51 protein-coding genes and 2 pseudogenes (2 of these 53 only partly in view) are annotated in these 56,703 nt (G+C 71.9%); 38 read left to right on the forward strand and 15 right to left on the reverse strand.

Translation table 11 applies throughout. From position 1 onward, the window contains the following. From pdhA (JT723_RS16190) to JT723_RS16285, 20 genes and pseudogenes are all read left to right on the forward strand, one after another. Positions 1-291, forward strand: the end of a protein-coding gene (gene pdhA / locus JT723_RS16190; RefSeq protein ID WP_205045319.1) for a pyruvate dehydrogenase (acetyl-transferring) E1 component subunit alpha. The gene continues 810 nt to the left of window position 1, outside the view; only the last 291 of its 1,101 coding nucleotides appear in the window; its start codon lies beyond the left edge, outside the window; the stop codon is at positions 289-291. After that, positions 288-1,319 carry an alpha-ketoacid dehydrogenase subunit beta gene (locus tag JT723_RS16195; protein ID WP_205045320.1) on the forward strand — a complete coding sequence of 344 codons (1,032 nt, stop codon included), beginning with the start codon at positions 288-290 and terminating at the stop codon, positions 1,317-1,319. Before pdhA (JT723_RS16190) ends, JT723_RS16195 begins: the two co-directional genes overlap by 4 nt. Then, on the forward strand, positions 1,319-2,662 hold the full coding sequence (locus tag JT723_RS16200) for a dihydrolipoamide acetyltransferase family protein (RefSeq protein WP_205045321.1): 1,344 nt from the start codon (positions 1,319-1,321) through the stop codon (positions 2,660-2,662). The genes JT723_RS16195 and JT723_RS16200 overlap by 1 nt, the downstream gene beginning before the upstream one ends. A gap of 48 nt (positions 2,663-2,710) precedes the next feature. Next, positions 2,711-3,301 (forward strand): annotated as a pseudogene (gene mobA / locus JT723_RS16205) (molybdenum cofactor guanylyltransferase); the annotation flags it as partial. 332 nt (positions 3,302-3,633) lie between these two features. Further along, positions 3,634-3,876: pseudogene (locus JT723_RS16210) on the forward strand (DUF6457 domain-containing protein); the annotation flags it as partial. Between the two features lie 5 nt (positions 3,877-3,881). Continuing rightward, positions 3,882-5,288 (forward strand): molybdopterin molybdotransferase MoeA, encoded by a 1,407-nt coding sequence (locus JT723_RS16215; protein ID WP_205045323.1) that lies wholly within the window; start codon positions 3,882-3,884, stop codon positions 5,286-5,288. Further along, the gene (locus JT723_RS16220) at positions 5,285-6,403 is read left to right on the forward strand and encodes a potassium channel family protein (protein ID WP_205045324.1); all 1,119 of its coding nucleotides are present in this window, start codon (positions 5,285-5,287) and stop codon (positions 6,401-6,403) included. Before JT723_RS16215 ends, JT723_RS16220 begins: the two co-directional genes overlap by 4 nt. Positions 6,404-6,824: 421 nt before the next feature. Continuing rightward, entirely contained in the window at positions 6,825-7,931 is a 1,107-nt protein-coding gene (locus JT723_RS16225) for an ATP-binding protein (protein ID WP_205045325.1), read from the forward strand. Next, a complete protein-coding gene (locus JT723_RS16230) occupies positions 7,928-8,329 on the forward strand; it encodes a roadblock/LC7 domain-containing protein (protein WP_033175494.1) in 402 nt (133 codons plus the stop codon). Before JT723_RS16225 ends, JT723_RS16230 begins: the two co-directional genes overlap by 4 nt. Further along, entirely contained in the window at positions 8,326-8,697 is a 372-nt protein-coding gene (locus JT723_RS16235) for a DUF742 domain-containing protein (protein WP_205045326.1), read from the forward strand. Before JT723_RS16230 ends, JT723_RS16235 begins: the two co-directional genes overlap by 4 nt. Next, entirely contained in the window at positions 8,672-9,274 is a 603-nt protein-coding gene (locus JT723_RS16240) for a GTP-binding protein (RefSeq protein ID WP_205045327.1), read from the forward strand. The genes JT723_RS16235 and JT723_RS16240 overlap by 26 nt, the downstream gene beginning before the upstream one ends. After that, positions 9,271-10,611, forward strand: a complete 1,341-nt coding sequence (locus tag JT723_RS16245; RefSeq protein ID WP_205045328.1) for a cytochrome P450 — start codon at positions 9,271-9,273, stop codon at positions 10,609-10,611. The genes JT723_RS16240 and JT723_RS16245 overlap by 4 nt, the downstream gene beginning before the upstream one ends. Positions 10,612-10,931: 320 nt before the next feature. After that, positions 10,932-12,095, forward strand: a complete 1,164-nt coding sequence (locus tag JT723_RS16250; RefSeq protein ID WP_251513312.1) for a tryptophan dimethylallyltransferase family protein — start codon at positions 10,932-10,934, stop codon at positions 12,093-12,095. Positions 12,096-12,146: 51 nt separating this feature from the next. After that, positions 12,147-13,520, forward strand: coding sequence for a tryptophanase (locus tag JT723_RS16255; RefSeq protein WP_205045329.1), 1,374 nt, complete (start codon positions 12,147-12,149; stop codon positions 13,518-13,520). Positions 13,521-13,601: 81 nt separating this feature from the next. Then, entirely contained in the window at positions 13,602-14,567 is a 966-nt protein-coding gene (locus JT723_RS16260) for an NAD(P)H-quinone oxidoreductase (protein WP_205045330.1), read from the forward strand. A gap of 271 nt (positions 14,568-14,838) precedes the next feature. After that, positions 14,839-15,108 (forward strand): hypothetical protein, encoded by a 270-nt coding sequence (locus JT723_RS16265; RefSeq protein WP_205045412.1) that lies wholly within the window; start codon positions 14,839-14,841, stop codon positions 15,106-15,108. 147 nt (positions 15,109-15,255) lie between these two features. Then, positions 15,256-15,945 carry a PadR family transcriptional regulator gene (locus tag JT723_RS16270; protein ID WP_205045331.1) on the forward strand — a complete coding sequence of 230 codons (690 nt, stop codon included), beginning with the start codon at positions 15,256-15,258 and terminating at the stop codon, positions 15,943-15,945. Positions 15,946-16,143: 198 nt separating this feature from the next. After that, the gene (locus JT723_RS16275; protein ID WP_205045332.1) at positions 16,144-16,971 is read left to right on the forward strand and encodes an ABC transporter ATP-binding protein; all 828 of its coding nucleotides are present in this window, start codon (positions 16,144-16,146) and stop codon (positions 16,969-16,971) included. Continuing rightward, the gene (locus tag JT723_RS16280; protein WP_307794005.1) at positions 16,968-19,883 is read left to right on the forward strand and encodes an FtsX-like permease family protein; all 2,916 of its coding nucleotides are present in this window, start codon (positions 16,968-16,970) and stop codon (positions 19,881-19,883) included. The genes JT723_RS16275 and JT723_RS16280 overlap by 4 nt, the downstream gene beginning before the upstream one ends. Positions 19,884-19,928: 45 nt before the next feature. After that, on the forward strand, positions 19,929-20,492 hold the full coding sequence (locus JT723_RS16285; RefSeq protein ID WP_205045333.1) for a bacterial proteasome activator family protein: 564 nt from the start codon (positions 19,929-19,931) through the stop codon (positions 20,490-20,492). Positions 20,493-20,536: 44 nt separating this feature from the next. On the opposite strand, the gene JT723_RS16290 is transcribed toward JT723_RS16285, so the two are convergent. After that, the gene (locus tag JT723_RS16290; protein ID WP_205045334.1) at positions 20,537-22,246 is read right to left on the reverse strand and encodes a protein kinase domain-containing protein; all 1,710 of its coding nucleotides are present in this window, start codon (positions 22,244-22,246) and stop codon (positions 20,537-20,539) included. 296 nt (positions 22,247-22,542) lie between these two features. Here JT723_RS16290 and JT723_RS16295 point away from each other — a divergent pair, with 296 nt between their 5' ends. Then, the gene (locus tag JT723_RS16295; protein ID WP_205045335.1) at positions 22,543-24,147 is read left to right on the forward strand and encodes a protein kinase domain-containing protein; all 1,605 of its coding nucleotides are present in this window, start codon (positions 22,543-22,545) and stop codon (positions 24,145-24,147) included. A gap of 11 nt (positions 24,148-24,158) precedes the next feature. Here the strand turns inward: JT723_RS16295 and JT723_RS16300 are convergent, their stop codons facing one another. Continuing rightward, positions 24,159-25,193, reverse strand: coding sequence for a phosphotransferase (locus JT723_RS16300; RefSeq protein WP_205045336.1), 1,035 nt, complete (start codon positions 25,191-25,193; stop codon positions 24,159-24,161). A 119-nt stretch (positions 25,194-25,312) separates the two neighbouring features. Continuing rightward, positions 25,313-25,975, reverse strand: a complete 663-nt coding sequence (locus tag JT723_RS16305; protein WP_251513314.1) for a response regulator — start codon at positions 25,973-25,975, stop codon at positions 25,313-25,315. A 406-nt stretch (positions 25,976-26,381) separates the two neighbouring features. Here JT723_RS16305 and pdhA (JT723_RS16310) point away from each other — a divergent pair, with 406 nt between their 5' ends. The 7 genes from pdhA (JT723_RS16310) (at position 26,382) to JT723_RS16340 (ending at position 32,853) form a co-directional block, all read left to right on the forward strand. Further along, positions 26,382-27,563, forward strand: a complete 1,182-nt coding sequence (pdhA, locus tag JT723_RS16310) for a pyruvate dehydrogenase (acetyl-transferring) E1 component subunit alpha (protein ID WP_205045338.1) — start codon at positions 26,382-26,384, stop codon at positions 27,561-27,563. 2 nt (positions 27,564-27,565) lie between these two features. Further along, a complete protein-coding gene (locus JT723_RS16315) occupies positions 27,566-28,543 on the forward strand; it encodes an alpha-ketoacid dehydrogenase subunit beta (RefSeq protein WP_205045339.1) in 978 nt (325 codons plus the stop codon). 18 nt (positions 28,544-28,561) lie between these two features. Continuing rightward, positions 28,562-29,938, forward strand: coding sequence for a dihydrolipoamide acetyltransferase family protein (locus JT723_RS16320; protein WP_205045340.1), 1,377 nt, complete (start codon positions 28,562-28,564; stop codon positions 29,936-29,938). Between the two features lie 109 nt (positions 29,939-30,047). Then, on the forward strand, positions 30,048-30,242 hold the full coding sequence (locus JT723_RS16325) for a hypothetical protein (protein ID WP_033175480.1): 195 nt from the start codon (positions 30,048-30,050) through the stop codon (positions 30,240-30,242). A gap of 9 nt (positions 30,243-30,251) precedes the next feature. After that, the gene (locus tag JT723_RS16330) at positions 30,252-30,785 is read left to right on the forward strand and encodes a GNAT family N-acetyltransferase (protein ID WP_205045341.1); all 534 of its coding nucleotides are present in this window, start codon (positions 30,252-30,254) and stop codon (positions 30,783-30,785) included. Between the two features lie 83 nt (positions 30,786-30,868). Then, positions 30,869-31,540, forward strand: coding sequence for a GntR family transcriptional regulator (locus tag JT723_RS16335; protein ID WP_205045342.1), 672 nt, complete (start codon positions 30,869-30,871; stop codon positions 31,538-31,540). Next, on the forward strand, positions 31,537-32,853 hold the full coding sequence (locus JT723_RS16340; RefSeq protein ID WP_205045343.1) for an MFS transporter: 1,317 nt from the start codon (positions 31,537-31,539) through the stop codon (positions 32,851-32,853). The genes JT723_RS16335 and JT723_RS16340 overlap by 4 nt, the downstream gene beginning before the upstream one ends. Positions 32,854-32,913: 60 nt before the next feature. Here JT723_RS16340 and JT723_RS16345 read toward each other — a convergent pair whose 3' ends face one another. Next, a complete protein-coding gene (locus tag JT723_RS16345) occupies positions 32,914-33,738 on the reverse strand; it encodes a maleylpyruvate isomerase family mycothiol-dependent enzyme (protein ID WP_205045344.1) in 825 nt (274 codons plus the stop codon). 134 nt (positions 33,739-33,872) lie between these two features. On the opposite strand from JT723_RS16345, the gene JT723_RS16350 reads away from it, so the two are divergent. Continuing rightward, the gene (locus JT723_RS16350) at positions 33,873-34,673 is read left to right on the forward strand and encodes a carbon-nitrogen family hydrolase (RefSeq protein WP_205045407.1); all 801 of its coding nucleotides are present in this window, start codon (positions 33,873-33,875) and stop codon (positions 34,671-34,673) included. 254 nt (positions 34,674-34,927) lie between these two features. Here the strand turns inward: JT723_RS16350 and JT723_RS16355 are convergent, their stop codons facing one another. Then, positions 34,928-35,413, reverse strand: a complete 486-nt coding sequence (locus tag JT723_RS16355; RefSeq protein WP_205045345.1) for an LURP-one-related/scramblase family protein — start codon at positions 35,411-35,413, stop codon at positions 34,928-34,930. Between the two features lie 40 nt (positions 35,414-35,453). On the opposite strand from JT723_RS16355, the gene JT723_RS16360 reads away from it, so the two are divergent. Further along, positions 35,454-37,289, forward strand: a complete 1,836-nt coding sequence (locus JT723_RS16360; protein WP_205045346.1) for an NHL domain-containing thioredoxin family protein — start codon at positions 35,454-35,456, stop codon at positions 37,287-37,289. 19 nt (positions 37,290-37,308) lie between these two features. On the opposite strand, the gene JT723_RS16365 is transcribed toward JT723_RS16360, so the two are convergent. From JT723_RS16365 to JT723_RS16380, 4 genes are all read right to left on the reverse strand, one after another. Further along, positions 37,309-37,545 (reverse strand): hypothetical protein, encoded by a 237-nt coding sequence (locus JT723_RS16365; protein ID WP_205045347.1) that lies wholly within the window; start codon positions 37,543-37,545, stop codon positions 37,309-37,311. Positions 37,546-37,590: 45 nt separating this feature from the next. Next, positions 37,591-38,574: a helix-turn-helix domain-containing protein gene (locus JT723_RS16370; RefSeq protein WP_205045348.1), complete on the reverse strand. Its 984-nt coding sequence runs from the start codon at positions 38,572-38,574 to the stop codon at positions 37,591-37,593. Positions 38,575-38,634: 60 nt separating this feature from the next. Continuing rightward, positions 38,635-39,930 carry a M18 family aminopeptidase gene (locus JT723_RS16375; protein ID WP_205045349.1) on the reverse strand — a complete coding sequence of 432 codons (1,296 nt, stop codon included), beginning with the start codon at positions 39,928-39,930 and terminating at the stop codon, positions 38,635-38,637. 142 nt (positions 39,931-40,072) lie between these two features. Further along, positions 40,073-41,899, reverse strand: a complete 1,827-nt coding sequence (locus tag JT723_RS16380; RefSeq protein ID WP_205045350.1) for an acyl-CoA dehydrogenase — start codon at positions 41,897-41,899, stop codon at positions 40,073-40,075. Between the two features lie 175 nt (positions 41,900-42,074). On the opposite strand from JT723_RS16380, the gene JT723_RS16385 reads away from it, so the two are divergent. Both JT723_RS16385 and JT723_RS16390 read left to right on the forward strand, forming a co-directional pair. After that, complete coding sequence (locus tag JT723_RS16385; RefSeq protein WP_205045351.1) at positions 42,075-42,518, forward strand: SseB family protein; 444 nt, start codon at positions 42,075-42,077, stop codon at positions 42,516-42,518. A 120-nt stretch (positions 42,519-42,638) separates the two neighbouring features. Beyond that, positions 42,639-43,601 carry a pirin family protein gene (locus JT723_RS16390; RefSeq protein ID WP_205045352.1) on the forward strand — a complete coding sequence of 321 codons (963 nt, stop codon included), beginning with the start codon at positions 42,639-42,641 and terminating at the stop codon, positions 43,599-43,601. A gap of 15 nt (positions 43,602-43,616) precedes the next feature. On the opposite strand, the gene JT723_RS16395 is transcribed toward JT723_RS16390, so the two are convergent. Further along, entirely contained in the window at positions 43,617-44,555 is a 939-nt protein-coding gene (locus JT723_RS16395) for an NADP-dependent oxidoreductase (protein WP_240165733.1), read from the reverse strand. Between the two features lie 149 nt (positions 44,556-44,704). Between JT723_RS16395 and JT723_RS16400 the strand changes: the two genes are divergently transcribed. Continuing rightward, positions 44,705-45,220, forward strand: a complete 516-nt coding sequence (locus tag JT723_RS16400) for a MarR family winged helix-turn-helix transcriptional regulator (RefSeq protein ID WP_205045354.1) — start codon at positions 44,705-44,707, stop codon at positions 45,218-45,220. A gap of 457 nt (positions 45,221-45,677) precedes the next feature. On the opposite strand, the gene JT723_RS16405 is transcribed toward JT723_RS16400, so the two are convergent. The 3 genes from JT723_RS16405 to JT723_RS16415 all read right to left on the reverse strand — a co-directional run bounded on the left by JT723_RS16405 (position 45,678) and on the right by JT723_RS16415 (position 47,877). Further along, positions 45,678-46,760, reverse strand: a complete 1,083-nt coding sequence (locus JT723_RS16405) for a methyltransferase domain-containing protein (RefSeq protein ID WP_205045355.1) — start codon at positions 46,758-46,760, stop codon at positions 45,678-45,680. Positions 46,761-46,822: 62 nt separating this feature from the next. Beyond that, the gene (locus JT723_RS16410) at positions 46,823-47,014 is read right to left on the reverse strand and encodes a hypothetical protein (RefSeq protein ID WP_205045356.1); all 192 of its coding nucleotides are present in this window, start codon (positions 47,012-47,014) and stop codon (positions 46,823-46,825) included. Positions 47,015-47,025: 11 nt separating this feature from the next. Continuing rightward, positions 47,026-47,877, reverse strand: coding sequence for a helix-turn-helix domain-containing protein (locus JT723_RS16415; RefSeq protein ID WP_205045357.1), 852 nt, complete (start codon positions 47,875-47,877; stop codon positions 47,026-47,028). A 245-nt stretch (positions 47,878-48,122) separates the two neighbouring features. On the opposite strand from JT723_RS16415, the gene JT723_RS16420 reads away from it, so the two are divergent. Next, positions 48,123-48,524 carry an ATP-binding protein gene (locus JT723_RS16420; protein ID WP_205045358.1) on the forward strand — a complete coding sequence of 134 codons (402 nt, stop codon included), beginning with the start codon at positions 48,123-48,125 and terminating at the stop codon, positions 48,522-48,524. Between the two features lie 55 nt (positions 48,525-48,579). Continuing rightward, positions 48,580-49,797, forward strand: a complete 1,218-nt coding sequence (locus tag JT723_RS16425; RefSeq protein WP_205045359.1) for an FG-GAP-like repeat-containing protein — start codon at positions 48,580-48,582, stop codon at positions 49,795-49,797. Between the two features lie 17 nt (positions 49,798-49,814). Here the strand turns inward: JT723_RS16425 and JT723_RS16430 are convergent, their stop codons facing one another. After that, on the reverse strand, positions 49,815-51,875 hold the full coding sequence (locus tag JT723_RS16430) for an ATP-binding SpoIIE family protein phosphatase (protein WP_205045360.1): 2,061 nt from the start codon (positions 51,873-51,875) through the stop codon (positions 49,815-49,817). 172 nt (positions 51,876-52,047) lie between these two features. On the opposite strand from JT723_RS16430, the gene aspS reads away from it, so the two are divergent. The 3 genes from aspS (at position 52,048) to JT723_RS16445 (ending at position 55,463) form a co-directional block, all read left to right on the forward strand. Further along, the gene (gene aspS, locus JT723_RS16435) at positions 52,048-53,802 is read left to right on the forward strand and encodes an aspartate--tRNA ligase (RefSeq protein WP_205045361.1); all 1,755 of its coding nucleotides are present in this window, start codon (positions 52,048-52,050) and stop codon (positions 53,800-53,802) included. Between the two features lie 427 nt (positions 53,803-54,229). Beyond that, on the forward strand, positions 54,230-54,739 hold the full coding sequence (locus tag JT723_RS16440; RefSeq protein WP_251513315.1) for a SigE family RNA polymerase sigma factor: 510 nt from the start codon (positions 54,230-54,232) through the stop codon (positions 54,737-54,739). Next, the gene (locus JT723_RS16445; protein ID WP_205045363.1) at positions 54,723-55,463 is read left to right on the forward strand and encodes a hypothetical protein; all 741 of its coding nucleotides are present in this window, start codon (positions 54,723-54,725) and stop codon (positions 55,461-55,463) included. Before JT723_RS16440 ends, JT723_RS16445 begins: the two co-directional genes overlap by 17 nt. A gap of 180 nt (positions 55,464-55,643) precedes the next feature. Here the strand turns inward: JT723_RS16445 and metG are convergent, their stop codons facing one another. Further along, positions 55,644-56,703 carry the 3' portion of a methionine--tRNA ligase gene (gene metG / locus JT723_RS16450; RefSeq protein WP_205045364.1) on the reverse strand. The gene runs 668 nt beyond the window's last position, so the window shows 1,060 of its 1,728 coding nt (coding positions 669-1,728); its start codon lies off the right edge, out of view — the gene reads right to left on this strand; it ends in the stop codon at positions 55,644-55,646.

Below are 56,703 nucleotides of genomic sequence, written 5' to 3' on the forward strand. Positions count from 1 at the left end.
GACGCCACCCGCTACCGCGAGGAGTCCGAGGTCGCCGCCTGGCGCGCGCACGACCCCGTCGAGCTGCTGGAGCGCGAGCTGACCGCCCGCGGGCTGCTGGACGACGCGGCAAGGCAGCGCGCCCTGGACGAGGCCGAGGCGATGGCCGCCGACCTGCGCGAGCGGATGCACGAGGACCCCGAGCTCGACCCGACGGAGCTTTTCGAGCACGTATATGCCGAGCCGACACAGCAGCTGCGCGAGCAGGCGGCGCAGCTGCGCGCGGAACTGGAAGCGGAGCGGCAGTCATGACCACGGCCACCACCGCCGCCGACCGGGCCGAAGCCCCCTCCCGCAAACCGGCGACCATGGCGCAGGCGCTCAACCAGGCGCTGCGCGACAGCCTCGCCGCCGACCCCGCCGTGCACGTCATGGGCGAGGACGTCGGCACCCTCGGCGGCGTCTTCCGCATCACCGACGGGCTGACCAGGGACTTCGGCGAGGACCGCTGCACCGACACCCCGCTGGCCGAGGCGGGCATCCTCGGCGCCGCGGTCGGCATGGCCATGTACGGGCTGCGGCCCGTGGTGGAGATGCAGTTCGACGCCTTCGCCTACCCGGCCTTCGAGCAGCTGGTCAGCCATGTCGCCCGGATGCGGAACCGCACCAGGGGCGCACTGCCGCTGCCGATCACCGTGCGCATCCCCTACGGCGGCGGCATCGGCGGCGTCGAGCACCACAGCGACTCCTCGGAGGCGTACTACCTGCACACCCCGGGCCTGCACGTGGTCACCCCGGCCACCGTCGAGGACGCCTACGGGCTGCTGCGGGCGTCCATCGCCTCGGACGACCCGGTGATCTTCCTCGAACCCAAGCGGCTGTACTGGTCGAAGGCCGACTGGTCGCCCCAGGAGCCCTCCGCGGTGCCGCCGATCGGGCGGGCCGCGGTGCGCAGGACCGGGCGCACGGCGACGCTGGTCACCTACGGCCCCTCGCTGCCGGTGTGCCTGGAGGCGGCGGAGGCGGCCGAGGAGGAGGGCTGGGACCTGGGCGTTGTCGACCTGCGCAGCCTGGTGCCCTTCGACGAGGAGACCGTCGCCGCGGCCGTACGCGCCACCGGGCGGGCGGTCGTCGTCCACGAGTCGTCGGGCTTCGGCGGCGCAGGCGCGGAGATCGCGGCGCGCATCACCGAGCGCTGCTTCCACCACCTGGAGGCGCCCGTCCTGCGGGTCGCCGGATTCGACATCCCCTACCCGCCGCCGATGCTGGAGCGGCACCACCTGCCCGGCGTCGACCGCATCCTCGACGCCGTCGGCCGGCTGCAGTGGGAGGAGCGCTGATGGCCGTCGTGCGCGAATTCACCCTCCCCGACCTCGGGGAGGGCCTCACCGAGGCGGAGATCGTCCGCTGGCTGGTGGAGGTCGGCGAGGTCGTCGCCGTCGACCAGCCGGTGGTCGAGATGGAGACGGCCAAGGCCGTCGTCGAGGTGCCGTGCCCCTACGGCGGCGTGGTGACCGCGCGCTTCGGCGAGGCGGGCGACTCCCTCGCGGTGGGCCGCCCGCTGGTCACGGTGGCCGTGGGCTCGGGCGCCGACAGCACGCACCCCGCGCGGGGCGGCGACGGCGGAGGTGACGGGCAGGGCTCGGGCAATGTGCTGGTCGGCTACGGCACCGGCGCGGCCTCCGGGCGGCGCCGGCGGCGTGTGGCGGCGACAAGCCCCGGCAGCGGCGGCCCCGCGGTGGCGGACGCGGTTCCCGCCGGGGCGGTCGCGCCGACGGACCTGCGTACGGTCGACGGCCGCGACAACGGCGACGCAGGTCCTGTGGCGGTCATCTCACCCCTGGTCAGGCGGCTGGCCAGGGAAAACGGCCTGGACCTGCGGCGGCTGGCGGGCAGCGGCCCTGAAGGCCTGATCATGCGCTCCGACGTGGAGCGCGCGATCGCCGCCCCCGCGCAGGTCGCGGAGCCGGCCGGGCCGGCGGACACCCTCGACGGCGCCGAGCGGGTGCCGCTGCGCGGGATCCGCCGGGCCGTCGCGGACAAGCTGACCCGCAGCCGCCGGGAGATCCCGGACGCCACCTGCTGGGTGGACGCCGACGCCACGGAACTGCTAGCCGCCCGGGCCGCGATGAACGCCTCGGGCGAGCGCCGCATCTCCGTGCTCGCACTGCTCGCCCGGGTGGTGACGGCGGCGCTGGCGCGCTACCCCGACCTCAACTCCCGGGTGGACACCGAGCGTTCCGAGATCGTCCGGCTGCCGGCCGTGCACCTCGGCTTCGCCGCCCAGACCGAAAGGGGCCTGGTCGTGCCGGTGCTGCGTGACGCGCACACCATGACCACGACCGCGCTCGCCGCGGAGATGGCCAGGCTCACCGAGGCCGCGAGGACCGGGTCGCTGACCCCGGCCGAGCTGACCGGCGGCACCTTCACGCTGAACAACTACGGGGTCTTCGGCGTGGACGGCTCCACGCCGATCATCAACCACCCCGAAGCGGCCATGCTCGGCGTCGGCCGGATCACGGCCAAGCCGTGGGTGCACGACGGCGAACTGGCCGTACGGCAGGTGGTGCAGCTGTCCTTCACCTTCGACCACCGGGTCTGCGACGGCGGCACCGCCGGCGGATTCCTGCGGCTGGTGGCGGACTGCGTCGAACAGCCCGCGGTGCTGCTCGCCGCGGTGTGACCGCGGGCACCCGTCCCGCGGCCCGCCAGGCCGCGGGATACTCCGGGTATGACGACGAGGTACGACGCGGTGGTGCTCGCGGGCGGCGCGGCCAGGAGGCTGGGCGGCACCGACAAGCCCGCGCTCCCGGTCGGCGGCCGGACGCTGCTCGACCGGGTGCTCGCCGCCTGCGCGGGGGCCGAGCGCACCGTCGTCGTCGGGCCGCGCCGCCCCACCGCCCTGCCGGTGCGGTGGACCAGGGAGCAGCCGGCCGGCGGCGGCCCGCTGCCCGCGCTCGCCGCGGGCCTCGGCGCGCTGGCCGGTCCCGGCGGCGCCGAGCAGGTCGTCGTCCTCGCCGCCGACCTGCCCTTCCTGACGGCGCCCACCGTGACGGCGCTGACCTCGGCGCTGTCCGGCGACGTCGAAGGCGTGCTGCTCACCGACGCCGGCGGGCGCGACCAGCCCCTGGCGGCGGCGTACCTGACGGAGCCGCTGCGCCGCGAGATCGCCCTGCTCGGCGCCGAACACGGCGGCCTGACCGGCCTCCCCCTCCGCCTGCTGACCGCCGAACTGGCCCTGACCCACATCGCCGACCCGACGGGCGACGCGTCCTTCGACTGCGACACATGGGACGACGTCTCCGCCGCCCGAGCCCGCCTGGCCGGGACCCAGGAGCCCTGACGGGCGGTCGCGTACGCGGCCGGGTGCGCGGAAGTCGGCCGCGTACGTCCAGCTCGTGGGGGCAGGCGGGGCGGTAGCCCGGGAGCTCTGACGGGCAGCCGGTGGGCGGAAGTCGGCCGCGTACGTTCAGCTCGTGGGGGCAGGCCGGATGGCGGCCCGGGAGCCCTGACGGTCGCCGCGTCGTCCGGAGTCGGGCCGGGTGGACGAAGCCGGCCGCGTACGTCGACGGCCGCCGCGTGCGTCCGCTTGTGCGGGTCGGGGGAGTTCGAGGGGTGAGCCTGGGTGGCTTGGGCGGGGGGATCGGGGACGATGGGCGTGTGGTGGACGAATGGATCGCAGCAGCCAAGACCGAACTGGGCATCGACCTCGACGTGGACACCGGGGTCCTGCTGGACCTGGCGCGTGACGCGGCGCACGGGGTCGCGCGCCCTGCCGCCCCGCTGACCACCTTCCTGGTGGGGTATGCGGCGGCGCAGGCGGGCGGCGGACCCGAGGCCGTGCGGGAGGCGGCGAGGAAGGCCGCCGACCTGGCCCTGCGCTGGACGCAGGAGTCGGGCGGATGAACGGCCCGGGCAACGGCCCCCGGGAGCAGGGCCGTCCGGGAGCCGACGCGGCGGACCGGGCGCTCGACGACGCCCTCGCGCTGGCCAACGGCCCCGGCAGGTCCGGCTCCCGGCCCCGCCCGCCCGGCACCGACCCGCTGGCCGTCGCGCTGGCGCACGAGCAGGAGGAGGAGCGTCCCCGCGAGCACGGGGGTGCCGTCTCCTGGCCGGAGGCGCGGCGGATCGCGCGCAGGACCGGCAGGCGGCTCGACGCGCGGGCGCTGCCGCTCGGCGAGGACCTGCTGGGCATGGCGCTGGCGCGCTCCCTGGTGGCGCTGACGGACCTGCCGTCGTTCGACTCCTCGGCCATGGACGGCTGGGCCGTGGCGGGCAGCGGCCCGTGGCGGCTCAAGGGCCAGGTGCTGGCGGGGCAGCGGCGTTCGGCCGAGGCGCTGCTCGGCGGCCACGCCGTACGTATCGCCACCGGGGCCGTGCTCCCGCCCGGGACCACGGCGGTGCTGCGCAGCGAGTACGGCGCCGTCCGGCGCAGGACCGACGGCGAGTGGCTGCACGTCCTGGCCCCGCACCCGGAGCCCAGGGCGGGGCAGGAGATACGGCGCAGGGGCCAGGAGTGCCGCGGCGGCGACGAGTTGCTGCCCGCGGGCACGGTGGTGACACCGGCGGTGCTCGGCCTGGCCGCGGCCGCGGGCTACGACGAACTGACCGTCACGTTGCGCCCCCGGGTGGAGATCCTGGTGCTCGGCGACGAGTTGCTCGACCATGGGCCGCCGCGGGCCGGAAGGGTGCGCGACGCGCTCGGCCCGATGCTGCCGTCCTGGCTGCGCGGGCTCGGCGCCGACGTGACCTCGGTGCGGCGGCTGGCCGACGACGCCCAGGTGCTGCACGCCGCCGTGACCGCGAGCACCGCCGACCTGGTGGTGACCACCGGCGGAACAGCGGGCGGCCCGGTCGACCATGTGCACCCCGTGCTGGCGAAGTCCGGTGCGCGGCTGCTGGTCGACGGGGTCGCGGTACGCCCCGGCCACCCGATGCTGCTGGCGGAACTGCCCGCGGGCGGGCTGCTCGCCGGGCTGCCGGGCAATCCGCTCGCGGCCGTCTCCGGGGTGCTCACCCTGGTCGCGCCCGTGCTGCGGGCGCTCGCCGGCCGCCCGGCGCCCGCTCCTTACGCGGCCCCGCTGACCGCGGACGTGCAGGGGCACCCGGTGGACACCCGGCTGGTCCCGGTCGTCTTCGACGACGAGTCGGCCGCGCGCCCGCTGCACTTCACCGGCCCCGCGATGCTGCGCGGCCTGGCCGCCGCCGACGGCATGGCGGTGATCCCGCCGGGCGGGGCGAAGGCGGGCCAGGAGACGGCGGTGCTGGACACCGGGGCACTGGCGCCGGCGTGGGGGAGCGGTACATGAGCCCGGGCGACGGCGGCGACGCCCAGCCCGCGGACCACGCGGACCACCCGGACCCGGTGGCCGCCGAGGACCTGCCGCCGGACAGGCCCGGCGTGCACCGGGTCGCCTTCCCGCGCCCGGCTGCCGGCCCGCTGATGCAGGTCACCCGGCGCCTGCTGCTGGCACTGCTGGTCCTGGCCCTCACCGTCGTGATCGTCTACGCGGACCGGGGCGGCTACCACGACAACGCCGACGACTCGGTGTCCTTCCTCGACTCCCTCTACTACGCGACGGTGACGCTGTCGACGACCGGCTACGGCGACATCGTCCCGTACAGCACGGGCGCGCGGCTGAGCAACACCTTCCTTGTGACGCCGCTGCGGGTGATCTTCCTGATCATCCTGGTCGGCACCACGCTCGAAGTGCTGACGGAACGCACCAGGGAGCAGTTCCGGCTGACCCGTTGGAGGAGAACGTTGCGCGACCATGTGGTCATCGTGGGGTACGGCACCAAGGGCCGGTCCGCGGCGCGGACGCTGCTGGGGCGCGGGGTGCCGCAGCAGCGGATCGTGGTCGTCGACCCCAACCCGAAGGTGGTGAACGGCGCGACCGACGAGGGCTACGTGGCGGTCGTCGGCGACGCGACCGGCAGCGACGTGCTGCGGCGGGCCGAGGCGCAGCGTGCGCGGCAGATCGTCGTGGCGGCCCAGCGCGACGACACCGCGGTCCTGGTCACCCTGACGGCGCGTCAGCTCAACCCGGACGCGCACATCGTGGCGTCGGTCCGCGAGGAGGAGAACGCGCCGCTGCTGCGCCAGTCCGGCGCCGACGCGGTCATCACCAGCTCGGGCGCCGCGGGCCGGCTGCTCGGGCTGTCCGTGCTCAGCCCCAGCGTGGGGCAGGTGATGGACGACCTGATCACGTACGGCAGCGGGCTCGACCTCATCGAACGGCCGGTCGGCGCGGCCGAGACGGGCAAGGCGCCGCGTGAGGTGCGCGACCTGGTGGTGTCGGTGATGCGGGACGCCAGGATGCTCGACCACGACGACCCCGAGGCGGCGCCGCTGCGGGCGGGGGACCGGCTGATCACGATCCGCCGCTCGACCGACGGCCCGGCGGCGGCCCCGCAGGGCTGAACCGGCCCCGCCGCAGAGAAGGGCACATACCGCCTTCGGCTGCCCTCTGCGATCGAATCTGACACCCTGTGACCGACTGACGAGGCGTCATATCGCCACATGCCAACGATACTTGCTCGGCGCACGATCGATCGGTGGTGATATGATCACGCCGCTTGTCGGCGCCAGCCAAAGCGAGTAAGACGGACGGCAATCCGGTCGAGAGCGTTAACCACTCCGAGGAGCACCATGCCGCAGTCGGGCATATGGAGCCGTTTCGATTTATCGACGCCTCGGTGCCGCTGCCGACAGGACGTGTGTGATGCCCCTGGACCCCGTGGGTGCCCTACGGCACCGTCGCTTCTCGGGACAATCCGGGCGTAAAAGCGCAGTACCCCGCATTCAGTCCCTGGCGGTCGTCTAGTCGTTTAAAGAGAGTCTCATGACGCATTACATACAGGATCCAGCGCTCTGGGCTCTGATCGCTGGTACGCCGCTCGCCGCAACCGTCATACTCCGCGAGCGCAGAGCCCGAAGCAAGACACGCAGGGAAAAGGCGGCAATCGAGAGCCGCTACACGGAACTCGAAAGCAGCTACGCCAGCTCCGTGCATGAGGCAAGGATCCGTGCGGAGGACGCCACCAAGAGTGCGCTGAAATCCGCGATGCGTACGCTGCAGGGTCTCGCCAACGAACAGCAGCTCGCCATTTCCAAGGCGCAGGGCAAATACGGCGAGCACTATGTGCTCCAGGACCTCCTGGAGATCGACCACATGAACTCGCAGTTCGGCCGGCGTGCCCAGGCGATCGCCGTTCTGTGCGACGGGTGGCTCGGCAGGCAGCGGGCCGACGCCTCGGTCTACGACGTGGTGCGCAGCGCCAAGGGCAGGATCCGGCACTACACCAGGGTCGAGATCCGCTCGCAGAGCAACTTCGCGATGACGGGCCGGGCAGTGGAGCCGGTCGCACTGGCACTCGCGGAACTGCTCGACAACGCGACCAGCTATTCGGCGCCCGACTCCCCCATCGACATCACCACCCGTACCGTGCCCAAGGGTGTCTGCATCATCATCGACGATGCCGGTGTCGGTATGAACGAGGAGGAGAAGAAGCGGGCCGACCATCTGCTGTCGCCGCAGGGTCCCACCGACATCACGGCACTGGGAAATCCGCCGCAGTTCGGTTTCGCGGTCATCGGGGTGCTCGCCGCACGTTACGGCTTCAGCGTCTCCGTCGACTCGTCCTCCCCGTACGGCGGTGTCCGCGCGGTGGTGCTGATTCCCGAGGAGCTTCTGACCAGCATGCCAGAGCCGGAAGAAGCGCCCACGCCCTCCCGTACGGCGGAGGCCGCAGCGCCAGTAGAGAGCACTTCCACCCCAGGTGGCCTGCCGAAACGTAGTCGAAAAGGCTCGATGTCCATCGTGCCGAGCGCAGATTCCACTCGTGCCCCGGCCCGAACGGAAGAGGAAACTGCCTCGATTATGGCCGCCTTCCAGCTCGGCACACAGTCCGGGCGCTCCGCAAACACGGAAGGGCACGATCCGCAGTGAACAACGACCTGTCATGGATGCTTGACAGCGCCCTGGAGGTACCAGGGGCACGTCATGCCATCCTGATCTCCGCCGACGGCCTTCTCATGGCAAGGTCCCAGGAGATCAGGAAGGACGACGCCGACACCGTCGCCGCTGCCATGAGCGGTATCCAGTCGCTGAGCCGCACCATGGCGAGTTTCTGCGGCGGCTCCCATATGCAATGGCGGCAGACGCTGGTCGAGTTCGACGGCGGATGGGTCTTCCTCATCGCCGCGGGGGCGGGTGCCTATCTGGCCGTCTCGTCCGCGCCCGACGTCGACATGGGCGCCATCACCTTCCGGATGCAGCAGCTCGTCGGGCAGCTCGGCAAGGCGCTGACGAGTCCGGTACGAGAAAACACGGGCACCCAGGCATGAACACACCAGGGGAGCCCGAAGAACTGTCAGCGGATTTAGTGCGCCCGTACGTCATCACGAACGGGCGAGGGCTGCCGGACAACGACCAGTTCAACCTCATCACCCTGGTCACCACGTCCGACCTGCCGCGTCCGAGCCAACTCGACCCCGAAAAGCGCGCTGTTCTCGACCTGTGCTCCGGCGGGCTGCTCTCGGTCGCCGAGATCGCCGGTCACATGAAACTCCCGATCGGCATTGTGAAGGTCCTGCTGTCCGACCTGTCGGCGGACGGATTCCTCGTCGTACGCGCCCCTGTGCCACCCGCCCAACTTGTCGACGTATCACTCCTCCAGGAGGTGCTGAATGGGCTCCAGGCCCGATTCGGCTGAGGGCGTCTATCTGGACGACGCGGTGCAGATCGCGGCCAAGATTCTGGTCGTGGGGCACTTCGCAGTCGGAAAGACGACGTTCATCGGCACCATGTCCGAGATTCCTCCGCTGCGCACCGAGGAGCAGATGACACAGGCCGGCGCCCATGTCGACGACCTCGCGGGAGTCCGCGGGAAGACCACCACGACGGTGGCCATGGACTTCGGACGTATCACCCTCAGTAGCAAGCTGGTCCTGTACCTGTTCGGAACACCGGGACAGGAGCGCTTCGTCCAGGTGTGGGAGGACATGACCAGGGGCGCCCTCGGTGCGCTGATCCTGGTCGACCCCGAGCGGCTCAAGGAGTCCTTCCCCGTCATCGACCTGGTGGAGCAGTACGGACTTCCCTATGCCATCTCCGTCAACCACTTCGACGACACACCGGTCCGCCCCGACAGCGAGCTGCGTGAGGCCCTCGATCTGCTGCCCGAAACCCCCATCGTCACCTGTGACGCCCGAGATCAGAAGTCATCCGCCGACGCGTTGATCGCTCTGGTCCGGTATCTGCAGACGCGTACCGATAGGAGCACGACGTGAGCACCGAATCCGAGGTTCCCTCGCCGCCGCCCGGCTGCCCCGCCCATGGGCGGGTGCCGATGTACGGGCCTGAGTTCGCGGCGGACCCCAATTCCTACTACGAGTGGATGCGCAACTTCGGGGCGACCGCGCCCGTCGAGCTGGCGCCCGGCGTGAACGCGACGCTCGTCACGGACTATCTGGCGGCCCTTCAGCTGCTGCAGAATCCGGACACCTTCCGCAAGGACTCGCGCAACTGGCGTGATTTCAACCATGGGTTGATCAGTCCGACGAGCCCGGTGGTGCCGCTGCTCGCCTACCGGCCGAACTGCATGTTCAGCGACGGCTCCGACCACCTGAGGCTGCGTCAGGCAGTGACGGACACCATGGCCAGGGTGGACGCGCACCAGCTCAACAGGAACGTCGACCGCATATCGAGCTACCTCATCGAGCAGTTCAACTCCCGCGGCTCGGTCGACCTGCTCAACGACTACGCCAAGCTGCTGCCGCTCTTCGTCTTCAGCGAACTCTTCGGCTGCCCCGCCGACATCGGCGACCGGGTCATCTTCGGTATCAACGGCATTTTCGACGGCATCAACGCGGAAAAGGCCAACGAGGTGCTCGCACAAAGCGTAGCGGAACTCGTGGCGCTGCGTCGGGCGAAGCCGGGAGACGATGTCACGTCCTGGCTCATGCAGCACCCGGCGAAGCTCACCGACGAGGAAATGGCGCATCAACTCGTCCTGCTTCTGGGCGCCGGTGCGGAGCCGCTGCGCAACCTTATCGGGAACGGCCTCTACCTCATTCTTTCCGACGAGCGCTATTCGGGCGGCGGTCTGCTGGTCGAGGACGCCATCGACGAGGTGCTGTGGAACAACCCGCCCATGTCGAACTACGCGCCCCACTACCCGGTGGCCGACGTCGACTTCGCCGGGACCCGCCTGAACGCGGGTGACCTGGTTCTGGTCAGCTTCGCCGCGGCCAACCAGGACCCCTCCTTCTCGGGGTCCCGCCAGCTGCTCAGCAAGCGCGCCCACCTGGCCTGGAGCACGGGTCCGCACGGCTGCCCCGCCAAGGACCCCGCCCAGCTCATCACGGTCGCGGCCATCGAGAACCTGCTCAACCGGCTGCCCGACATCGAGCTCGCGGTGCCCGAGGACAGCCTCACCTGGCGCCCCGGCCCCTTCAACCGGGCGCTGGCCGCGCTGCCCGCGCGGTTCACCCCGGTGCGCACCGAGCGGGTGCAGGCAGCACAGGAGAAGCAGCAGCCCCAGCCGGCCACCCAGCAGGCCCGACCCCAGGGGAAGCAGGAGAAGGGCGGCTTGTGGAGTTCGTTCCTCGCCTGGTGGAAAGTGTGACCCAGGTCACACTTGGAATATGCCAGAGGACTGCATGACCGTCAGGTGGGACGGGTAGTCAACGGGGCGAAATTCGCGTTGGCCAAAAAACCATAAGGAGCTGTCGTGGTGCATGTCGCCCCCCTCGGCGCACCACCCGTCCACAGACGTTCCGCGGTTCCCCCAGCATCGCGACTACGCCATTTCTCCGCCAATTCGGACATTTTACTGATAGGCGCGGCAGCACGAACTCGTGATTTCATACCCGCCCTTCGGGGCGGGTATCCGCACGCCCGTAGGCCGGGCAATCCGGCTTTCCGCGCCGCGGTGCGGGGGGTCCGGTGAGGAGCCGGATCCCGGAGGCAGCGGAGATCACCGGCCGCGCGGGACCACTGCTGCACGGCGGGCGGCTGGGCGACCTCGTCGGCGGGCAGCTGACCCGGCTGTGCGACGTGGCCGCGCTGGACAGAGCCGACGCCGAGACCTACGCGGCACTGCTGACGGGCAGTCTGGGACCGGTCGCCGACCGGTCGTTGCTGCTTCCGCCGCCCTCCCGGAGCTTCCTGTCCGACGACCACACCCCGGTCGAGTACTCCCTGGCCTTCCTGCCGGGCTCGGCCCCCACGCTGCGCGTGCTGTTCGAACCGGGCTGCGGCAGCGAGGACATGGCCGAGAACGGCCGCGCCGGGCTGCGAGCCGTCCGCGACATGGCCGAGCGCTGGCGCTTCGACACCGACCACCTCGACCGGCTCGAAGACCTCTTCTTCCCCGCGTCCGCCGAAGGACCGCTGGCCCTGTGGTGCGCACTGGAGCTGCGGCCCGGCGGTGTCCCGAAGGTCAAGATCTATCTCAACCCGGCGGCCAACGGCCGGGACCGCTCCGCCGAGACCGTGCAGGAAGCGCTGGCCAGGCTCGGCCACCGCAGGGCCTTCGCCGCCCTCCCGGAAGCCGACGACATGCTCTTCGTCGGCCTGGACCTCGGCGACTGGAAGGCACCCCGGGTGAAGATCTACCTCACCCACCACGGCCTCACCGCCGACGAGGCCGGCTCGATTCCCGCCATGACGCCCGCCGGGGGCCGCGAGCAGATGGCAGGATTCGTCCGCACCGCAGGCGGCTACACCGCCGAGGAGGACGGCGAACTCCCCTTCAGGCGCCGCACCCTGACCTGCCACTCCTTCACCGAGACCGCAACCGGCCTGCCCAGCGGCTACACCGTGCACGTGCCCGTACGTGCCTACGTCCGGCACGACGGCCAGGCCCGCGACCGCGCCGCCGCCGTGCTGCGCAGCCACGGCATGGACAGCGCCGCCCTCGACCGGGCGCTCGCCGCGGTCACCCCGCGCCGGCTGGACGCCGGCCCCGGACTCATCGCCTATGTGTCGCTGGTCCACCAGCGAGGCCATCCGCCGCGGGTGACCGTCTACGTCTCCTCCGAGGCGTACCAGGTACAGCCGCCCCGCGACGTGCTGCCGGCCCGGTCGGCGCACGGGGCCGAGCGCTGAGCACTTTCTCCGCGAGAGACCGCACCAAGGGAAGACAGGAGCACGGTCAGCATGGAGCCGTACAGGATCAAGGTCGTCGAGCCGATCCCGCAGCCGACCCGGCAGCAGCGCGAGGAGGCGCTGAAACGGGTGCACTACAACCTCTTCGACCTGCGGGCCGAGGAGGTGACCATCGACCTGCTCACCGACTCCGGCACCGGTGCGCTGTCGGCCGCCCAACTCGCCGCCGGCATGGCGGGTGACGAGTCCTACTCGGGCTCCCGCTCCTTCTACCGCTTCCACGAGGCGGTCACCGAGCTGACCGGCTACGCGCACATCCTGCCCGCCCACCAGGGACGCGCCGCAGAGCGCATCCTCTTCAGCACCCTGCTGGAGCCCGGCCGGATCGTCCTGGCCAACACCCACTTCGACACCACCCGGGCGAACGTGGAGCTGGCCGGCGCCGAGGCCCGCGACCTGCCCTGCGCCGAGGCGCGCAACCTCGACAGCCCCGCGCCCTTCAAGGGGAACATCGACCTGGACGCGCTGGCCGCGACGCTCGCAGGCCCCGACGGCTCCCGGGTCGCCATGGTCGTCATGACGATCACCAACAACGGCGGCGGCGGGCAGCCCGTCTCGATGGACAACCTCAAGCGGACCTCCGCCCTGTGCCGCCGGTACGGCGTCCCCTTCTTCCTGGACGCCGCCCGCTTCGCGGAGAACGCCTGGCTGGTGACCCGGCACGAAGCCGCCTACCGCGACCGCACCCCCCGGCAGGTCGCGGAGGAGGCCTTCCGGCTGGCCGACGGCTGCATGATGAGCGCCAAGAAGGACGCCATCGTCCACATCGGCGGCTTCATCGGGCTCAACGACCCCGAGCTCGCCCAGCGCTGCGAACTGCTGCTCATCGCCACCGAGGGCTTCGCGACCTACGGCGGCCTGGCCGGCCGCGACCTCGACATGATGGCGCAGGGCCTGACCGAGGTCACAGAGCCCGCCTACCTCGCGGAGCGGGCCGACGTGGCCGCCCACCTCGCCCAGCGGGTGCGCGCCGCCGGGGTCGACATCATCGAGCCGCCCGGGATGCACGCCCTCTACCTCAACGCCGGCCGCCTGCTGCCGCACATACCGCCGCACCACTTCCCCGGCCACGCCCTCGCCTGCCAGCTCTACCTGGAGGGCGGCATCAGGTCGGCGGAACTGGGCTCCCTCTACCTGGGCGAGGAGGACGAGCAGGGCAACCCGGTCAAGAGCGCGCCCTACGAGCTGGTCCGGCTCGCGCTGCCGCGCCGGGTCTACACGCGGAGCCACTACGACCACGTCGGCGACACCCTGGCGAGGATCGCCAAGCGGGCCGACAGCGTCCACGGCTTCCGCATCGTCGAGCAGTCGCCGATCCTGCGTCACTTCCGCGCCACGCTCGCCCCGGTGCCCGTCGAGAGCTGACCGCACCCCTCGGTGCCCCGCCCGCCCCCGGCCCCGCCGGGGGACCGGGCGGGGCACCGGCGCGTCCCTTAGGGTCGTGCCATGCGTGCGATCACGATTGCCGAACCCGGCGGCCCCGACGCCCTGGTCCTGGCGGACGTCCCCGATCCCGTGCCGTCCGCGGGTGAAGTGCTGGTCGAGGTCGCCGCCTCGGCCGTGAACCGCGCCGACGTCCTCCAGCGGATGGGCTTCTACGACCCGCCGCCCGGCGCCTCCCCCTATCCCGGCCTCGAGTGCTCCGGGCGGATCGCCGCCCTCGGCCCCGGCGTCAGCGGCTGGGAGGTCGGCGCCGAGGTCTGCGCCCTGCTGTCCGGCGGCGGCTACGCGGAGAAGGTCGCCGTCCCCGTCGGCCAACTGCTGCGCGTCCCCAAGGGCGTCGACCTCGTGACGGCGGCGGCACTGCCCGAGGTCACGGCGACCGTGTGGTCCAACGTCTTCCAAGTCGCCCATCTGCGGCCGGGCGAGACGCTGCTGGTGCACGGCGGGTCCAGCGGCATCGGGACCATGGCGATCCAGCTGGGCAAGGCGGTCGGTGCGAAGGTCGTCACGACCGCGGGCAGCGAGCGGAAGCTGGCCGCCTGCCGCGACCTGGGCGCCGACGTCCTGGTCAACTACCGCGAGCAGGACTTCGTGGCGGAAGTGGGCAGCGGCGGCGCCGACGTCATCCTCGACGTGGTGGGCGCCGCCTACCTGGACCGCAACGTCGACGCCCTTGCCGTCAACGGCCGGCTCGTCGTCATCGGCATGCAGGGCGGGGTGAAGGCCGAACTCAACCTCGGCAAACTGCTCGCCAAGCGTGCCGCGGTCGTGGCGACCAGCCTGCGGGCCAGGCCCGCGGAGGAGAAGGCGGCGATCATCGCCGCCGTCGCGGAACACGTCTGGCCGCTCGTCGAGGCCGGTGCGGTGCGCCCCATCGTCGACCGGGCGCTGCCGCTGGGCGACGCCGCCGACGCCCACCGCCTCATGGAGAGCAGCGAGCACATCGGCAAGATCCTGCTGACCCTCTGACCTCGGACGCTGTGCTGCCGCACCGCTCGGGCCGGGATGCCGGACATGCCGCTTCGTGTGACGCTGGGAGCACCGAGAGTCCGGCGGAGAGGCGACGCGCGTGCGGTGGGCGAAGGGCAGGTGGGCCGGACTGCGGACCGCGGCACACCCCGCCCGGCGGAGCCGGTCCACCGCGGCCCGCATCGCCGCCCCCGCCGTCCTCGCGGCAGCACTGATCGCACCGCCCGCAGCTGCTGCACCCATCGAACCCCGTCCTCCCGTCCATCCCGGCATGCCCTACGAACAGCGGCACCCCGTACGCCACTACGGCCGCTCGTACGACACCGACCGGGCACCGTCGCTCGTGCCCGGGGCGCAGGAGCAGGGACCCGCATCGGCCCCGCCCGCGCCCACCGCCTCGGGGGTGGGGCGGCAGGAGCCGTCCGACCCCTCCTACGCGCCCGCGCGGGTACGCAGGGTGCTCCCGCTCGGCGTGGGAATGCTGCTGACGGGTCTGGGTCTGGGTCTGGGATTCATCGGTCTGCGCCTCCGCCGTTCGTGACTGTGTGTGACTGCTCTCCTCCATGATTGCCTGCCGCGAGCCGTCTCGAACCCCCTGAGGGATTCGCTCACCCGTTCGAGTGAAGTCCCCGGCGAGCCCGCCGATCGGGCTTGCCTGCTCCGACCTTACTGGGTATACATACTGAGTATGTCGATCCGTCACGGCCTGCTGGCCCTCCTCGAACGGGGTCCGCGCTACGGCTACCAGCTGCGCACCGAGTTCGAGACGCGTACCGGTTCCACCTGGCCGCTCAACGTCGGGCAGGTGTACACGACCGTCGCCCGGCTGGAGCGGGACGGCCTGGTCGTCCCCGCGGGCGAGGACGAAGGGGGCCACGCCCTCTACGCCATCACCGAGGACGGCAGGGACGAGCTGAAGCAGTGGTTCGCCACCCCTGTCGACCGGGCCAACCCGCCGCGGAACGAGCTGGCGATCAAGCTCGCGATGGCGGTGGGCTCGCCCGAGGTGGACGTGCGCGCGGTCATCCAGGCTCAGCGCACCCACACCATCCGGGCGATGCAGGACTACACGCGGTTGAAGGGCCAGGCGCTGGAGGCGGCGTCCCGCAGACCGGGGGAGTTCGATCCGGACGACGTGGCCTGGCAGTTGGTCCTCGACCAGCTGATCTTCCAGGCCGAGGCGGAGGCGCGCTGGCTCGACCACTGCGAGACCAGGCTCGTACGGATGGCCCCGCAGGCCGCTGCCGCCGAGGACAGCCAGGCCCCGGCCGGCGGCCCCGCCGACCAGGACGCCCCGGCCGACGGCGATCGGCAACAGGGCACCGTGCAGGACGGAGGGCTGCGCGGCGCCCTGAGACGGTCCCGCTCCCGGCGCTGACCAGCCGGAAGACGACGACCAGCAGCACCAGCAGTACATGCGGGACCAGCACGGCCGCACCAGACAGCACCAGACAGCACAAGACAGCACAAGACAGCACAAGACAGCACCGACGGCACAAGACAGCACCGACGGCACACGCAGCGCGAACAGTCCGGACCGGCCGGCCCGGGCCTGAAACAGGGGGAAGCAGTCCTGATGTCCAGTCAGCCCACACCACAGGAAGAGCCGTCAGAACGGCCCCAGCGGTCCCAGCGGTCCGAGCCGAAGCGGCCTGCGGGCGCGGCGGAGCCCGACCGCACCGGTGAACCCGTCCTCAGCCTCGAAGAGCTGACCCGGGTGCACGGGACCGGTGCGGCCGAGGTGCACGCGCTGCGCGGTATCGACCTGGACGTGCACGCGGGGGAGCTGGTCGCGGTGATGGGGCCTTCGGGGTCGGGGAAGTCCACCCTGCTGACCATCGCCGGCGGCCTCGACCTGCCGACGTCCGGCCGGGTCGTGGTGGAGGGCACCGATCTGACCACCGCGGGCCGCAAGGCCATAGCGGCCCTGCGGCGGCGGAGCATCGGCTATGTCTTCCAGGACTACAACCTGATCCCGGCGCTCACGGCGGCGGAGAACGTCGCACTCCCCCGCGAGCTGGACGGCGTCCGCAGCCGCAGGGCGCGCAGGGAAGCCGTCGCCGCGCTGGAGGAGTTCGGGCTGGCGCAGCTCGCGGACCGCTTCCCCGACGAGATGTCGGGCGGTCAGCAGCAGCGGGTGGCCATCGCCCGGGCGCTGGTGGGGGACCGCCGCCTGGTGCTCGCCGACGAGCCGACCGGTGCGCTGGACTCCGAGACCGGTGACGCGGTGCTCGCGCTGCTGCGGTCCCGCTGCGACGCGGGGGCGGCGGGGGTCCTGGTCACCCACGAGCCGCGGTTCGCCGCCTGGGCGGACCGGGTGGTCTTCCTGCGGGACGGCTCAGTCGTGGACATGACCCTGCGCTCCTCCGCGGAGTCGCTGCTCGCGGGCGGAGCGGCCCAGTGAGCGGGCGGGCGGCACCCTCGGTGCCGGGCGTGGGGCGGCTGCACGCCTGGCGGGCGGCGATCAGGATCGCCCGCAGGGACGCCGTGCGGTACAAGGGGCGCAGCCTGCTGGTGCTGGCGATGATCGCACTGCCGATCATGGGTGTGACCGCGGCCGACGTGACCATCCGCAGCTCGCAGCTGACGACGGCGCAGAAGGCCACCCGCGACCTCGGCGCGGCGGACGCCCGGCTCAGGGACGCGGGCCAGGGTCCGCAGCCGGTGTACCAGGCGCCGGTGGACGGCGGTGTCGTGGCGGTGGACGACGATCCGCAGGGGAGGTCGGCGGGCGAGGCCGGCGTCACGCAGGAGGACGGTTCCGTCGTCACCTCGGACGGGGTGCCGGCGCCGGTCGATCCGCTGGTAGCGGCGCCGCCCGGCGCCCGGGTGCTCAGCGACACCTCCGGCTATGCACCGGTCAGGACGAAGTTCGGGCTGCTGGACGTCGAGGTGCGGGAGCTGAAGGCCGCGGACCCGCTGGCAGCGGGGATCACCGAGCTGGTCAGGGGCCGCTTCCCGACCGCGCAGGACGAGATGGCCGCGACGACCGGCTTCCTCAAGAACAGCGGGCTGCACGTGGGTTCACAGGTGCTGGTCCGCGGGTTCGACCGCACCTACACGGTCGTCGGCGCCTACGACCTGCCCAGCCAGCTGGACGCGGAGCAGCTCAACGCGCTGCCGGGGGCCTTCCTCGCGCCCTACGACGCGACGCGCAGCCAGGTGGACAAGCTGATGCAGCCCGCCACCCCGACCTATCTGGTCGCGGTGCGGGGCGACTTCACCTGGGACATGGTCAAGCAGGCCAACACCCGTGGCGTCTACGTCGATTCGCGGGAGGTGCGGCTGCACCTGCCGGCCAGGTCGGACGTGCCGATCTACACGACGGCCTTCGGCCGGTCGTCGGTGCTCTACGACAGCGGAGGCAAAGCGCAGGCCATCGCCGCCGGGGTGACGATAGGGGGCTTGAGCATGCTGGAGATCTGCCTGCTGGCAGGTCCGGCCTTCGCCGTCGGAGCACGCCGCTCGCGGCGACAGCTGGGCCTGGTGGGCGCCAACGGCGGCGACCGCAGGCACATCAGGGCGATCGTGCTCTCCAGCGGCCTGGTGATCGGGGCGGCCGCGGCCATGGTGGGCACGCTGCTCGGGGTGGTGGTCACGGTGCTGCTGCGCGGGACGCTGGAGGGCTATGTCGGCCAGCGGTTCGGCGGGTTGACGCTGCGGCCGCTGGAGCTGGCGGGGGCCGGCGCGCTCGCGGTGCTGACCGGGGTGCTGGCGGCCATAGTGCCGGCGGTCACCGCATCGCGGCAGAGCGTGCTGGCCTCGCTGACCGGGCGGCGCGGAATGCGCCGGGCGAACCGTGTGCTGCCGATCGTGGGGTTCTACCTGCTGGCCCTCGGCGTCGGGGTGGTCTTCTACGCGACGATGCACAGCGACACCAGCTACACGGCGGCGGGCGGGGCGGCGCTGGCGGAGTCCGGTCTTGTGATGATGACCTCGGCGATCATCGGGGCCTTCGGCAGGCTCGGCCGGTGGCTGCCGCTGGCACCGCGGCTGGCGCTGCGGGACGCGGTGCGCAACCGGGGGCGTACGGCTCCTGCGGTGGCGGCGGTGCTCGCCGCGGTGGCCGGGTCCGTGGCGGTGGCGACCTACTCGGCCAGCTCGGCGCAGGAGGAACGCCAGGCGTACATCGCGCAGTTGCCGCGCGGGGAGGTCGCGGTCGGGGCGGTGGGCGAGACGGCCGGGGACCTGGGGCAGGTGCGGGCAGCGGTGGAGAAGAACTACCCGGTCAGCGGCCGGGTGGACGTCTCCCGGCTGTACGTGGGGCCGGATTCCTGCACCAGGCAGGTGGCCGAGCCCGGCTGCGGGCGGGTGGACCTGGTGATGCCGCAGCGGAACAAGTGCCCCAGCGACAGCGATCCGGGCGTCACGGGGATGACCCCGGAGCAGCGGGAGGCGATGGCGTACGACTGGCGCTGCAGGGGACCGGCCAGCCTGTCGGCACTGCCGCTCGACAACGGTGTGGTGGTGGGCGGCCCCGCGGTGCTGCATGTGCTGGGGGTCCGCGACGGCGCAGCCGAGCAGGCGCTGGCCCGCGGCGAGACGGTGCTCTTCGACCGGGGTTACGAGGACCACGGCAGCCTGAAATTGATGGTGATAGCCGATGTGACGAAGGAGCCGCAGGACGGATCCGATCCGACCGGGCCGGTCAAGGCGGTGCCCGTGCACCTGGCAGCGGCGAGGGTCCCCTACGGGGTGACGGCCGTCGTACCGCAGAAGGCGGCGGCTTCGCTGGGCCTGCGGACCACACCGCTGGGCTCGTACTACACGACGACGCAGATGCCGACCGGGAAGCAGCGGCAGGCGCTGAACTCCGACGTGGCCAAGATCGGCACCGAGACGACGGTGTATCTGGAGCGCGGCTACATCAGCGACGGCAATCTGATCCTGCTGGCGCTCACGCTCTTCGCAGGCGTGATCACGATCGGTGCCGCCGGGATCTCCACGGGACTGGCGCAGACCGACGCCGAGCCGGACCTGAGGACGCTCGCGGCGATAGGCGCGGCGGGGCAGGTGCGGCGGACGCTGTCCGGCTTCCAGTGCGCGGCGGTCGCGGCGATGGGGGTGGTGCTGGGCTCCGTGGCGGGGGTGCTGCCGGCCGTGGCGCTGCGGCGGGCCGACCTGCACCGGCGGCTGGACGAGTACCACCGGGCGCTCAGGAGCGGGTGGGGCGACGTCATGGTGCCGCATGTACCGGTGGTGGTGCCGTGGGGGACGCTGGCGCTGCTGGTCGTGGCGGTGCCGTTGGGTGCGGGTCTGCTGGCGGCGGCGGTCACCAGGTCCCGTCCGGAGCTGGGCAGGCGGGCCGAGGGATGAGGGGGCACGGACCCGGCGGGGACGGGGGTGCGGGACAATGGCCATATGGAGATGCCGATGAACGAACGGTCGCCGGATAGCTCACAGAATCAGCAGGTCCTGGTCGTCGGACCGGACGGGATGTCCCTGGGGGGTGCGCTGGGGGGCGACGGCGAGGAGGGTCGTGAGATCCCGGTGACGGAGATGGTCGAGCAGCCGGCGAAGGTGATGCGGATCGGCAGCATGATCAAGCAGCTCCTGGAGGAGGTGCGGGCGGCACCTCTGGACGAGGCCAGCCGGGTGCGGCTCAAGGAGATCCACGCCAGCTCGGTGAAGGAGCTGGAGGCGGGTCTCGCGCCGGAGCTGGTCGAGGAGCTGGAGCGGCTGTCGCTGCCCTTCACCGACGACAGTGTGCCGAGCGAGGCGGAGCTGCGGATCGCGCAGGCGCAGCTGGTGGGATGGCTGGAAGGGCTCTTCCACGGTATCCAGACCGCGCTGTTCGCCCAGCAGATGGCGGCCAGGGCGCAGCTCGAGCAGATGCGCCGGGCGCTGCCGCCCGGCGCGCTCGGCCATGACGAGGAGCAGGAGGCCGGGCACCCGGGTTCCCGCTCGGGCGGCCCGTACCTCTAGCCCGTACGTCTAGCCCCTGCCTCCCGCCCGTACCACCAGCGAGATCAGCTGGCGCCCTTGCCCGTGGACACCCAGATGGTGATCTTCTGGCCGGAGTGGATGTCGAAGTCCTCCAGGGACTTCGGCGTCTGGGCGGTGATGGTGCCCTTGCCCCACTGCTGCTCGTCCATGGGCTTGATCTCGTAGGGCCAGTTGGCGGCCTTCATGCAGGCCACGGCGGAGTCCACGTAGATCGAGGTGAAGTCGGGCATCGTCATGATGTTGGGCTTGCCCGGGTTGATCAGGTCGTTGTGCGCCTTGGTGCACTCGGTCGACTCGATGGTGCGGCTCTGGTCGCCCTGGACGACGGCGTCGGTCGGGCTGGGCGTCGAGGAGCCCGTTCCGGTCGCGGTCACCGGCGGGGTGGTCGTCGAGTCGGCGGACGGGTCGCCGCCCCCGCCCCCGGACATCGCGATGAGGATCGAGACGACGACGATCACGGCGACGGCGGCGACCGCCGCGCCCACGATCAGCGGGGTGTTGCGCTTGCGCCCGCCGCCACCGGGACCCGCGCCCATGCCCGTGCCGGGCGGCCGGCCGCCCATGTGCTGCTGCGGCACGGACTGGTGCGAGGGCGGGGCGCCCATGCCGTAGGCGGCGCTCGGCGGCGGGGTCTGCGGGGCGGCGCCCTGCTGCGGGTAGCCGTAGGCGGACGGCGGCGGGGTGGACGGGCCAAAGCCCTGCGGCTGCGGTGTCGGCGCGTACGGGGTGTGCAGCTGCGGCGGCGGGGTGTGGACGGGACCCTGCGTGGAGGGGAAGACGGCGGCGGCGACGCCTTCGCCGCGGTTGCCCGCGGACGGGTCGCCGGAGATCAGCGGCATCGTGTTGCGCGTGGTGGCCGCGAGCACCCGGTCGGTCTCGTCGTGCATGGAGTCGGCGGTCGGGAAGCGCTCGGCCGGGTTCTTGCGCAGGGCGCGGGCGACCAGGGCGTCGACGGCCGGGGTGAGGGCGCGGTTGAAGGAGCTGGGCGCCGGGGGCGTCTCCTGCACGTGCTGGTACGCCATCGCCAGCGGCGAGTCGGCGTCGAAGGGCAGCCGCCCGGTGAGCAGTTCGAAGAGCATGCAGCCGACCGAGTACAGGTCGGAGCGCTCGTCGACGCCGCGGCCCAGGGCCTGTTCCGGCGACAGGTACTGCGGGGTGCCGACGACCATGCCGGTCTGGGTCATCGAGGTGACCCCGGACTGCATGGCGCGCGCGATGCCGAAGTCCATGACCTTGACGATGCCGCGCCGGGTGACCATGACGTTGCCGGGCTTGATGTCCCGGTGGACCAGGCCCATTTCGTGGCTGACGGCGAGGGCGGCGAGCACGTCGCCGACGATTTTCAGCGCTTTGTCGGCGGGCATGGCGCCGTGCTGGGCTATGTCGGCGGCGAGGACGTCGCCGAGCGGCTGGCCCTCGACGTACTCCATGACGATGTAGGGGACGACCTGCCCGTCGATGGTGTCCTCGCCCGAGTCGAAGACCGAGACGATGTTGGTGTGGTTGAGCTTGGCGACGGACTGGGCCTCGCGGCGGAAGCGCTCGCGGAAGGACTGCTCGTGGCCGAGATTGGTGTGGAGGGTCTTGACGGCAACCGGCCTGTCCAGCACGGTGTCATGTGCCAGGTGCACCGACGCCATGCCGCCTTGGCCGAGCAGGTCGCGCAGCACGTACCGCCCACCGCCGACCGAGCGTCCCGTGTACCCGCCGCCCTGCGTGGCGTCCCCGCTCATCAGTACCGCTACCCCCATGAAGGTCCAACGGGAAGACACTCGTCCCCGAGCTTGCCCGCCAAGTCTGGCCGATCGCGCGAGCACGTCAAGTTCGTTGACCATCTCGTCACCTGATGCGCATCGGGCGCGCACAGAACGCGGAACTTTCGCAAGTATCCGGATCGGCCCGTCAAACGCGGGTAAGCGGCGAGCGTGGCAGACCAGGGACGTGGACGTGCTCCGTGGGCGGCGGCCGAAAGCGGTACGGTGGCGCACCAGACGAAGCACGAAGCGATGGCGAACGACGGCGAGGACTGATGGTCGACCCGAATGAGACGGCCGGCAGCAGCGATGTGTCCACCGGCGCGCGTGCGGCGTCACCTGAGGCGGCACGCCGGACCTCACGTGAGACGTCAGGGGAGTCCTCGGGCCAGTGGGGCGTGGGCTCCTTCGTCGGCGAGGGCCGCTACCGGCTGACCGGGCGGCTCGGCCGCGGCGGCATGGCCGAGGTCTTCGCGGCGGAGGACGTACGGCTCGGGCGGATCGTCGCGGTCAAGCTGCTGCGCGGCGACCTCGCCGAGGACCCGGTCTCCAAGGCCCGCTTCACGCGCGAGGCGCAGGCCGTCGCCGGCCTGAACCACCACGCGGTCGTCGCGGTCTACGACTCGGGCGAGGACAGCACCGCCACCGGCACCGTCCCCTACATCGTGATGGAGCTGGTCGAGGGCCACACGATCAAGGACCTGCTGACCGGCCCGACCCCGCCGCCGGTCGACCAGGCGCTGCTGATCGTCTCGGGTGTGCTGGACGCGCTGGCCTACAGTCACCAGCACGGCATCGTGCACCGGGACATCAAACCGGCCAATGTGATCATCACCACGGGCGGTGCGGTCAAGGTCATGGACTTCGGCATCGCCCGCGCCCTGCACGGCGCCGCGAGCACCATGACGCAGACCGGCATGGTCATGGGCACCCCGCAGTACCTCTCGCCCGAGCAGGCGCTCGGCAAGTCCGTCGACCACCGCAGCGACCTCTACGCCACCGGCTGCCTCCTGTACGAGCTGCTGGCGCTGCGCCCGCCCTTCGTCGGCGAGACCCCGCTGTCCGTGGTCTACCAGCACGTCCAGGACGAGCCGCGGCTCCCCTCGCAGGTCAGCGACCGGGTGCCGCCCGAGCTCGACGGCCTGGTGCTGCGCGCGCTGGCCAAGCAGCCGGAGGACCGCTTCCAGAGCGCCGAGGAGATGCGCGGCGTCGTCGGCTACGCCCACCAGGCGCTGACCCAGCAGGGCGGCTGGACCGGCGGCATGTGGAACACCGGCGCGGTCACCGCGGTCCTCCCGCAGCGCTCCGGCCCGGGCGGCGGCACGCACCACCCCGACGGCCGCAGCGGCAGCACCGCCGAGCTGGGCCTGCCGCTGGTCCCCGGCGTGGTCGGCGGCACGGACAGCAAGGGCAGCGGTTACGACGACGGCTACGGCGGCGGGCACGGCGCCGGCGGCGGCCAGGGCGGCAACCGCTGGCTCAAGCCGGTGCTCTTCGCGGTCGCCGCGGTGCTGGCCGTGGTGCTCGGCGTCTACCTGGCGACCAAGTCCAACGGCAACGGCGGCGGCCACACCCCCGCCGACACCAGGCCGCCCGCCTCGGTGGAGCAGACGGACAACCCGCCGACCGACTCCCAGCCGTCGGACGAACCGACCGGCGAGCCGACCGACACCGGCGAGCCGAGTTCCGGCCCGACGACGACGCCGCCGACCCCGACGAACAAGCCGACGACGACACCGCCGACCACCCCGCCGACGAGCAAGCCGCCGACCAGCAAGCCACCGACGAGCCAGCCGCCCACGAGCCAGCCGCCGACCAGCAAGCCGCCGACGAGTGAGCCGCCCACCCCGACGGACACCCCCACCGACAACGGCAACTGAGCCCGCGCGCCCTACCCCGCGAAAGCGTCGAGCACCGCCTCGTACTCCCCCGTCCACCACACGGCCAGTGCCGAGGCGGCGGGGAAGAGCGGGTCGGAGCGGCGGTCGTGCCGCTCGTAGCGCCAGTGCAGCATCCAGAAGTCGTTGAGCCGCTCCCACCACACCCGGTGGACGGCGGCGGCCACCTCCGGCTCCCCCGCCCCCGAGGCGAGCCGGTACGCCCGCGCGTAGGCCCGTACCTTGCGCAGGTCGAGGCGTCCGTCGGCGGGGTGGACGAAGAAGATGGCGGCGGCGCGTACCGCCTCCTCGGCGCGCGGCTGGACGCCGAGCCGGTCCCAGTCGACGATCGCGGCGGGTTCGTCGCCGCGGTAGAGCAGGTTGAGCGGGTGGAAGTCGCCGTGCACCCAGCCCTGGACCCGGGCGTTCGGCGCCGGGTCGGGCGGCCTGCGGTGGGCGTGCCGGCGCAGCAGGTCGCCGCGTTCGAGCAGCCGGTGTTCCGCGAGCCCGTCGAAGTCGTCGTGCGGGCGGTGGGCGCGGACCAGGGCGAGCAGCCGGGCGATGTCGGCGTGTGTGGCGTCGGGGTCGGCGCTGGGCCGCGGGCCTGCGGCGGGCGGCGGCTGGACGCGGGCGAGCCCGGTGTGCACCCGGCCGAGCAGGGTGCCGAGCCGGCGGGACTGCCCGGCGGTCAGTTCGGTGCCCTCGCGGTGGGTGCCGTCGATCCACGGGAAGAGCGCGTAGCCGTGGCCGCCGAGCAGGGTGACCGTACGGCCGTCGGTGTCGGGGAGCGGGGCGGCGGCGGGCAGGCCGAGCCGGGCCAGGCCCCGGGTGGCGCGGTGCTGGCGCGCGATGAGGGCGGGTTCCGCGGTGTCGGGGGCGACGTACTGCTTGAGGAAGTAGCGGCCCTTGGTAGTGGTCACCCGCCATCCCCGGTTGAGCAGCCCCCGGGGGACGGCCTCCCAGGTCAGCGGCTCGCCCGCGTCCTCGTACCGGTGCAGCAGGGCGGTCAGCGAAGCCCGCTCGTGCGGCTCCGTCGCCGTGCCCGTCACGTGCCACAGCGTAGATCACCAAGAGCGGCCGTCCGGGCGGGGTGGCGCCACCCCACCCCGACCTGCTAGGCGCACCCGCGCACAGCCTTCTCAGCGCACCCGTGAACGGCCCCGCAGGGCTATGGCATCGGCCTGGTCAGCCGTGCCGCGTACGCCTCCGCCTGCGTGCGCCGCTCCATGCCGAGCTTGGCGAGCATCCCGGACACGTACTTCCTGACGGTCTTCTCCGCCAGCCCGGTGCGCTCGCCGATCTGCCGGTTGGTGAGGCCTTCGCCGATCAGGTCGAGCAGCCGCCGCTCCTGGTCGGTGAAGTCGGCGAGCCGCTCCTCGTGCTCGCTGCGGGCGCCGCCTTCCCGCAGGCGTTCGATGACGCCCGCGGTGGCGGCCGGGTCGAGCAGCGAGTGGCCGGCGGCGACCTCGCGTACCGCGCTGATCAGGTCGTCGCCCTTGATGACCTTGGGGACGTAGCCGGCGGCGCCGGCCATGACCGCGTCGAAGAGGGCCTCGTCGTCGGCGAAGGACGTGAGCATCAGGCACTTCACCGAGTCGTCCTGGGAGCGGATCTCCCGGCATGCCTCGACGCCGCTGCCGTCCGGCAGCCGCACGTCCAGGACGGCGACGTCGGGATGGGCGTCGGGGACCCGGCCCATCGCCTCGCCGGCGCTGGCGGCCTCGCCGACGATCTCGATCGACGGGTCGACCGACAGCAGGTTGTTGACGCCTCGGCGGACCACTTCGTGGTCGTCCAGGAGGAATACCCGTATGTGTCCGTTTTCGCTCACCTGCCCAGCCTCGCACTCCCGGCCCGGGTCCGCCTCCCGCACCGCGGCGCTGCATGCCGCCGCCGCTCCCGTCACCCCCGCGCCCCCCCCGGGCGGCCCCTTACGTATGTCCGGCATCCGAGATACGGTGCCGTTGTCCCGGTGGCCTGCGACAACGGCGCCGTGCCCTCAATTTACTAGGAAATCCAAGCAAAACCGCAGGTCGGACGGCTTCGCGCGAATGCGGGACTTCTGGGTAACGTCTGTATTGCAGGCCTTCGCCGGGACACTGTCACGCCTGGCTCGGCCATGCCGCACACACCCCGTGCGTCCCGCCGGACCAGGTGCGCCGCCCCCCGAAACCGTGGGGGAGGCCCCATCCTGCTCCCCGGCAGATCCCGGGGGCCGGACAGACGGAGGAGCGAACGTGAGCGTGAAGAGCACTGCCGCTGGGGATTCCCCCGCCAAAGGCAGGGGGCGGACGACGACCCGCGGCACCGCTGCGAAGCGCCGTGCCGGCGAGCCCGGACTCGTACAGCTGCTGACCCCGCAGGGCGAGCGGGTCGAGCACCCGGACTACGCGATCGACGTGACGCCGGAAGAGTTGCGCGGCCTGTACCGCGACATGGTGCTGACCCGCCGTTTCGACGCCGAGGCGATCACCTTGCAGCGCCAGGGCGAGCTGGGCCTGTGGGCCTCGCTGCTGGGCCAGGAGGCCGCGCAGATCGGCTCGGGCCGGGCGACCCGCCCGGACGACTACGTCTTCCCGACGTACCGCGAGCACGGCGTGGCCTGGACGCGGGACGTGGACCCGCTCAACCTGCTGGGGATGTTCCGCGGGGTCAACCACGGCGGCTGGGACCCCAACGAGAACAACTTCCAGCTCTACACCATCGTGATCGGCTCGCAGACGCTGCACGCCACGGGTTACGCCATGGGGGTGGCCAAGGACGGCGCCGACGCCGCCGTCATCGCCTACTTCGGCGACGGGGCCTCCAGCCAGGGCGATGTCGCCGAGGCCTTCACCTTCGCCGCGGTCTACAACGCGCCGGTGGTCTTCTTCTGCCAGAACAACCAGTGGGCGATCTCCGAGCCGACCGAGAAGCAGTCCCGGGTGCCGATCTACCAGCGCGCCGCCGGCTTCGGCTTCCCCGGCGTGCGGGTCGACGGCAACGACGTGCTCGCGGTGCTCGCGGTCACCAGGGCCGCCCTGGAGCACGCCCGCAGCGGGCAGGGGCCGATGCTGGTCGAGGCGTTCACCTACCGGATGGGCGCGCACACCACGACCGACGACCCGACCCGCTACCGCAGCGACGAGGAGCGCGAGGAGTGGGCGTCCAAGGACCCCATCGCGCGGCTGCGGACCTACCTGGAGCGCGAGGGCATCGCCGGCGAGGCCTTCTACGCCGAGGTCGAGGCGGAGAGCGACGCGCTGGCCAAGCGGGTGCGCGAAGGGGTCAGGAACATGCCGAACCCCGGCACCATGGCGATCTTCGAGAACGTCTACGCGGACGGCAGCTCCCTGGTCGACGAGGAGCGCGCGCAGTTCGTCGAGTACATGTCGTCCTTCGAGTCCGGGGACGTCGCGACCGCGGGAACGGGGCACTGATCATGACGCAGACGATGGCAGTGGCCAAGGCCCTCAACGAGTCCCTGCGCAAGGCGCTGGAGAACGACCCCAAGGTCCTCATCATGGGTGAGGACGTCGGCAGGCTCGGCGGTGTCTTCCGCATCACCGACGGCCTGCACAAGGACTTCGGCGAGGGGCGGGTCATCGACACCCCGCTCGCCGAGTCGGGCATCGTCGGCACCGCGATCGGCCTGGCGCTGCGCGGCTACCGGCCGGTGGTGGAGATCCAGTTCGACGGCTTCGTCTTCCCCGCCTACGACCAGATCGTCACGCAGCTGGCCAAGATGCACGCCCGTGCGCTCGGCAAGATCAAGCTGCCGGTCGTCATCCGCATCCCCTACGGCGGCGGCATCGGCGCGGTGGAGCACCACAGCGAGTCGCCCGAGGCGCTGTTCGCGCACGTGCCGGGCCTGAAGGTGGTCTCGCCGTCCAACGCCTCCGACGCGTACTGGATGCTGCAGCAGGCGATCGAGTGCGACGACCCGGTGATCTTCTTCGAGCCCAAGCGGCGCTACTGGGACAAGGGCGAGGTCGACGTCTCCGCGCTGCCCGGCGACCTGCACCGGGCGGTCGTCGCCCAGCAGGGCACGGACCTGACGCTGGCGGCGTACGGGCCGATGGTGAAGGTGTGCCTGGAGGCGGCGGCAGCGGCGGCGAACGAGGGCCGTAGCCTGGAGGTCGTGGACCTGCGCTCGCTCTCGCCGATCGACTTCGACACGGTCGAGGCGTCGGTGAAGCGGACCGGCCGACTGGTCGTCGTGCACGAGGCCCCGGTCTTCTACGGCGCCGGCGCCGAGATCGCCGCGCGGATCACCGAGCGCTGCTTCTACCACCTTGAGGCGCCCGTGCTGCGGGTCGGCGGCTTCCACGCCCCCTACCCGCCGGCCCGCCTTGAGGAGGAGTACCTGCCGGGCCTGGATCGCGTACTCGACGCCGTCGACCGCGCGCTGGCGTTCTGAGGGAGAGTTGTGACGACCATGACCGTACAGGCACAGCGCTTCCGCGAATTCCGGATGCCGGACGTCGGCGAGGGCCTGACCGAGGCCGAGATCCTCAAGTGGTACGTGGCGGTGGGCGACGCCGTCACCGACGGCCAGGTGATCTGCGAGGTCGAGACGGCCAAGGCGGCCGTCGAACTGCCCATTCCCTACGACGGGGTGGTCAGCGAGATCCGCTTCGAGGAGGGGACGACCGTCGACGTCGGCACCCCGATCATCGTGGTGGACGCAGGGCCGTCGGCCGAGGGCGCGGGCGAGGCGGCGCCCGCCGCGGAGCCGCAGGCCGCGCAGCCGGCGGAGCCCCCGGCCGCACCGGCCGTCAAGCGCGAGGCGGTGCTGGTGGGTTACGGGGTCGCGCCGTCCTCGACCACGCGCCGCCCGCGCAAGCAGGCGGCGCCGGTGAACGGTACGGCCGCGGCGGCCGCCCCCGCGCCCCCCGCCCCCGTGTCCGCGGAACGCCCGCTGGCCAAGCCGCCGGTGCGCAAGCTCGCCAAGGACCTCGGCATCGACCTGGCCACGGTGGTGCCGACCGGACCGAACGGCGTCGTGACCCGGGAGGACATCCGGGCCGCCGCCGCACCCCCGGCGACGCTGCCGCAGGCCGCGGCGCCCGCGCAGGCCGCGCCCGCCACCGCACCGGCCTTCGCGCCGGGCGGGCGGGAGACCCGTACGCCCATCAAGGGCGTGCGCAAGGCCACCGCCCAGGCGATGGTGGCCAGCGCCTTCACCGCCCCGCACGTCACGGAGTTCGTGACCTTCGACATCACCAGGACCATGAAGCTGGTCCAGGAGCTGAAGGAGGACCGCGCCTTCACCGGGCTCAAGGTCAGCCCGCTGCTGCTGGTCGCCAAGGCCCTGCTGGTCGCGATCCGCCGCAATCCGCAGGTCAACTCGGCCTGGGACGAGGCGGCGCAGGAGATCGTCCACAAGTCCTATGTGAACCTCGGGATCGCCGCGGCCACCCCGCGCGGCCTGATCGTGCCGAACATCAAGGACGCGCAGGACAAGACCCTGCCGGAGTTGGCGGCGGCACTCGGCGAGCTGGTCGCGACCGCCCGCGAGGGCAAGACGTCGCCCGCCGACATGCAGAACGGCACGATGACGATCACCAACGTCGGCGTCTTCGGCGTCGACACCGGCACGCCCATCCTGAACCCCGGGGAGTCGGCGATCCTCGCCTTCGGCGCGGTCAAGCTCCAGCCGTGGGTCCACAAGGGCAAGGTCAAGCCGCGGCACGTCACGACGCTCGCGCTCTCCTTCGACCACCGCCTGGTCGACGGCGAACTCGGCTCGAAGGTGCTCGCGGACGTGGCCGCGGTCCTGGAGCAGCCCAAGCGGCTGATCACCTGGGCCTGACGCCCGGTATCCGACGCAGGAGCGGGGGTTTCCGGCGGACATACGTCCGGGAGCCTCCGCTTCTGCGTGTTTACCCCGTTTCCCGGGGGAATTGTGCTGCTATCGGCGCATGGTCGTCTCTGTCTCCGTCGTCCTGCTGCTGGTCGTCATCGCGGCACTCCTGATGCACAACAAGAACCTCAAGGTCAGCCACGCCATCGTGTGCGGTCTGCTGGGGTTCTGCCTGGCCGGCTCCAGCCTGGCCCCCACCATCCAGTCCACCGTCGCCTCGACCGCCGATCTCGTGAGCACCATCCGTCCGTAGGATGAACGGATGAGCGATCTCGATCAGGTGTCCCTGCGCCCCGTCACCGAGGACGACCTGCCCCTGCTGGGCGGCATGCTGGCCAGTCCCGAGACCCGGGCGCCCTTCCAGTGGTTCGGCTGGAGCGACCCCGGGAAGACGGTGCGCACCTTCGAGGAGAACGGCCTGCTCGGCCCGGACAACAGCATCCTCATGGTGGACGCGGGGGACGAGACGCTCGGCTTCGTGTCGTGGCGCAAGATCGACGTCGTCCACTCCTACTTCTGGAACATCGGCGCCCTGCTGCTCCCCGAGGCCCGCGGCCGCGGCATCGGCACCCGTGCCCAGCAGCTGCTGGTCCGCTACCTCTTCGCCCACACCCCGGTCGTGCGGATCGAGGCGGACACGGAGGCGGACAACATCCCCGAGCAGCGCGCCCTGGAGAAGGCCGGCTTCACGCGCGAGGGCATGATGCGCAGCGTCGTCTTCCGCGACGGCAAGTGGCGTGACGCCTGCCTCTACGCCATCCTCCGCGACGACCTGACGGAGGCCCCGGCCCGGTAGTACGGACCCGGCCCCGACAGCTGCCGTCCGCATGGCGGATGGCCTGTCGGGCGCCCGCTTGTTGTATCTATGATGTGCGCATCATGGATGCAGGAATCGTGGCGACCCCGGTCGCCGTCAAGTCGCCGCCCGCCGCCGAGCGGGTCTATCTGCACGTCAAGGCGGGGGTGCTGGACCGCAGCTACGAAGGCGGGACGCTGCTGACCGAGGGCGACCTCGCCGAGGCCGTCGGGGTGTCGCGCACCCCGGTGCGCGAGGCGCTGCTGCGCCTGGAGGCGGAAGGGCTGCTCAAGCTCTACCCGAAGAAGGGCGCCCTGGTGCTGCCGGTCTCCGCGCAGGAGATCGCCGACGTCGTCGAGACCCGGCTGCTGGTCGAACAGCACGCGGTGGCCAAGCTGGTGGGCGCGCTGCCCGAGCCGCTGGTCACGCGCCTCGAGGAACTGCTGGCCGAGCAGCGCGGCCACGCCGCCACCGGCGACCTGGCGGCCTTCGCGGTCGCCGACCGCTGCTTCCACGCGGAGATCGTGCGCGCGGCGGGCAACCGTATCCTCGCCCAGCTCTACGACCAGCTGCGGGACCGGCAGTTGCGGATGGGCGTGGCCACGATGCACGCCGAGCCCAGCCGGGTCGCCAAGAACATCGCCGAGCACAGCGAGATCCTCGACGCGCTGCGGCAGGGCGGCGCCCGCCAGGCGGAGGCGGCCGTGCGCCGGCACCTGTCCCGGGTCAACACCCTGGCCCGGGGCGAGTCGTGACGGCCAGGAGCCTGCCGGGCGACCCGCCGGGCGGCAAGCGTGCCGTCCTGGTCTGGGGCGTCGGCACCATGGTCTACCTGGTCGCGGTGGTACACCGCACCAGCCTCGGCGTGGCGGGCATCGACGCCGCCGACCGCTTCCACATCGGCGCGTCCGCCCTGTCGTCGTTCTCGATCCTCCAGGTGCTGGTCTACGCCGGCATGCAGATACCCGTCGGCCTGCTCGTCGACCGGCTGGGCACCAAGCGGGTGCTGATGCTGGGCGCGGTGCTCTTCACCAGCGGCCAGCTGGCCTTCGCGCTGTCGCACTCCTACGGCATGGCGCTGGCCGCCCGTGCGGTGCTGGGCTGCGGCGACGCGATGACCTTCGTGAGCGTGCTGCGGCTCGGCTCGCGCTGGTTCCCGGCCCGCCGCGGGCCGATGATCGCGCAGGGCGCTGCACTCTTCGGGGTGGCGGGCAACCTCGTCTCGACGGTCGCGCTGTCCCGGCTGCTGCACTCGGCGGGCTGGACGCCGACCTTCCTGGGTACGGCCGTCGGCGGCGCCTTCGTGCTGCTGCTGGTCGCCCTCTTCCTCAAGGACCACCCCGAGGGCTACGAGCCCGCGCCGGCCGAGCACTCGGGGCTCGCCTTCGTACGGCGGCAGATCGCCGCGTCCTGGGCGGAGCCGGGTACCCGGCTCGGCATGTGGACGCACTTCACCACGCAGTTCTCCGGCATGGTCTTCCTGCTGCTGTGGGGCCTGCCCTACCTGGTCGAGGACCAGGGGCTCGGGCGCGGCACCGCCGGCAGCCTGCTGACCCTGGTGGTGCTGGCCAACATGGTCTTCGGCATGGTCTTCGGCCAGCTGATCTCCCGTCACCGCGGCGCCAGGATGCCGCTGACGCTCGGGGTGATCGGGGCGACCGCCGCGATGTGGGCGGTGGTGCTCGGCTGGCCCGGCGGGCAGGACCCGACATGGCTGCTGGTGCTGCTGTGCGTGGTGCTCGGCGCCTGCGGCCCCGGCTCGATGATCGGTTTCGACTTCGCCCGCCCGGCCAACCCGCCCGAGCGCTTCGGCACCGCCTCCGGCATCGTCAACATCGGCGGCTTCACCGCCTCGATGCTCACCCTGCTGGCCGTAGGGGTGCTGCTGGACGCCACGGGCGACAACTACCGGGTGGCCTGGAGCAGCGTCTTCGTGCTGCAGGCGGTCGGCACCGTGCAGATCCTGCGGCTGCGCCGGCACAGCGAGCGCCTGGAGCGCGAGCGCATCGCGGCCAGCCGGGTCGAGAGCGTCCACCGCTCGTCCGCCGCTGCGGGCAGCGGGGCCTGACGGCAGGACCCGGGCCGTCCGCGACGCCCCGGGTCCGCTGCTCGACAGAACGTCAGAACGTCAGCGGGTCACCGCGATGTGCTGCAGGATCGCCTCGGCCAGTGCCGCGTCACCCTCGGTCTTGAGCCGGTCGGCCACCGCGGCGGGCCGCACCCGGCCGGTGAGCAGCCGCAGGAAGGTCTCCCAGTCCAGGGCGAAGGTCACCGCGGGGCCGAGCGAGACCGCGGAGTCGATGGTGCCGCGGCCCTCCGCGTTGACCCGTACCGTCCGCATGAACTCCAGCGGCCCGTGTACGTCGAAGACCACTGCGGAGCCGGGCTTGGCGCCCGCGTCGTGCGCGACCAGCTTCGGCAGCGATCGCAGGACGTAGTCGCGGGCCAGCACGGCCGCGGCCGACGCCAGGTTGCCGGGCTTGCCGAGCGCCCGGCGCAGGTCCTGCTCGTGCACCCAGACGTCGAAGACCCGGCTCCACAGCTGCTCCTCCAGCGCGATCTCGCCGCCGCCGATCGAGCGCACCTCCGCGTCCGGCTCGCGCGACTCGTTGCGCAGCTGCCGCGACCTGCGGATGATCGTGTACTCCAGCTCCGAGGTCATCTCCGGGGCGGTGTGGTGCCGCCGGATGTCCACCGGGACCTCGGTGTAGCGGGCGGTCTCGCTGGTGATGTGCCGCAGATCGCTGGGGAGTGTGTGGATCGGGCGCGGATCGCCGAGCAGTTCGCACTCGAAGCCGATGATGTGGGAGACGATGTCGCGGACCGACCAGTAGGGGCACTCCGTGGGACGGTTCCACTCCCCCTCGGCCAGTGGGGACACCAGTTCGTTGATGGATTCTATGGAGTGGGTCCAGGCGTCGATGTACGGCTGGAGCTTGCTGTGGACGGTCACGGGACCCCTCGACGGATCGGTGCGCGGTCGTGGTGGTTGGCGCCTAAGTTACGCTGCGCGCGGGCGCCCACGCAGTGCTTTCGAGTGACGATGGTAGGCCCGGCTTGACGACCCAACGTATGGGCGGTGTCCAGGTGCGCGCAACGCTTCTCCAGATCGAGGTCGACCCGGCCGAGACGGCCGCCGACCGGCGGCGCCGTGCGGCCGCTCTCGTCCGCGCCCAGGCGGGTGCGGATCTCGTCGTGCTGCCCGAATTGTGGCCGGTCGGTGCGTTTGCCGCCGACGACTTCGCCAAGGAGGCGGAGCGGGCCGGCGACGGTCCCACCGCCGAGGCGATGAGCGCCGCCGCGCGGGACGCCGGGGTGTGGCTGCACGCGGGTTCGGTGGTCGAGCGCGACCCGTGGCCCGACGGGCAGCTCTACAACACCTCGCTGCTGTTCGCGCCGGACGGCGCCCTGCACACCACCTACCGCAAGATCCACCGCTTCGGCTTCGACCGGGGCGAGGCCGTCCTGATGGCCGGCGGCTCACACATCGTCACAGCGGCGCTGCCGCACGCCGTTCTGGGGCTGGCGACGTGTTACGACCTGCGCTTCCCCGAGCTCTTCCGCGGGCTGCTGGACGCCGGCGCCGGGATCCTGGTCGTCCCGGCGGGCTGGCCGGCCCGGCGGCTCGCGCACTGGCGGGTCCTGGTGCAGGCCAGGGCCATCGAGAACCAGGCGTATGTGCTGGCCTGCGGCACCGCCGGTACGCACGCGGGTGTGCCCCAGGCGGGGCACAGCATGGTCGTCGACCCGTGGGGCACGGTCCTCGCCGAGGCAGGCCCCGGCGAGGAGGTCCTCACCGCCACCCTCGACCCGGACCTGGTCACCTCCACCCGCTCCGACTTCCCGGTCCTCCGCGACCGCGTCCTCGGGCTCCCGCCCGTGAGCTGACCGCCCCTTGCGGTGCATCGCCTGCCTGCGGCGCCATCGTGGCTGGTCGCGCAGTTCCCCGCGCCCCAGGTGATTGCCACCTGCGGTGGGCTTGCACCTTTCGGTGGGTGGGTGATTGGGCGCGCAGTTCCCCGCGCCCCTGAAAACGCTCGCCCTCCCCCGAGAGGGCACCCCCCAGGGGCGCGGGGAACTGCGCGACAAGCCATAGGACGGGGGAAGGTCCCGGGACCGGGGGAAGGGGCACCCCGGAGGGGCTACTCGTCCTTCGCCGACAGGCGGTCCGTGCAGATCGCCACCGCGATGAGGAGCGCGACGTCGGCGTCAGGGCGCTCGACGTCGACGGCATAGGCGTCGCGCAGGGTGAACCACTTCCGGGAGACGCGGGCGAGGCGCTCGCCGTCGTACTCGATGTCGAACTCCTTGCCGATCAGGTCCCCGCGGATCTCCAGCTCCTCGCCGCTTGCCAGCTCCGCCCGGTAGACCTCGCGCACCAGAGCGAGCCGCTTCTTGCGGACGGTGACCAGGACCTGGCCGTCCCGCTCGATCGTCATGGCGTCCCGCAGCGACATCAGCTTCTTGTGGATGACGGCGAGCACCGCCCCTGACGGGTCCTGGATCTCCAGGGTCTCCCGCACCGTGAGCACCTTGCCGTCGACGTAGAAGGCACGCCGTCCTTTCTCGTCCTCGATCCAGTAGTCGTCGCCGATGGCGAACATTTTCTCCTGCACCACGTATTTCATGGGGGAATGCGTACCCCCGGTGATGCTGTTGGATGGGGATATGACTGCACGTGCACGCGTCCGGGCGCCCGAGCTGATCGGCAAGGGCGGCTGGCTGAATACGGGCGAGGCCGCCCCCACCCTCGCGGACCTGCGCGGATCCATCGTGATCCTGGACTTCTGGACCTTCTGCTGCGTCAACTGCCTGCATGTCCTCGACGAGCTGCGCGAGCTGGAGGAGCGCCACCGTGACACGGTGGTGATCGTCGGCGTTCACTCTCCGAAGTTCGTGCACGAGGCGGAGCACCAGGCGGTGGTGGACGCCGTCGAGCGCTACGGGGTGCACCACCCGGTGCTGGACGACCCCGAGCTGGCCACCTGGCGGCAGTACGCGGTCCGCGCCTGGCCGACGCTGGTGGTGATCGACCCCGAGGGCTACGTGGTCGCGCAGCACGCGGGCGAGGGGCATGCGCACGCCCTGGAGCAGCTGGTGGCGGAGCTGGAGGTCGAGCACGGCGCGAAGGGCACGCTGCGGCGCGGCGACGGCGTGTACGTAGCGCCGGAGCCGGTCGCGACCGACCTGCGCTTCCCCGGCAAGGTGCTGGCGCTGCCGGGCTCGGGCCACTACCTGGTGTCGGACTCGACGCGGCACGCCCTGGTGGAGCTGGCCGCCGACGGCGAGACGGTGGTCCGCAGGATCGGCACCGGCGAGCGCGGCTTCGTGGACGGCGACGCGGACAGCGCGCGGTTCAGCGAGCCGCAGGGCCTGGCGCTGGTGCCGGACGGCAGCGTGATCGTCGCGGACACCGTCAACCACGCGCTGCGCCGCCTGGACCTGGACAGCGGCCGGGTCACGACGGTGGCCGGCACCGGCCGGCAGTGGTGGCAGGGCTCGCCCACCAGCGGCGCCGCGCGCGAGGTCGACATGTCCTCGCCGTGGGACGTGGCCTGGTTCGAGGACCGGGTGTGGATCGCGATGGCCGGTGTGCACCAGCTGTGGACGTACGACCCGGCGGCGGAGACGGTGCAGGCCGCGGCGGGCACCACCAACGAGGGCCTGGTCGACGGCCGGGCTGCGGACGCGTGGTTCGCGCAGCCCTCGGGGCTCGCGGCGGCGGGCGAGCGCATGTGGGTCGCGGACTCCGAGACCTCGGCGCTGCGCTGGGTCGAGCGGGCCACCGACGGCGACGGCTACGTGGTGCGCACCGCGGTCGGCACGGGCCTGTTCGACTTCGGCCACCGCGACGGTCCGGCCGGCCAGGCCCTGCTCCAGCACCCGCTGGGCGTCACCGGGCTGCCCGACGGCTCGGTCGCGGTCAGCGACACGTACAACAACGCGCTGCGCCGCTACGACGCGGTGACCGGCGAGGTCAGCACGCTGGCCACCGACCTGCGCGAGCCGTCGGACGCGGCCGTGGTCGAGGGCGACATCGTCGTGGTGGAGTCGGCCCGGCACCGGCTGACCCGTATGCACCTGCCGGAGGAGGCGGTACGGGTCGAGGCCGTCGCCCACCGCACGCAGCGGGCCGCCACCGATGTCGCGGCCGGCGCCTTCCGGCTCGACGTGGTCTTCTCCGCGCCGTCGGGGCAGAAGCTGGACGAGCGCTACGGCCCCTCGACCCGGTTGCTGGTCTCCGCGACCCCGCCCGAGCTGCTCGCGGAGGGCGGCGGCAAGGGCACCGACCTCTTCCGCGACCTGGTGCTCGACCCGTCGGTGTCCGAGGGCGTGCTGCACGTCTCGGCGATGGCGGCGTCCTGCGACGACGACCCGGCCAACGAGTACCCGGCGTGCCATGTGCACCAGCAGGACTGGGGTGTCCCGGTGCGGCTGACCGACACCGGGGACACCCGGCTCGCCCTGGTGCTGGCGGGGATGGACACCCCGCAGTCCGACTAGTGCGACCGGTACGGCGGGCTCACAGCCGCCGGTCGGTGTAGTAGCGCTCCTCGACCACCGGCGGCACGTCGCCGTCCGCGGTCGGGGGGATCCGGCGGCGCTTGAAGATGCTGACGTAGGCGGCCATGCCGATCACGCCCACGGCCATCATGATCAGGCCGAGCAGGTCCATGTTGACGCCCTTGGCGTGCCAGTCCGTCGCGAAGGTGATGACCGCGCCGACGGCGATCAGGATGATGCACCCTCCGATACCCACGATGTCCGCCTCCAGAGGTGGAGTTGAGTGGTCCTCACGGACCGCCTACCCCGCGCCGCCGGTCGAAACATCGGCCCCGTGGCGGCAGTCGGTGGGTGTGCTGCCGTAGGCGGCGCGGAAGGCGCGGGTGAAGGTGGCGTGGTCCTTGAAGCCCCAGCGGAAGGCGATCACGTGCACCGGGGTGGCCGCCAGCGCCGGGTCGGCGAGGTCGCGGCGGGCGCCCTGCAGCCGGTGGTCGCGGATGTAGGAGGCCACCGTGGTCCCCTCGGTGCGGAAGAGCCGGTGCAGGTGGCTGCTGGAGATGTAGTGCGCGGCGGCGACGCTCGCCGGGGTCAGCTCCGGGTCGTGCAGATTGCGCCGGATGAAGGCCTTCACGTGCAGCACCAGCGTCCTGGTCCTGGTCTCGGGGGGAAGGGCCGAGTCGGCGTCGGTGACGCTCGCGAAGAGCGTGCTGACCAGGTCGCTGAGGACCCCGCCGAGGCGGGCGGCGTCGGCGGGGCCGTACGGGGAGCCGTCGGCCGTGACCCGGGTGACGAACTGTGCGAGCAGCGCCCCGACCCCCTCGCGCCCCGACATGCACTGCCCGACGGCCTGCTGGACCTTGCGCCAGGGCAGGCTGAGCTGCGCCCTGGGCACCTCGATGCCGATCATGGAGATCGGCCCCTCCGCGGTGACGATCTCATATGGCCGCGAGGTGTCGTTGGTGTGGAAGTCGTAGTCGCTGTAGTGCGCCTGCGTCCTGCCCCAGGTCGCGACCGCGTTGCCGTTGAGCACCAGCGAGAGGTGGCCGTGCTCGGGGTCGGACTGCCGGATCATCTTCGGGGTGCGCAGGAAGACCAGCTGCGGGAAGACGGCAGGCCACAGCGTCACCTCGCCGAGGCTGATCAGCCGCATCTGCGCGCGGAAGTCCGCCTGGTGCGTGCTGGTCAGCCGCATCGGCGCGTGCGTGCGGCTCAGCAGGTCCTGCCATGCGCCGAACCGCTCGGCCTGCGGTAAGTCCTCGCTCCTGAACAGCGTCTCGCTCAGCATGTCCCACCCCCGGGGTCCCGACGGCGGCGGCCGGTGCCGGCCGCCGCACCGGGCGGGAGCCTACGCCGTCAGGAAGGCGCTCAGGGCGGACGCCAGGTAGCCGGGGTCGTCGGCGCCGCACAGTTCGCGGGCCGAGTGCATGGACAGGATGGGCACACCGACGTCGACGGTCGTGATGCCGTGCCGCGCCGAGGTGATCGGGCCGATCGTCGTACCGCAGGGCATCGCGTTGTTGGACACGAAGTGCTGGAAGGGCACGCCCGCCGCCTCGCAGGCCGCGGCGAAGACCGCCCGGCCCCTGCCGTCGGTGGCGTAGCGCTGGTTGACGTTGGTCTTCAGGATCGGGCCGCCGTTGGCCCGCGGGTGGTGCGTCGGGTCGTGCTTCTCGGTGTAGTTGGGGTGCACGGCGTGGCCGACGTCGGAGGAGACGCAGACGGTGCCGGCCAGGGCGCGCAGCCGCTCCTCGTAGCCGCCCCCGCGGGAGTGCACCGAGCGCTCCAGGACGTTGCCCAGCAGCGGCCCCTGCGCGCCGGTGTCGGACTGGCTGCCGTTCTCCTCGTGGTCGAAGGCGGCGAGCACGGGGATGGCCTCCAGCTCATCGCCGGAAGCTGCTGCGGCGATCAGTGCGGCGGTGCAGGCGTGCACGGACAGCAGGTTGTCCAGCCGCGGCGAGGCGAGGAGTTCGCCGTCCCTGCCCAGATACGCCGGCGGCTGCACGTCGTGCGCCATCAGGTCCCAGCCGGTGACGTCGTCGGGGTCGACGCCTGCCTCGCCGGCGAGGAAGCCGACCAGGTCGCCGTCGTGCGCCTCGCCCAGGCCCCACAGCGGCTGCAGGTGGCGCTGGCGGTCCAGGGTGAGCCCGTCGTTGACGCCCCGGTCGAGGTGGACGGCGAGCTGGGCGACCCGCAGCAGCGGGCGGTGCACGTCGACCAGCGTGGTGGAGCCGTCGCGCAGCGCCAGCCGGCCCGCCACGCCCAGGTCGCGGTCCAGCCAGCTGTTGAGCAGCGGGCCGCCGTAGATCTCGACGGCGACCTGGCGCCAGCCCGCGGTGCCCATGTCCGGGCGCGGCTTGACCCGCAGGTTGGGGGAGTCGGTGTGGGCGCCGACCACCCGGAAGGGCGTCTCGGGGCGCGCGCCGGCCGGCACGTACCAGGCGATGACCGCGCCGCCGCGCAGCACGTACTTCCCGCCCGGTGCGTCGTCCCAGGCGTCGGTCTCGGCGAGGCGGCGGAATCCGGCCGCCTCCAGCCGGGCCGCGACGGCCGCGACCACGTGGTAGGGGGACGGCCCGGCCTGCACGAAGGCGGCGAGGTCGTCGGTGTGGGTGCGGTCGAAGGTGCGCGGTGACGGGCTCATACCGGCCAGCATAGAAGCGGTCCGCACCGCAAAAGGCCGGGGCACCGCAAAGGCCGGGGGCGGCGGAGGCCGGGCACGGCGAACGCCGGGGGCGCCACCGATGGGGTGGCGGCCCCGGCGGAGCTGCGGTCGGCAGGCCGGGTCAGAAGGCCTCTTCCGGCACGTCCATCACGTCGAGCGTGACGGCCTCGGCCATCGCGCGCTGCACCCCGACACCCGGCAGGATGTTCGTCGCGAAGAACTTCGCCGCGGCGACCTTGCCGGTGTAGAAGGCGGTGTCCTTCTGCGACGCGGACGGCAGCTTGTCCAGGGCCACGCCCGCGCCCTTGAGCAGCAGGTACGCCACGACGACGTCGCCGGAGGCGAGCAGCAGCCGGGTGGTGTTCAGGCCGACCTTGTAGATCGAGCGGACGTCCTGCTCGGTGGCGGCCAGGTCGGTCAGCATGGTGCCGACGATGGCCTCCAGGTCGGCGGCGGCCTTGGCGAGCTGGTCGCGCGCGTCGGCCAGCTCGGCGCCGCCGGTGGCCTCGGCCAGGAACTTCTTGATCTCCTCGCTCAGCGCGGTCAGCGCCTGCCCCTGGTCGCGGACGATCTTCCGGAAGAAGTAGTCCTGGCCCTGGATCGCGGTGGTGCCCTCGTAGAGGGTGTCGATCTTGGCGTCCCTGATGTACTGCTCGACCGGGTACTCCTGCAGGTAGCCCGAGCCGCCGTAGGTCTGCAGCGACTGGGCGAGCTGCTCGTAGGACTTCTCCGAGCCGTAGCCCTTCACGATCGGCAGCAGCAGGTCGTTGAGCCCGTGCAGGTGCCTGGCGTCGGCCCCGGTGGCCTCGGCGACCTGGATGGCGTCCTGGACGGAGGCGGTGTAGAGCACCAGGGCGCGCATGCCCTCGGCGTACGCCTTCTGCGTCATCAGCGAGCGCCGCACGTCGGGGTGGTGGGTGATGGTGACCTTGGGCGCGGCCTTGTCCATGAACTGCGCGAGGTCGGGTCCCTGGACGCGCTCCTTGGCGTACTCCAGCGCGTTCAGGTAGCCGGTGGACAGCGTCGCGATGGCCTTCGTGCCGACCATCATGCGGGCGAACTCGATGATCCGGAACATCTGCCGGATGCCGTCGTGCCGGTCGCCGATCAGCCAGCCCTTGGCGGGGTGCTTGTCGCCGAAGGTCATCTCGCAGGTGTTGGACGCCTTCAGGCCCATCTTGTGCTCGACGTTGGTCGCGTAGACGCCGTTGCGCGCGCCCAGCTCGCCGGTCTCCGGGTCGAACTCGTACTTCGGCACCATGAACAGCGACAGGCCCTTGGTGCCGGGGCCCGCGCCCTCGGGGCGGGCCAGCACGTAGTGGATGATGTTCTCGGACATGTCGTGCTCGCCCGAGGTGATGAAGCGCTTGACGCCCTCGATGTGCCAGCTGCCGTCGTCCTGCCGCACCGCCTTGGTGCGCCCCGCGCCGACGTCGGAGCCCGCGTCCGGCTCGGTGAGGACCATGGTGGAGCCCCACTGCTTCTCGACCGCGAGTGCGGCGATCTTCTTCTGCTGCTCGGTGCCCTCGTCGTAGAGGATCCCGGCGAAGGCGGGACCCGAGGAGTACATCCATATCGCCGGGTTCGAGCCGAGCACCAGTTCGGCGTACGACCAGATCAGGGAGCGGGGCGCGGTGGTGCCGCCGATCTCCTCGGGCAGGCCCAGCCGCCAGTACTCGGCGTCCATGAAGGCCGCGTAGCTCTTCTTGAACGTGTCGGGGACCGGCGCGGTGTTGGTGTCGGGGTCGAAGACCGGCGGGTTGCGGTCGGTGTCGGCGAACGACTCGGCCAGCTCGTTCTCGGCCAGCCGGGTCAGCTCGGCCAGGACGTCCCGTGCGGTGTCGGCGTCCATGTCGGCGAACGGACCCGTGCCGTAGAGCTGGTCGCGGCCGAGCACCTCGAAGAGGTTGAACTCGATGTCGCGGAGGTTCGACTTGTAGTGGCCCATGGCGACGGCTCCGTATCGCTGCTGCTGGTCATCAAGAAGGTATCCACATGATGCTACCCGTCAGTAATAAGAAGCAACCCCCGACGGGTGGATGTGACCGGTTCCTCGCCCCGTGCCGCATCCTTCGTGGCCGATCCCCGTTGGGGGTGCGGGCGTCACCGTTACGCTAGGGCGCGTGTACGGCTACGACCAGAGCGTGAATCCCGGCCAAGGCCCGGTCCCCGGCGGGGCCGCGCCCATGTCCGGCTACCCCGAGCCCTCGCCGCCGTCGCTCGCCGACGCCGTACGCGCCTTCACCACGGGCTCGCTGTCCGCCGAGGACTTCCAGGCGATCTTCGCCACGTCCAAGGTCTACTGCCCGCGCGGCGAGAACCCCGGCTTCCTGGCGCTGCACGACACGCAGCAGCCGGTGATCCCGATGTTCAGCTCGCTCAAGGAGCTGCGGCGCTACGCGGGCAAGGAGTCCAAGTACTTCGTGATCACCGGCGCCGAGGTGCTCGACCTGCTGCCGACCGGCTACGGCTTCGTCCTCGACATCGACGGGCAGCACCGGATGGTCTTCGACGCGAAGGCCGTCGAGCAGATGGTCGACTTCACGATGCGCCGGATGTACGGCTGAGACTTTCGGTCTCTTTCGGGTCCCTCTGTCCGCCCGTCACCGGGTGAGGGAATGGTCACGCGTTGCTAGATGTTCAGTCTTCAACTACATTGGACGAACATCCCCCCAAGGAGGCACCCCATGCCCGCCGTGACCGTCGAGAACCCGTTGACCCTGCCCCGCGTCACCGCGCCCGCCGACGGCAAGCCGCGCCAGGCCCTCGCCGTCAGCACCGCGCCCAGCGGCCTCGAAGGGGAGGGCTTCCCGGTCCGCCGCGCCTTCGCCGGCATCGACTACCGCCACCTCGACCCGTTCATCATGATGGACCAGATGGGCGAGGTGGACTACGCGGCCGGCGAGCCCAAGGGCACCCCCTGGCACCCGCACCGCGGCTTCGAGACCGTCACGTACATCATGGACGGCACCTTCATCCACCAGGACTCGCACGGCGGCGGCGGCACCATCACCAACGGCGACACGCAGTGGATGACCGCCGGGTCCGGACTGCTGCACATCGAGACCCCTCCGGAGTCGCTGGTCCTCAGCGGCGGCCTCTTCCACGGCCTCCAGCTGTGGGTCAACCTCCCCAAGGCCGACAAGATGATGCCGCCCAAGTACCAGGACATCCGAGCCGGCGGCCTGAAGCTGCTCACCTCGGCGGACGGCGGCGCCCTCATCCGGCTCATCGCCGGCGACATCGGCGGCCACACGGGACCCGGCTCCACGCACACGCCGATCACCATGACCCACGTGTCCCTCAACGCGGGCGCCTCCGTCACGCTCCCCTGGCGCGCGGACTTCAACGCCCTCGCCTACGGCCTGGCCGGCACCGGTTTCGCCGGCCCCCAGTCCCGCCCCTTCGCCATGGGCCAGGCCGTCGTCTTCGGCCCCGGGGACACCCTCACCGTCCGGGCCGCGGACACGCAGGACTCCCGCTCGGCGAACTTCGAGTTCGTCCTGCTCGGCGGCCTGCCCATCCGTGAGCCGATGATGCAGTACGGCCCGTTCGTGATGAACACCCACGCCGAGCTGGCCCAGGCCTTCGACGACTTCCAGGCCGGCCGCCTCGGCAGGATCCCGGCGGACTCGCCCTACGGCCGCTGAGCCCGTTCACCCCGGTCAGGGGGTCAGGACCGTCCTGCCCGCCAGCCCTCCGGCCAGGGCCAGGTCGTGGACGGCGGGCAGGTCGGTCAGCGGCCGGCGCTCGGCCACGTGGATCCGCAGGTCCCCGGCGTCGACCCGGCTCACAAGACCCGCGAGCTGGCCGGCGTCGCTGCGGACGTCCATCCGGGCCGTCCGCACGCCGCGCCCGGGGTCCTGCGGCGGCTCAGTGGTGGTGCTGACGAAGACACCGCCGTCGGCGACCAGGCCGTCGACCAGGTGGGCGGTCTCCTCCGCGGCGGTCGGCGCGAGGTTCAGCACCAGGTGCAGCACCGCGTCGAACCGCTGCCCGGCCAGCGCTTCCAGGACGGGGGCGGTGCCGTAGTCGACGACCCGGTCCGCGCCGTAGGAGCGGACGCGGTCGCGGCTGCGTCCGCCTGCGGTCGCGGTCACGGTGGCCCCGAAGCGGGCGGCGAGCTGTACGGCGTAGCCGCCCACCGAGCCTCCCGCGCCGTTGACCAGGATGTTCTGGCCCGGCCTGACGTCGGCGTGCTCGAACAGCGCCTGCCAGGCCGTCAGCCCGGTCGAGGGCAGCGCGGCGGCGTCGACCAGGTCGACCGTGCGGGGCGCCGCGGCCAGCAGTTCGGCGGGCGCGGCGACGTACTCGGCCGCCGCGCCGGGCGCGGTCATCGGCAGGAAGGCGACGACCGCGTCGCCTGCGGCCCAGCGGCTCACCCCCTCGCCGACCTCGGCGACGACACCGGACACGTCGTAGTTCGGGATGTGCGGGAACTGCACCGGGAAGACGTCCGGCAGGACGCCTCCGCGGATCGGGACGTCCACCGGGTTGAAGGCCGTACCGGCCACCTTCAGGACGACCTGCCCGGGGCCTGCGCCCGGACGGTCCGCCTCCTCGTACACGAGGACGTCGCTGCTGCCGTAGGAGTGGTAGCGCATTGCCTTCACGGTCTCTCCCCATGTCGCTGTCCATGTGCTTCGAAGTTGAAGCACATGGACAGCGATAACTCGCTTCGAGTTCGAAGCAAGTGGGTGTGCGGGTGACCCGCGGCACACTGCTGTGAATTCGCAGCAGGTAGCGTGAGGGGATGACCACCGGTGAGCAGGGCGTCCCGCCACTCGACCCGTCCGAGCTGGGCGCCTACTTCGTGCTCACCGAAGCCGTCAGCCTGCTGCAGTACCAGGTGGAGCAGCAGCTGCGGGCCGAGGGCGGTATCAGCTACGTCCAGTTCCAGCTGCTGGCCCGCCTCGCCCACCTCGACGGCCCGCTGACCATGACCGAGCTGGCCGACGGCGTCGTCTACAGCCGCAGCGGCCTGACCTACCAGGCGGGCCTGCTGGAGAAGGCCGGCCTGGTCACCCGCGGCCCCAGCCCCGAGGACGACCGCGTCACCCTCGTCGCCGTCACCGCCGACGGCCGCGCCCTCGTCGAACGCGTCCTGCCCGGCCACGTCCAGGTCATCCGCCGCCTGCTGTTCGACCCCCTGACGGACGACGACCTGCACCACGTCGCGGACATCATGACCCGCGTCCGCGACCACATGCGAACCCAGCCCCCGCGCTCCGCGGCCCCCCGAAGGTCCCGCAACTCCCCTTCGGCCTAGGAGAGTGCCGCCCGGCCCGGTGAGTCAGTAGAGCGCCTGCCGTGCGGCCGTCCGCAGCCGGTGGCCCCCGTCCCCGGCCCGCGGGAATCCCCCACCCCCCCCGGGCGTCCGCCTTCCGGTACCAGCGGGTGCCGCGGTGGTGGGGTCACGGGGATTCGTGGGTGACGGTCTCGGCGAGTCGCAGCATCGAGGCTGCGCTGTCGGAGTCGCGAGGACCTCGCCCGTCCGACGCGCACACTCCCCTCGGCCGCGGCCCGGCTGCGACGGGTGATCGCATCCGGGTCCGGGAGGGCGAGGGCGGCCAGGGCATACGAGGTGCCGGCGCCCAGGAAGTGACGTCGCTCCAAGTCCCCCTCCCAACCGGATGACTGAGGTCACGCTGTTCGCCGGGCAGGTCGTGATCGGCGGCATCCAGGGATCGCGTGCGGACGTGGCTCGACCGGATTCAGCCAGCGCGTCAGGGGGCGTCGGCCCTCACCTTCCACCCCGGGCCTTCCGGCTCGCCGTACCAGATGTGCCGGCCGGCGGGGGAGGCGGTGATGCCGAAGGCCTCGCGGGGCGGGCTGCCGGTGGGGAAGGCGGACGCCAGGTGTTCGACGGTGTCCCACAGGCGGTGGGGGCCGGTCTGGCGGGCTTGGCCGGTGGTGTCGGCCAGGGCTGTGGAGCCGTCGTCGGTCCACAGGCCGACTGCGGTGACCGTTCCGGCGGCGTCCTGCCATGAGCAGGAGTTGTAGCCGGGCAGGGCGAGGGAGAGTGGGAACTTCAGGCGCTCCAGTACGTCGGTCACGGGGACGGTCGTGCGCTCGGGCGCCTGCTGCCGCAGCGATTCGAAGTCCGGGTCGCTGCCCGGGGTGCGGCGGGGCATGAACAGCGCCGGGATCGGCAGGAAGCGGCCCTCGGCATGCCCCGGCTTGGAGACGGTGGCCCGTACGATGCCGAATCCGATCGGGGCGACGATCACCGCGCCTACCGCGGCTTGTTCCAGAAGGGCCGGCTGGATCTCCCGGAGGGCGGCCGTGGCGATGATCCGGTCGAAGGGCGCCCGTTCGGGGCAGCCGAGGGCGCCGTCCCCGGCCGTCACGTACGGCCGCGTTCCGTACTCGCCGAGCCGGCGGACGGCGAGGTCCACGAGTCCGGGGTCGACGTCGACGCTCGTCACGTTCTCCGCACCGAGCCGGTGGGCGAGCAGGGCGGCGTTGTACCCGGTCCCCGTGCCCAGCTCGAACACGGCGTGCCCGCTCTCGGCGCCGAGTGCGTCGAGCATGGCCAGCATCGTGCTCGGCTCGCTGGACGAGGAGCTGGGGATGCCGCCCGCGTCCAGTTGCGTCGTCAGGGCGGTGTCCGAGTAGACGGCCTCGGCGTAACCGTCGTCCACCGCGGTCACGCGGCGCCACTCCCCCCGGCCGTCCTGGCGGAAGAACGACGGTACGAAGAGGTGCCGCGGCACCGCCGCGAAGGCATCCCGCCAGGGGCTCGGCCGCCCCCCGCCGATCGTGGCGGCGAACCTCGCCCGCAGGCCCGCGGTCGGATCGTCGGTCATGTTGCCTTCCCTCGGCGGGAGTCGGAGCGTCCGCGGGCCTGACCGGCCGCGAGTTGGAGGAGCTAGAGCAGGTGGTCGGCCTTGCCGGACTTGATGTCGGTGATCAAGGCGCGGAGCGCTTCGCGGGAGTCGGTCAGGTAGTGGGACTCCTCGCCGGCTACGGCGATGTAGGCGTTGCCGTCCGCGTCGGTTCCTATGCGGAAGCAGTTGCTGGCGTCCTGGCAGAACGGGGCTTCCCAGGTGATGTCGGGCACGGTGGACTCTCCTAGAGCTGGGACGCGATCGCGTTTATGAGGTCGAGGGTCTTTTCCGGCGGGAGGGCGATGCGCTGCATCTCGTCGAGTTGGAGCCGGTACTTGCACAAGTGCGCCTCGGCGTGGACGAATTCCCCGACCGTCACGCGGTCCGCGAGTGCGGTGTCCAGGCGGGGGACCCGGGCGCGGGCGTAGAGGATGGACTGGCCTGAGCCGGGGAAGGCGCCGGCCGAGAACGGGATGGCCTGGATCGTGACGTTGTCGCGCTCTGCGGCGGCCACGAGGTGGGTCAGTTGGTCCCGCAGCACCGTCCGACCCCCGACCTCGGTCCGTAGGGCGCCCTCGTGGACGACGAGTTCGTACGGCGGTGCGTCCGGGCGGTCGATGGCCTGGTGGCGTTGGACGCGGTGGGCGACCCTGGCCTCGAACTCGGCCTCCGGCAGCGGCGGGATGGCTGCCCGGAAGAGGGCGCGGGCGTAGGCCTCGGTCTGGAACTGGCCGGGCATGTGGATCATCGTGCTGACCCGCAACCCGTGGGCGTGCCACTCCAGTTCTGCGATGTCGAGGAAGGTCGAGGGCAGGACTTCCCGGTAGTCCTCCCACCAGCCCTGCACGCGCTCGGCGCACATCGTGGCCAGCGCGTCGATCAGCGCCTGGTCGGTGCACTCGTAGGCGAAGGCGATCCGCCGTACCCGCTCGGGGCTGATGCCGTGGCGGCCGGCCTCGGTGCTGGAGATGACGGTCCTGTTGGTGTCCAGCAGGGCGGCTGCCTGCTCGGTGGACAGCCCGGCATCCTCCCGCAGCTTGCGCAGCTCCGCGCCCAGGCGCTGCTGACGTGCGGACGGGTTGCTTCTCGGCGGCATGCGTGTCCTTCCCTCCGTGGGGCTCAGTTTGCCGTGCAGGGAGCAGCTGGTCCAACGGGCCGTCAGAGAACGGGTGGCACACGTACTCCCAATGCTCTACCGTAGTACGTGCGTTACTACGCACCGCGGCGCCGGAAGCGCACCGCGCGGGTGCGCCCGTCCGCCCTGGGACGGGCGCGTTCGCGCCCAGGGCGGCATGCCACCGGCCACTCCACAACACCGCACCCTCGTAAGGGAGTTCCGCCATGCCCGAGATCCCCGTACTGCCCGCCGTCTGGCGGTTTCCCGCGCATCCCGCTTCCGTCGGGCGGGCGCGGCACGCTGTCGTCGGAGTCGCGCCGCGGCAGCTGCACGACGAACTGGGGCTGATCGCCAGTGAGCTGGTCACCAACGCCGTACGGCACGGCACCCGGGGCGACGACCTCGTCGAGCTGGTGGTGTGGCCCGCCGACGGGCACTACTGGCTGGCCGTGTCCGACCCGGGGGACGGGAAGCCGTCGGTGGGGCGGTGGCCGGCGCCCGACGCCGAGTCGGGGCGGGGGCTCGTGCTGGTGGATGCGCTCGCCGCCGCCTGGGGTGTGGTGCCGCGGGCCTACCGCGGGAAGTCGGTGGTCGCCGGACTCGTGTTCCCGCCTGCGGGGATGTAGGTTGCCAGCGCATGTCTCCTGGGGTGGGGGATCGTGAACGATGGGGAGAGCGCCGATGCGCAGGGTGGGTCGTACGGTCAGAGGTATCGCCGCCGCGGCGGCCGGGGTGTTGCTCGGGGCGCTGGGCGCAGCCGTACCCGCGCACGCGGCCACGGGCTTCTACGCGTGCCCGAGGGGCTACTTCTGCGCGTGGACCGGTGAAAACGGCACCGGCAGCATGATGAAGACCAACAAGAACATGCCCACGCTGGGGGCCTGGGACAACCGCATCGTGTCGGTGTCCAACCAGACGACCAGCGTGGTGTGCACGTACACCGACGCCAACTACGTCTACGACGACGGCTATTCGTTCGAGAGGCCGGAGCTTGCGGGGGAGGGCGGCTGGACCGGCGGGACCCCGGACATCAGCTCGCTGAAGTTCGTCAAGACCGAGCGCGAGTGCGTCGAACCGCCCTACGGCCCCTGGTATTCGCAGAAGAGCGGCGTCAAGGCGGCCTTCGGGGACCTCGACGGGGACGGCTACGCCGACGTCCTGTCCAGGGACCTGGCCGGGCGGCTGTGGTTCGTGCCCGGGAGCACGGGGGCCGGGCGGCTGCTGGGCGCCGGGTGGAACGCGATGACCGCCATCACGCGGCACGGCGACTTCGACGGCGACGGACACGAGGACCTGATCGCCACCGACACCGCGGGCAAGATGTGGCTCTACCCGGTCACGGGCAGCGCGGTCTTCCACACGCGCCGCCTGGTCGGTGCGGGCTGGAACACGATGGCCAAGGTCACGGCGGTCGGCGACCTCACAGGTGAGGGCTACAACGACCTGCTGGCCACCGACAAGGCCGGCACGCTGTGGCTCTACCCCGGCAACGGGCACGGCAACTTCGGCGCCCGCAAGCTCATCAGCAGCGGCTGGCAGGTCATGACGGCGCTCACCGGCTCCGGTGACATGAACGGCGACAAGATCGCCGACTTCTTCGCCCGCGACACCAGCGGCAAGCTGTGGCTGTTCGGCGGCAAGGGGCACGCGACCTTCTACCCGCGCCAGTTGGTCAGCAGCGGCTGGAACGTCTTCGACTCGTTGATCTCCGTGGGCGACACGGACGGCGACGGCCGCAACGACCTCAACGGCGTCACCAACAACCGCTATGTGATGGACGGTTACGCGGGCTACCAGGGCTGGCTGCTGCTCTACCGCGGCACCGGCTCGGGCCGGACCCCGCTGCGCTCGCCCGTGCAGCAGAGCGGCGACTGGTGGGAGCTGAACGGCACCTACTAGGCAGAAGCAGGCGGGCGTCAGCCCACCGGCAGCGCCGGCGCCTCGTACAGCTCGAACCACGTCGACTTGCCGTCGCCGCGCGGGTCGACGCCCCATGCGTCGGCCAGCTCCTCCAGCAGGAGCAGCCCCCGGCCGGAGGAGGCCATCTCGCCGGGGGAGCGGCGGTGCGGCATGTCGTCGGAGGAGTCGCCGACGTCGACGTGCAGGCGGCGGGTGCCGGGCATGCCGGTGACCTGGGCCAGCAGGACGGCGTCGCCGTCGGTGTGGACCAGGACGTTGGTGACGACCTCGGAGACCAGCAGCACCGCAGACTCGACCTGCTCGGGCGAGGCCCAGTCGTGCAGCAGCGCGCGGATGTCGTCCCGGCAGGAGCGGATCTGGCCGGGGTCGGCCTGGGAGACGGTCAGTATGGTGCGGCGGACCGGGACCGCGCAGGTCGGGCCGTCGGGGTCGCGGCGCAGCAGGACCAGGGCGACGTCGTCCTCGCGGCGGTCGGACAGCGGCCCGGGCTCGTGGTGCGAGGCGGGGCCGTGCACGGTGTGCACGAGGGAGTCGGCCAGGACCTCCAGGTCGTTCGCGGGACCGGCGGCCAGCGCCCTGGACAGCCGCTGCCAGCCGGACTCCAGGTCGTGGCCGCCGGTCTCGATCAGGCCGTCGGTGCACAGCAGCAGCACTTCTCCGGGCTCCAGGACCATCCTGGTGGTGGGGTAGTCGGCGTCCGGCTCGATGCCCAGCGGCAGCCCCACGGCGGTGCGCCGCACGATGGTGGTGCCGTCGCCGAGGCGTATCGCGGGTTCCGGGTGCCCGGCGCGGACCACGTCGAGCGTGCCGGTCAGCGGGTCGATCTCGGCGTAGAGGCAGGTCGCGAAGCGCATGTCGGAGCCGTGCTCCTCGGCGAGCCCGGCCAGGAAGCGGGAGGTGCGGGACAGTACGGCGTCGGGTCCGTGGCCCTCGGCCGCGTACGCCCGCAGCGCGATCCGCAGCTGGCCCATCAGGCCCGCGGCCCGCACGTCGTGGCCCTGGACGTCGCCGATGACGATCGCGGTACGCCCCGAGGGCAGGGCGATCACGTCGTACCAGTCGCCGCCGACCTGCAGGCCGCCGCCGGTGGGGACGTAGCGGGCCGCAACCGCCATGCCGCTCACGCCCGGCTTGCGGGCGGGCATCATCGTCTCCTGCAGGCCGTCGGTCAGCGCCCGCTCCGACTCGTGCAGCCCGGCCCTGGAAAGCGCCTGGCCGAGCATGCGGGCCACGGTGGTCAGGACCGCCCGCTCGTCGGGGGTGAAGGCGACCGGTTCGCGGAAGGCGGCCATCCACGCCCCGATGGTGGTCCCGGCGACGACCAGCGGCAGGTACGCCCACGACGCCCTCCCGTACGGCCTGACCAGCGGCCAGGTGGCGGGGAAGCGGTCGGCGTACTCCTCGGGGGAGGCCAGGTAGATCGCGCGGCCGGTGCGGGTCACCTGGGCGGCCGGGTAGTCGGTGGACAGCGTCATGTCGAAGAGCGCGGCGTCTGCGGGGTCCTGCCCGTGGTGCCCGATGACGGAGAGCCGGTCGCCCTCCACGCCGAAGACGGCCAGGCCGTCGGGCGAGAAACCGGGCATCGACAGGGTCGCCGCGACCCGCAGCACCTCGGCGGTGGAGTCCGCCTCGGCCAGCGCCCGGCCCGCGTCCAGCAGGAAGGCCTCCCTGGCCCGCCGCCACTCGCCGTCCCCGGCGGCGGCCGTGGTCGTGGCGGTCGGCACGCCGTGCACCTCGTGCAGGGTGCCGTTGACCAGCTGTCCCTTGGGCGCGGCCCTGGCCCGCAGGGTCCGCAGCACCTTCCCGTCGTCGCCGACGACCCGCACCACGGACTCGGCGACCGTGCCCTCGGCCGCCGCCAGCGAGACCGCGGCCGACAGCGATACGTAGTCGGCCGCATGCAGACAGGCGCGAACCGCGCTGGAGCGGTGCGTGGCGGCTCCCCCTGACAGACCGAGCAGGTGTGCCGCACAACCGTCCACCGTGATGTTGCCGGTGCCCTCGTCCCACTGCCACAGCCCGTAACCCACCGCAGCGAGGACGTCCTCGGAGTGCATTGCCCCATTTTATGGGGTCTGGGATGCTATAGGCCAATGTGCCGGTCGGGCGGCCCGCCCCCACCCGGATCCGGGCGGCGGGCCGATACGCGGATGAGGAGGCGCCCCCGGCGCCGGTAGGCTGTGCTGGTTCCCCACCATCGCGACGACCTGACGACTTGGACGAACAACGATGCACCGGTACCGGTCACACACCTGCGGAGAGCTGCGCGCCACCGACGTCGACACCGACGTCCGCCTGTCCGGCTGGCTGCACAATCGCCGTGACCTCGGCGGCATCCTCTTCGTCGACCTGCGCGACCACTACGGCTTCACCCAGCTCGTGGTCCGCCCCGGCTCGCCCGTCTACGACGAGCTGAGCAGCCAGTCCAAGGAGTCCGTGGTCCGCGTCGACGGCCGCGTCCTCGCCCGCTCCGCGGAGAACGTCAACCCCGAGCTGCCGACCGGCGAGATCGAGGTCGACGTGACCTCCCTCGAAGTGCTCGGCGCCGCCGACCCGCTGCCCTTCCCGGTCTTCCCCGAGGACAGCGCCAACGAGGAGATGCGGCTCACCAACCGCTTCCTGGACCTGCGCCGACAGCGCATGCACCGCAACATCATGCTGCGCACCCAGGTCATCTCCTTCCTGCGCCGCGAGATGACCGCGCTCGGCTTCAACGAGATGGCCACCCCGATCCTGTCGGCGACCTCCCCCGAGGGCGCCCGCGACTTCCTGGTGCCCTCCCGCGTCCACCCGGGCAAGTTCTACGCGCTGCCGCAGGCGCCGCAGCAGTTCAAGCAGCTGCTGATGATCTCCGGCTTCGACCGCTACTTCCAGATCGCGCCCTGCTTCCGCGACGAGGACTCGCGCGCCGACCGCTCGCCCGGCGAGTTCTACCAGCTCGACGTCGAGATGAGCTTCGTCGAGCAGGAGGACGTCTTCGGCGTCATCGAGAAGGTGATGACCGACCTGTTCACCGAGCTGGGCGGCGGCCGCACCGTCACCTCGCCCTTCCCGCGCATCCCCTTCCGCGAGTCGATGCTCAAGTACGGCAACGACAAGCCCGACCTGCGCACCGCGCTCGAACTGGTCGACGTCACCGAGATCTTCGCCGGGTCCGGCTTCAAGGCCTTCGCCGGCAAGCACGTACGGGCGCTGGCCGTGCCGGACACCGCGGACCAGCCGCGGAAGTTCTTCGACCAGCTCGGCGACTACGCCGTCTCCCTCGGCGCCAAGGGCCTGGCCTGGGTCCGGGTCGGCGCCGGCAACGCACTGACCGGGCCGATCGCCAAGTTCCTCACCGAGGACGACGTGACCGCACTGGTCGCCGCGGTCGGCGCCACGGAGGGCACCGCGGTCTTCTTCGGGGCCGGCGACTTCGACGAGGTCTCGAAGATCATGGGCCCCGTCCGCGTCGAGGCGGCCAAGCGCGCCGGGCAGTACGACGAGGGCGTCTTCCGCTTCTGCTGGATCGTGGACTTCCCGATGTTCGAGCGCAACGAGGACACCGGGGCCGTCGAGTTCTCGCACAACCCGTTCTCGATGCCGCAGGGCGGCCTCGAAGCGCTGGAGACCAAGGACCCGCTGGACATCCTCGCCTGGCAGTACGACATCGTCTGCAACGGCATCGAGCTGTCCTCCGGCGCCATCAGGAACCACGAACCCGCGGTGATGTACAAGGCGTTCGAGATCGCCGGGTACTCGCGCGAGACGGTCGAGGCGGAGTTCGGCGGCATGCTGCGCGCCTTCCACTTCGGCGCGCCGCCGCACGGCGGGATCGCCCCCGGCGTCGACCGCATGGTCATGCTGCTGGCCGACGAGCCCAACATCCGCGAGACCATCGCGTTTCCGCTGAACCAGCACGCGCAGGACCTTCTCATGGGGGCGCCGTCGGAGGTCGAGGCGACCCGCCTCCGCGAGCTCCACATCCAGCTCCGCCAGAAGTAACCTCCGGCCCACCCCGGGAGGGGGGTTCCCTCTTCGGCGGGGCCGAGCCCCCAGGGGCGCGGGGCTGCGTCTGATCTGCGGCTGGCGCCGCGTGGGCGCGTCTGCGGCGGGGCCGAGCATTTAGGGGCGCGGGGAACTGCGCGCTCAGCCCTCCCCCAGGGCTTTGCCTGGGGGTGCCCCCATCTCGCTTCGCTCGCGGCGGGTGGTCCGGCACGGACCGAACTGCCCCTTCGGGTCGGTGACGACCCGCGCCCCGGTGGGGGCTGGTCGCGCAGTTCCCCGCGCCCCTGAGAAACGCTCGCCCCCTTGCGTAAGGGGCACCCCTCAGCCACCGCGGCCGGCGGAAGTGCGCCGCCGGGCGCATCGGCACCCCGGGGCAACCGGACCGGAGGTCTGGGGCGTTGTATGGGTGTGGGAGGGAACGTTCGTGGGCGAGGGCGGGTTCGAGCAGTTCGTCGCGGCACGCGGCCAACGACTGCTGCGTGTCGCCTGGCTGCTCACCGGCGACGCGCACCTCGCAGAGGACCTGCTGCAGACGGTGCTGGCCAAGGTGTGGCCGAAGTGGCCGCGGATAGCCGAGGAGAACCCGGAGGCGTACGTACGCCGCGCCCTGGTGCACACGCATGCCTCGTGGTGGCGCAGGCGGTGGCGCGGGGAGGTGCCGCACGGCGAGATGCCGGACCGGGCGCTGCCGCACGACGAGTACGCAGGCGTGGACCTGGAGCAGGCGCTGGCCGCGGCGGTGCGGGCACTGCCGGTGCGGCAGCGTGCCGTGGTGGTGCTGCGGTACTTCGAGGACCTGAGCGTGACCGAGACCGCGCAGGCGCTGGGGTGTTCGGAGGGCACGGTGAAGAGCCAGGCGGCGAAGGCGCTGCGGACGTTGCGCGGGCTGCTGCCCGCCGCGGTCGCGGTGGACGGCGGTGAGTGCCGTGACTGAGGCGGAGGACGAGCTGCGGGTGCTGCTGGAGCGGGCGGTGCCGCAACTGCCCGCGCCCGCGCAGCGCCTCGAACGGGTGCGGGAGCGGATGCGGCGGCGCCGCCGGCGGCGTACGGCAGCGGTCGGGGTGAGTGCGGTGCTGGCGGTTGCGGCGGTGGTGGCGGTGCCGGGGCTGGTACGCCCGCACGGCGGCGCGGCCCCCGCGGTGGTGGCGACCGGAGGCCCGGCCCCGGTGCGGACGACGCCGGTACGGGGTCCGGAACCGACGCCCACGCCACGCGACGGCTACCGCCCGGACGGGATGCAAGGGCTGGTGATCACGCCGCCGGCCGGCTGGCAGCTGCTGGAGGACCCGGACACCGGCAGCGTCTTCCTGTCCACGCAGGCCCTGGTGCTGCCGCCGAACGGCTGCGCGCACGCCCTCGACGGCTTCTGCACACCGCTGGCCCGGGTGCTGAAGGACGGCGGGTCGCTGGTGATGTTCCACCTGACGTACAGCAAGGTGCAGGCGCAGAAACTGGGCGACGTCGCGATGCCGCTGGAGGACGAGGACGTCCTCCGCTCCTGCCGTACGGTCAACGGCACCCGGCAGATGGGCCGGACCATCGTGGACCAGGCGCCGGGGTCCGGAAACGCCGTGTGGGCCGTCGCGTGCATGGCCCAGCCCTCGACCGCCCAGAAGGAGCAGGTCAGGCTCCTGGTGGCGAACGCGGACTTCGGATGACGGAGCGCGCTCAGGGGCGGCTGGGCCGGCGCGGTGCGCTGCTCGGCCTCGCGGCGGCGCTGGCGTCGGCCTGCACCCCGGCGACCGGTGTGCGGCGCTCCCGGCTGCCGGAGGAGGGACCGCTGCGCCCGGTGCCGACCGACGACTCGGCGGCGACCTGGCGCGCGGTCCCCGGCACTCCTAGGCGGCGGCGTCCGGGTCGCCGCCGAAACGGTCGACGTAGGAAGCCAGTTCGTCGTCGGTGATCTTCGCGAAGAGCACCGGCGGCACGGTGAAGGGCGTACCGGCCGGGACCGAGTCCAGGCTGCGGGCCTGGTCGGCGGTGACCCAGCGCGCGTCGTCCGCGGGCAGCGTGAAGGCGGCCCGCATGGCGGCGGCGGAGGCCGGGATGAACGGCTCGGAGACGACGGCGTAGAGGTGGATGAGGTTCATCGCGGTGCGCAGCGTGAGGGCGGCGCCCTCCTGGTCGGTCTTGATCTGCGTCCAGGGCGCCTTCTCCTCCAGGTAGGAGTTGCCCGCGCTCCACAGCGCGCGCAGCGACTGGGCCGCCTTGCGGAACTGCAGTGCCTCCATGTGGCCTTCGTACTCCGCGAGCAGCCCGGCGATCTGTTCGCCGAGCCTGGCCTCGGCGTCACCCGCGGGGGCGCCGGCCGGCACCTCGTCACCGAAGCGCTTGCGGGAGAAGGACAGCACCCGGTTGACGAAGTTGCCGAGGGTGTCGGCCAGGTCCTTGTTGACGCCGGCCGCGAACAGCTCCCAGGTGAAGGAGGTGTCGTCGGACTCGGGCGCGTTGGCCATCAGGAAGTAGCGCCAGTAGTCGGCGGGCAGCAGTTCGAGCGCGGCCTCGGTGAAGATGCCGCGGCGCTGGGAGGTGGAGAACTTCCCGCCATAGTAGTTCAGCCAGTTGAAGGCCTTGACGAAGTCGACCGTCTTCCACGGCTCCCGGGTGCCCAGCTGCGTGGCCGGGAACATCACGGTGTGGAAGGGCACGTTGTCCTTGCCCATGAACTGCGTGTAGCGCACGTCGTCGGCCTCGTACCACCACGACTGCCAGTCGCGGGTCTCGCCCTCGGGGGCCGCGTCGGACCACTCCTTGGTGGAACCGATGTACTCGATCGGGGCGTCGAACCAGACGTAGAAGACTTTGCCCTCGGCGGCAAGCTCCGGCCAGGTGTCGGCGGGCACCGGCACACCCCAGTCGAGATCGCGGGTGATCGCCCGGTCGCGCAGGCCCTCCGTG

The organism is Actinacidiphila bryophytorum (assembly GCF_016916835.1).
GTDB classification, from domain to species: domain Bacteria; phylum Actinomycetota; class Actinomycetes; order Streptomycetales; family Streptomycetaceae; genus Actinacidiphila; species Actinacidiphila bryophytorum.

Excerpts from the sequence above, each read along its gene's own strand:
- JT723_RS16430 (WP_205045360.1), bottom strand. The coding sequence starts at position 51,875 with ATGCACTCCGAGGACGTCCTCGCTGCGGTGGGTTACGGGCTGTGGCAG.
- JT723_RS16370 (WP_205045348.1), bottom strand. The coding sequence starts at position 38,574 with ATGCTGAGCGAGACGCTGTTCAGGAGCGAGGACTTACCGCAGGCCGAG.
- JT723_RS16360 (WP_205045346.1), top strand. The coding sequence starts at position 35,454 with ATGACTGCACGTGCACGCGTCCGGGCGCCCGAGCTGATCGGCAAGGGC.
- JT723_RS16200 (WP_205045321.1), top strand. The coding sequence starts at position 1,319 with ATGGCCGTCGTGCGCGAATTCACCCTCCCCGACCTCGGGGAGGGCCTC.
- JT723_RS16260 (WP_205045330.1), top strand. The coding sequence starts at position 13,602 with ATGCGTGCGATCACGATTGCCGAACCCGGCGGCCCCGACGCCCTGGTC.
- JT723_RS16425 (WP_205045359.1), top strand. The coding sequence starts at position 48,580 with ATGCGCAGGGTGGGTCGTACGGTCAGAGGTATCGCCGCCGCGGCGGCC.
- JT723_RS16285 (WP_205045333.1), top strand. The coding sequence starts at position 19,929 with ATGGAGATGCCGATGAACGAACGGTCGCCGGATAGCTCACAGAATCAG.
- JT723_RS16420 (WP_205045358.1), top strand. The coding sequence starts at position 48,123 with ATGCCCGAGATCCCCGTACTGCCCGCCGTCTGGCGGTTTCCCGCGCAT.
- JT723_RS16240 (WP_205045327.1), top strand. The coding sequence starts at position 8,672 with ATGGGCTCCAGGCCCGATTCGGCTGAGGGCGTCTATCTGGACGACGCG.
- JT723_RS16415 (WP_205045357.1), bottom strand. The coding sequence starts at position 47,877 with ATGCCGCCGAGAAGCAACCCGTCCGCACGTCAGCAGCGCCTGGGCGCG.
- JT723_RS16390 (WP_205045352.1), top strand. The coding sequence starts at position 42,639 with ATGCCCGCCGTGACCGTCGAGAACCCGTTGACCCTGCCCCGCGTCACC.
- JT723_RS16225 (WP_205045325.1), top strand. The coding sequence starts at position 6,825 with ATGACGCATTACATACAGGATCCAGCGCTCTGGGCTCTGATCGCTGGT.
- JT723_RS16195 (WP_205045320.1), top strand. The coding sequence starts at position 288 with ATGACCACGGCCACCACCGCCGCCGACCGGGCCGAAGCCCCCTCCCGC.
- JT723_RS16255 (WP_205045329.1), top strand. The coding sequence starts at position 12,147 with ATGGAGCCGTACAGGATCAAGGTCGTCGAGCCGATCCCGCAGCCGACC.
- JT723_RS16355 (WP_205045345.1), bottom strand. The coding sequence starts at position 35,413 with ATGAAATACGTGGTGCAGGAGAAAATGTTCGCCATCGGCGACGACTAC.
- JT723_RS16270 (WP_205045331.1), top strand. The coding sequence starts at position 15,256 with ATGTCGATCCGTCACGGCCTGCTGGCCCTCCTCGAACGGGGTCCGCGC.
- aspS (WP_205045361.1), top strand. The coding sequence starts at position 52,048 with ATGCACCGGTACCGGTCACACACCTGCGGAGAGCTGCGCGCCACCGAC.
- JT723_RS16295 (WP_205045335.1), top strand. The coding sequence starts at position 22,543 with ATGGTCGACCCGAATGAGACGGCCGGCAGCAGCGATGTGTCCACCGGC.
- JT723_RS16375 (WP_205045349.1), bottom strand. The coding sequence starts at position 39,930 with ATGAGCCCGTCACCGCGCACCTTCGACCGCACCCACACCGACGACCTC.
- JT723_RS16315 (WP_205045339.1), top strand. The coding sequence starts at position 27,566 with ATGACGCAGACGATGGCAGTGGCCAAGGCCCTCAACGAGTCCCTGCGC.
- JT723_RS16325 (WP_033175480.1), top strand. The coding sequence starts at position 30,048 with ATGGTCGTCTCTGTCTCCGTCGTCCTGCTGCTGGTCGTCATCGCGGCA.
- JT723_RS16290 (WP_205045334.1), bottom strand. The coding sequence starts at position 22,246 with ATGAGCGGGGACGCCACGCAGGGCGGCGGGTACACGGGACGCTCGGTC.
- JT723_RS16330 (WP_205045341.1), top strand. The coding sequence starts at position 30,252 with ATGAGCGATCTCGATCAGGTGTCCCTGCGCCCCGTCACCGAGGACGAC.
- JT723_RS16395 (WP_240165733.1), bottom strand. The coding sequence starts at position 44,555 with ATGCGCTACCACTCCTACGGCAGCAGCGACGTCCTCGTGTACGAGGAG.
- JT723_RS16320 (WP_205045340.1), top strand. The coding sequence starts at position 28,562 with ATGACCGTACAGGCACAGCGCTTCCGCGAATTCCGGATGCCGGACGTC.
- JT723_RS16405 (WP_205045355.1), bottom strand. The coding sequence starts at position 46,760 with ATGACCGACGATCCGACCGCGGGCCTGCGGGCGAGGTTCGCCGCCACG.
- JT723_RS16235 (WP_205045326.1), top strand. The coding sequence starts at position 8,326 with ATGAACACACCAGGGGAGCCCGAAGAACTGTCAGCGGATTTAGTGCGC.
- JT723_RS16220 (WP_205045324.1), top strand. The coding sequence starts at position 5,285 with ATGAGCCCGGGCGACGGCGGCGACGCCCAGCCCGCGGACCACGCGGAC.
- JT723_RS16215 (WP_205045323.1), top strand. The coding sequence starts at position 3,882 with ATGAACGGCCCGGGCAACGGCCCCCGGGAGCAGGGCCGTCCGGGAGCC.
- JT723_RS16275 (WP_205045332.1), top strand. The coding sequence starts at position 16,144 with ATGTCCAGTCAGCCCACACCACAGGAAGAGCCGTCAGAACGGCCCCAG.
- JT723_RS16265 (WP_205045412.1), top strand. The coding sequence starts at position 14,839 with ATGCCCTACGAACAGCGGCACCCCGTACGCCACTACGGCCGCTCGTAC.
- JT723_RS16335 (WP_205045342.1), top strand. The coding sequence starts at position 30,869 with ATGGATGCAGGAATCGTGGCGACCCCGGTCGCCGTCAAGTCGCCGCCC.
- JT723_RS16400 (WP_205045354.1), top strand. The coding sequence starts at position 44,705 with ATGACCACCGGTGAGCAGGGCGTCCCGCCACTCGACCCGTCCGAGCTG.
- JT723_RS16380 (WP_205045350.1), bottom strand. The coding sequence starts at position 41,899 with ATGGGCCACTACAAGTCGAACCTCCGCGACATCGAGTTCAACCTCTTC.